The sequence below is a fragment of the Cobetia sp. 5-11-6-3 genome (assembly GCF_013374055.1).
Classification (GTDB): Bacteria; Pseudomonadota; Gammaproteobacteria; order Pseudomonadales; family Halomonadaceae; genus Cobetia; species Cobetia marina.
Genome location: NZ_BLWJ01000004.1, coordinates 346,030 through 401,391 on the forward strand (window position 1 = coordinate 346,030; position 55,362 = coordinate 401,391).

44 protein-coding genes and 1 tRNA gene are annotated in these 55,362 nt (G+C 61.9%); 12 read left to right on the forward strand and 33 right to left on the reverse strand.

Translation table 11 applies throughout. From position 1 onward, the window contains the following. Window positions 1-265 precede the first annotated feature (265 nt). Window positions 266-342, reverse strand: a tRNA-Pro gene (locus tag HXS66_RS09540). Between the two features lie 211 nt (window positions 343-553). Here HXS66_RS09540 and HXS66_RS09545 point away from each other — a divergent pair. Both HXS66_RS09545 and HXS66_RS09550 read left to right on the forward strand, forming a co-directional pair. After that, window positions 554-829 (forward strand): hypothetical protein, encoded by a 276-nt coding sequence (locus tag HXS66_RS09545; RefSeq protein WP_084208554.1) that lies wholly within the window; start codon window positions 554-556, stop codon window positions 827-829. 319 nt (window positions 830-1,148) lie between these two features. Then, complete coding sequence (locus HXS66_RS09550) at window positions 1,149-2,252, forward strand: GGDEF domain-containing protein (RefSeq protein WP_127735216.1); 1,104 nt, start codon at window positions 1,149-1,151, stop codon at window positions 2,250-2,252. Between the two features lie 193 nt (window positions 2,253-2,445). Here HXS66_RS09550 and HXS66_RS09555 read toward each other — a convergent pair whose 3' ends face one another. The 4 genes from HXS66_RS09555 to HXS66_RS09570 form a co-directional block, all read right to left on the reverse strand. Beyond that, window positions 2,446-2,985, reverse strand: coding sequence for a YaeQ family protein (locus tag HXS66_RS09555; RefSeq protein ID WP_077375924.1), 540 nt, complete (start codon window positions 2,983-2,985; stop codon window positions 2,446-2,448). A gap of 160 nt (window positions 2,986-3,145) precedes the next feature. Then, window positions 3,146-4,396, reverse strand: a complete 1,251-nt coding sequence (gene mtnK / locus HXS66_RS09560; RefSeq protein ID WP_176503420.1) for an S-methyl-5-thioribose kinase — start codon at window positions 4,394-4,396, stop codon at window positions 3,146-3,148. A 213-nt stretch (window positions 4,397-4,609) separates the two neighbouring features. Continuing rightward, window positions 4,610-6,037: a cardiolipin synthase gene (gene cls / locus HXS66_RS09565; protein ID WP_077375918.1), complete on the reverse strand. Its 1,428-nt coding sequence runs from the start codon at window positions 6,035-6,037 to the stop codon at window positions 4,610-4,612. Between the two features lie 171 nt (window positions 6,038-6,208). Then, a complete protein-coding gene (locus HXS66_RS09570) occupies window positions 6,209-7,714 on the reverse strand; it encodes a fumarate hydratase (protein WP_176503421.1) in 1,506 nt (501 codons plus the stop codon). 463 nt (window positions 7,715-8,177) lie between these two features. Between HXS66_RS09570 and HXS66_RS09575 the strand changes: the two genes are divergently transcribed. Both HXS66_RS09575 and HXS66_RS09580 read left to right on the forward strand, forming a co-directional pair. Further along, window positions 8,178-8,939 (forward strand): N-acetylmuramoyl-L-alanine amidase, encoded by a 762-nt coding sequence (locus HXS66_RS09575; protein WP_255303184.1) that lies wholly within the window; start codon window positions 8,178-8,180, stop codon window positions 8,937-8,939. Window positions 8,940-9,146: 207 nt separating this feature from the next. Continuing rightward, window positions 9,147-9,503 carry a hypothetical protein gene (locus HXS66_RS09580; RefSeq protein ID WP_176494016.1) on the forward strand — a complete coding sequence of 119 codons (357 nt, stop codon included), beginning with the start codon at window positions 9,147-9,149 and terminating at the stop codon, window positions 9,501-9,503. Window positions 9,504-9,657: 154 nt separating this feature from the next. Here the strand turns inward: HXS66_RS09580 and HXS66_RS09585 are convergent, their stop codons facing one another. The 8 genes from HXS66_RS09585 to HXS66_RS09620 form a co-directional block, all read right to left on the reverse strand. After that, window positions 9,658-10,359, reverse strand: a complete 702-nt coding sequence (locus HXS66_RS09585; RefSeq protein WP_084209692.1) for an ABC transporter ATP-binding protein — start codon at window positions 10,357-10,359, stop codon at window positions 9,658-9,660. 74 nt (window positions 10,360-10,433) lie between these two features. Beyond that, the gene (gene livG, locus HXS66_RS09590; RefSeq protein ID WP_084209691.1) at window positions 10,434-11,189 is read right to left on the reverse strand and encodes a high-affinity branched-chain amino acid ABC transporter ATP-binding protein LivG; all 756 of its coding nucleotides are present in this window, start codon (window positions 11,187-11,189) and stop codon (window positions 10,434-10,436) included. 82 nt (window positions 11,190-11,271) lie between these two features. Then, a complete protein-coding gene (locus tag HXS66_RS09595) occupies window positions 11,272-12,597 on the reverse strand; it encodes a high-affinity branched-chain amino acid ABC transporter permease LivM (RefSeq protein WP_077375907.1) in 1,326 nt (441 codons plus the stop codon). After that, complete coding sequence (gene livH / locus HXS66_RS09600; RefSeq protein ID WP_043336883.1) at window positions 12,597-13,517, reverse strand: high-affinity branched-chain amino acid ABC transporter permease LivH; 921 nt, start codon at window positions 13,515-13,517, stop codon at window positions 12,597-12,599. Before livH ends, HXS66_RS09595 begins: the two co-directional genes overlap by 1 nt. Before the next feature lie 230 nt (window positions 13,518-13,747). Next, the gene (locus tag HXS66_RS09605; protein WP_371861074.1) at window positions 13,748-14,848 is read right to left on the reverse strand and encodes a branched-chain amino acid ABC transporter substrate-binding protein; all 1,101 of its coding nucleotides are present in this window, start codon (window positions 14,846-14,848) and stop codon (window positions 13,748-13,750) included. A 667-nt stretch (window positions 14,849-15,515) separates the two neighbouring features. After that, window positions 15,516-17,543: an excinuclease ABC subunit UvrB gene (uvrB, locus tag HXS66_RS09610; protein WP_077375901.1), complete on the reverse strand. Its 2,028-nt coding sequence runs from the start codon at window positions 17,541-17,543 to the stop codon at window positions 15,516-15,518. A gap of 74 nt (window positions 17,544-17,617) precedes the next feature. Continuing rightward, entirely contained in the window at window positions 17,618-18,052 is a 435-nt protein-coding gene (locus HXS66_RS09615; protein ID WP_176503423.1) for an OsmC family protein, read from the reverse strand. A gap of 62 nt (window positions 18,053-18,114) precedes the next feature. Next, a complete protein-coding gene (locus HXS66_RS09620; protein WP_077375895.1) occupies window positions 18,115-18,306 on the reverse strand; it encodes a hypothetical protein in 192 nt (63 codons plus the stop codon). 272 nt (window positions 18,307-18,578) lie between these two features. Between HXS66_RS09620 and HXS66_RS09625 the strand changes: the two genes are divergently transcribed. Next, the gene (locus tag HXS66_RS09625; protein WP_176503424.1) at window positions 18,579-19,652 is read left to right on the forward strand and encodes a folate-binding protein YgfZ; all 1,074 of its coding nucleotides are present in this window, start codon (window positions 18,579-18,581) and stop codon (window positions 19,650-19,652) included. Between the two features lie 228 nt (window positions 19,653-19,880). Here HXS66_RS09625 and HXS66_RS09630 read toward each other — a convergent pair whose 3' ends face one another. From HXS66_RS09630 to HXS66_RS09650, 5 genes are all read right to left on the reverse strand, one after another. Further along, window positions 19,881-22,637 (reverse strand): EAL domain-containing protein, encoded by a 2,757-nt coding sequence (locus HXS66_RS09630; protein WP_176503425.1) that lies wholly within the window; start codon window positions 22,635-22,637, stop codon window positions 19,881-19,883. A 133-nt stretch (window positions 22,638-22,770) separates the two neighbouring features. Further along, complete coding sequence (locus HXS66_RS09635; RefSeq protein WP_176503426.1) at window positions 22,771-23,538, reverse strand: TatD family hydrolase; 768 nt, start codon at window positions 23,536-23,538, stop codon at window positions 22,771-22,773. A gap of 135 nt (window positions 23,539-23,673) precedes the next feature. After that, window positions 23,674-24,156: a large conductance mechanosensitive channel protein MscL gene (mscL, locus tag HXS66_RS09640; protein WP_077375883.1), complete on the reverse strand. Its 483-nt coding sequence runs from the start codon at window positions 24,154-24,156 to the stop codon at window positions 23,674-23,676. Between the two features lie 344 nt (window positions 24,157-24,500). Then, on the reverse strand, window positions 24,501-26,090 hold the full coding sequence (locus tag HXS66_RS09645; RefSeq protein WP_077375880.1) for a peptide chain release factor 3: 1,590 nt from the start codon (window positions 26,088-26,090) through the stop codon (window positions 24,501-24,503). Window positions 26,091-26,224: 134 nt separating this feature from the next. Beyond that, window positions 26,225-26,692, reverse strand: a complete 468-nt coding sequence (locus HXS66_RS09650) for a MerR family DNA-binding protein (protein WP_255303185.1) — start codon at window positions 26,690-26,692, stop codon at window positions 26,225-26,227. A 122-nt stretch (window positions 26,693-26,814) separates the two neighbouring features. On the opposite strand from HXS66_RS09650, the gene HXS66_RS09655 reads away from it, so the two are divergent. After that, a complete protein-coding gene (locus HXS66_RS09655) occupies window positions 26,815-27,597 on the forward strand; it encodes a cation transporter (RefSeq protein ID WP_176503427.1) in 783 nt (260 codons plus the stop codon). Window positions 27,598-27,736: 139 nt separating this feature from the next. Here the strand turns inward: HXS66_RS09655 and maiA are convergent, their stop codons facing one another. The 3 genes from maiA to hmgA form a co-directional block, all read right to left on the reverse strand. Next, on the reverse strand, window positions 27,737-28,387 hold the full coding sequence (maiA, locus tag HXS66_RS09660) for a maleylacetoacetate isomerase (protein WP_176503462.1): 651 nt from the start codon (window positions 28,385-28,387) through the stop codon (window positions 27,737-27,739). Window positions 28,388-28,532: 145 nt separating this feature from the next. Next, the gene (locus tag HXS66_RS09665) at window positions 28,533-29,552 is read right to left on the reverse strand and encodes a fumarylacetoacetate hydrolase family protein (RefSeq protein WP_176503428.1); all 1,020 of its coding nucleotides are present in this window, start codon (window positions 29,550-29,552) and stop codon (window positions 28,533-28,535) included. 75 nt (window positions 29,553-29,627) lie between these two features. Beyond that, on the reverse strand, window positions 29,628-30,941 hold the full coding sequence (gene hmgA / locus HXS66_RS09670; RefSeq protein ID WP_176503429.1) for a homogentisate 1,2-dioxygenase: 1,314 nt from the start codon (window positions 30,939-30,941) through the stop codon (window positions 29,628-29,630). Window positions 30,942-31,188: 247 nt separating this feature from the next. On the opposite strand from hmgA, the gene HXS66_RS09675 reads away from it, so the two are divergent. From HXS66_RS09675 to HXS66_RS09695, 5 genes are all read left to right on the forward strand, one after another. Continuing rightward, window positions 31,189-31,707 (forward strand): MarR family winged helix-turn-helix transcriptional regulator, encoded by a 519-nt coding sequence (locus HXS66_RS09675; RefSeq protein ID WP_176503430.1) that lies wholly within the window; start codon window positions 31,189-31,191, stop codon window positions 31,705-31,707. 117 nt (window positions 31,708-31,824) lie between these two features. Next, the gene (locus tag HXS66_RS09680; RefSeq protein ID WP_077375858.1) at window positions 31,825-31,992 is read left to right on the forward strand and encodes a DUF2256 domain-containing protein; all 168 of its coding nucleotides are present in this window, start codon (window positions 31,825-31,827) and stop codon (window positions 31,990-31,992) included. Then, on the forward strand, window positions 31,979-33,547 hold the full coding sequence (locus tag HXS66_RS09685) for a DASH family cryptochrome (RefSeq protein WP_176503431.1): 1,569 nt from the start codon (window positions 31,979-31,981) through the stop codon (window positions 33,545-33,547). Before HXS66_RS09680 ends, HXS66_RS09685 begins: the two co-directional genes overlap by 14 nt. A gap of 113 nt (window positions 33,548-33,660) precedes the next feature. Beyond that, window positions 33,661-34,932: an ATP-binding protein gene (locus tag HXS66_RS09690; protein ID WP_084208537.1), complete on the forward strand. Its 1,272-nt coding sequence runs from the start codon at window positions 33,661-33,663 to the stop codon at window positions 34,930-34,932. A 31-nt stretch (window positions 34,933-34,963) separates the two neighbouring features. Beyond that, the gene (locus HXS66_RS09695; protein WP_371861073.1) at window positions 34,964-35,500 is read left to right on the forward strand and encodes a response regulator transcription factor; all 537 of its coding nucleotides are present in this window, start codon (window positions 34,964-34,966) and stop codon (window positions 35,498-35,500) included. Here the strand turns inward: HXS66_RS09695 and HXS66_RS09700 are convergent. From HXS66_RS09700 to HXS66_RS09730, 7 genes are all read right to left on the reverse strand, one after another. Next, window positions 35,497-36,285, reverse strand: a complete 789-nt coding sequence (locus tag HXS66_RS09700) for an enoyl-CoA hydratase-related protein (RefSeq protein ID WP_255303190.1) — start codon at window positions 36,283-36,285, stop codon at window positions 35,497-35,499. The two genes, HXS66_RS09695 and HXS66_RS09700, sit on opposite strands and share 4 nt — an antisense overlap. A 317-nt stretch (window positions 36,286-36,602) precedes the next feature. Next, window positions 36,603-37,376, reverse strand: a complete 774-nt coding sequence (locus tag HXS66_RS09705) for a 3-hydroxybutyrate dehydrogenase (protein ID WP_077375843.1) — start codon at window positions 37,374-37,376, stop codon at window positions 36,603-36,605. Between the two features lie 245 nt (window positions 37,377-37,621). Beyond that, entirely contained in the window at window positions 37,622-39,049 is a 1,428-nt protein-coding gene (locus HXS66_RS09710; protein WP_176503433.1) for an ATP-binding protein, read from the reverse strand. Continuing rightward, window positions 39,046-39,708 (reverse strand): response regulator, encoded by a 663-nt coding sequence (locus HXS66_RS09715; protein WP_176503434.1) that lies wholly within the window; start codon window positions 39,706-39,708, stop codon window positions 39,046-39,048. The genes HXS66_RS09710 and HXS66_RS09715 overlap by 4 nt, the downstream gene beginning before the upstream one ends. Window positions 39,709-39,805: 97 nt before the next feature. Next, on the reverse strand, window positions 39,806-40,690 hold the full coding sequence (locus HXS66_RS09720; protein ID WP_176503435.1) for a hypothetical protein: 885 nt from the start codon (window positions 40,688-40,690) through the stop codon (window positions 39,806-39,808). Between the two features lie 163 nt (window positions 40,691-40,853). Beyond that, on the reverse strand, window positions 40,854-41,582 hold the full coding sequence (locus tag HXS66_RS09725) for an LrgB family protein (protein WP_084208532.1): 729 nt from the start codon (window positions 41,580-41,582) through the stop codon (window positions 40,854-40,856). After that, window positions 41,579-42,073: a CidA/LrgA family protein gene (locus HXS66_RS09730; RefSeq protein WP_084208531.1), complete on the reverse strand. Its 495-nt coding sequence runs from the start codon at window positions 42,071-42,073 to the stop codon at window positions 41,579-41,581. Before HXS66_RS09730 ends, HXS66_RS09725 begins: the two co-directional genes overlap by 4 nt. A 255-nt stretch (window positions 42,074-42,328) precedes the next feature. Here HXS66_RS09730 and HXS66_RS09735 point away from each other — a divergent pair, with 255 nt between their 5' ends. Beyond that, window positions 42,329-45,505 carry an EAL domain-containing protein gene (locus HXS66_RS09735; protein WP_176503436.1) on the forward strand — a complete coding sequence of 1,059 codons (3,177 nt, stop codon included), beginning with the start codon at window positions 42,329-42,331 and terminating at the stop codon, window positions 45,503-45,505. Window positions 45,506-45,693: 188 nt separating this feature from the next. Here the strand turns inward: HXS66_RS09735 and HXS66_RS09740 are convergent, their stop codons facing one another. The 5 genes from HXS66_RS09740 to HXS66_RS09760 form a co-directional block, all read right to left on the reverse strand. Then, entirely contained in the window at window positions 45,694-47,796 is a 2,103-nt protein-coding gene (locus HXS66_RS09740; protein WP_176503437.1) for an HlyD family efflux transporter periplasmic adaptor subunit, read from the reverse strand. Between the two features lie 3 nt (window positions 47,797-47,799). Beyond that, complete coding sequence (locus HXS66_RS09745; protein WP_176503438.1) at window positions 47,800-49,176, reverse strand: efflux RND transporter periplasmic adaptor subunit; 1,377 nt, start codon at window positions 49,174-49,176, stop codon at window positions 47,800-47,802. Next, window positions 49,173-49,979: an efflux RND transporter periplasmic adaptor subunit gene (locus tag HXS66_RS09750; protein ID WP_176503439.1), complete on the reverse strand. Its 807-nt coding sequence runs from the start codon at window positions 49,977-49,979 to the stop codon at window positions 49,173-49,175. Before HXS66_RS09750 ends, HXS66_RS09745 begins: the two co-directional genes overlap by 4 nt. Window positions 49,980-50,016: 37 nt before the next feature. Further along, window positions 50,017-51,567: a TolC family protein gene (locus tag HXS66_RS09755; protein ID WP_164850302.1), complete on the reverse strand. Its 1,551-nt coding sequence runs from the start codon at window positions 51,565-51,567 to the stop codon at window positions 50,017-50,019. A gap of 207 nt (window positions 51,568-51,774) precedes the next feature. After that, a partial coding sequence (locus HXS66_RS09760) for a VCBS domain-containing protein (RefSeq protein WP_176503440.1) occupies window positions 51,775-55,362 on the reverse strand: 3,588 nt, incomplete at its 5' end.

Here is a 55,362-nt window from a genome sequence, read left to right on the forward strand (position 1 = left end):
GCAAGTGAGCAAGGACGAAATCATGACGATAAAGTAGAACGGCAGGACGAGACGAGAAGACGAGAAGACGAGAGCAGAAGGATAGCGCTCGAGAAAGGACAACAGACCATGAGCGCTGGCAGCGCTCTGAAAGAACGCAAAGAAGCCAGCTCAAGGAGCTGGCTTCTTTGCAACGATGACCGAATGAACTGGGATCATATAGGGATCATCGCTCGGAATTCAGAGGCTTTCAAGCGAATGAAAATCTTCTGAACCCCTTCAATTCTGGTCGGGACGACAGGATTCGAACCTGCGACCTCTGCAACCCCATTGCAGCGCGCTACCAAGCTGCGCCACGTCCCGACTTCGTCCTTGAAAGGCTTCCCCCTCAAGACGAGACGTAATGTACCGCATTGATCTCAAAAAGAAAAGCCCGATATGAACATTTCTTGTCATTCGTCGCGCAAGCGCGTGACTCGCGACCCGTGGCGCTCCGGAAAAGATTGAATTCTCCCATGGGACGAACCATGTTCTAGTCATGACCCCATCAGTACCACTTGATAGGAAGGATGACATGGCGAACGTTCATTTCACTCTCACGACGCACCTGAAGAACGGGCAAACCGTCAGCGGCGACCCGATCAAGGTCAGTGCCAGTAGCACGCCGCAAACGGGCAACACGATACAGAAAGGGGACTGGCCGGCACTGGACGCCCTGTCACCCAACTTCCCCGTCACCGTCACGAAAGTGGAAGAAGATGATGACGGCAACACCCTCGTGGCACTCACCGAGTCGGACAAGCCTGACCCCTCGGACCCGGACAGCTATCGCTACACGCCGTGGAAATAGCCTCGGACAGGCAGCCACACGAGAAAAGATGCATCGGCCAGCCATTGGCAGTATCGTCCAAACAGCATGAGGACTATCTCATGAAAGTCGAGCCTGTCGCCGGGCCACTGCTGCCCTGCCGCCTGTCATCGAGGACAGGCGGCCCCTGAGGTGATGGTGAGTCACGCCCCCCGCACAGGCGAGAAACGTTGGGGCATAGTGAAACCGGAAACGGCTTTGCTCGAGTAGGCTGACACTGAACAACGACCAACGTCACATGAGCCTTCATCATCAGCCGATGCCTGAAGCATCCGACTGGCCCAATGACCGTCGAGGTACCATGACTCGTCTTGCAAAAATGGTAGGCACCAGCTGGCGCTGGTTGGTTGGCGAGAATGGCTCCGCACGACAGATTCTGCACCACGGGTTTCTGGTATCCGCCGTCCTGATCGGCCTGTTTTCCGCTGTCTTCAACTATCTGATGGAGCTGACGGTCCCCGCGTACAGCGTGGCGCTTGCCGTCATCAGTCTGATGGTCATGGTGATGTGGTATCGCTCACGTTTCCACGGGGAGTTCAGCCGCATGTCCTGGCTGTTCTGCACGCTGGTGACCTTCGTGATGCTGCCGGGCAACTGGGTCTTCAATCACGGCGCCTCGGGCCCGACGCTGCTGTTCTATCTCATGGCCGCCGCTTACGTGCTGGGGGTTCTCCCGCCGGACCGTCTGCGTCGTGGCGTCATCATCAGCGGCCTGATGCTGATGCCCTGGATTCTGCTGTGGGGGGAGATGGCCAACCCGCAACTGGTCTCCTCCTACGCGAGTACCGCGATGCGCAGCCTGGACATGGGGGTCAGCTATACCCTGGCGTTCGGACTGCTGAGCCTCGTGATCGCCGGTTATGCCAAGCGCATTCGAGAGGAGCGTGATCTGGCTCGCGCCTATGCAAAGAAGCTTGAACGCCTGAGCCGACTGGACAGTCTGACCGGACTCTACAATCACCGCACCATCCATGAACACGCCGAACACCACCTCAGCGGACGCGACATCAGCTGTCTGCTGATCTGTGATCTGGACCACTTCAAGCAGATCAATGATGCCCACGGCCACCCCTACGGCGACCAGGTCCTGGCGCACTTCTCGATGCACATCCAGACGTTGAGCCGAGAATACTCAGGCAAGGCCGGGCGTTATGGGGGAGAGGAATTCATGATCCTGCTGCCGGGCAATCTTGCCGTGGCCCGAGAATTCGATCGCCAGTTGCGTGAAAGCTGTGAGGCGTCTCCCCTGGCCCACGGCGTGATCCGCTTCAGTACCGGGGTCAGTGAACGGCGCCATCCGGATACCCTCAGCAGCTGGGTGCAACGCAGCGACGAGGCGCTCTACCACGCCAAGGCCAGCGGCCGTGATCAACTCATCGTCGATCACGACATCAGCATGGTGTGAGGCCAGGCCTCTCCGGCAATCAGATCTGCCTGCGTTGCGAGTCGTTCGCCACGATTCGCCCTCTACGATTTACCCCCTACGATTCGCCCTCTACGAGACGGCCCCCGCAAATCAAGATTTGCGGGGGGCCGTCTCGTGGTATCTGACCTGAAGGTTCAGGGGCAGTCAGCCAGTGCCGCGAACGGCATGTCGCTCAGCGCTCCCCTTTCAGCCACTCCAGATTGATCTCGTGCTGACCATTGTCATCGGTGATGAAGATGGTGCCCTCGGAGATCATCATGGTCCACTTGATGTTGCGTGGCAGGGATTCGGTGATGGCGTCCAGTGCGCCCTCAGGAACCGCGGCAATGCTCAGATTGGACAGTCCAGCCACTGCCGGCACCACCTTGGTTTCCCAGACGCGCAGGCTACCGTAGGCGAGCAGCGAGGTGCGCTCGGTGCGCCGCGAACACCAGGTCAGGCGCTCGGCATCCGGCTGGCCCACCTCGATCCAGTGCAGCACGCGGCCATCCAGACTCTTCTCCCACAGCGCCGGTTCATCGACGTCTGACAGACCACGCCCGAATGCGATGTTCTCGCTGTACCACAGCGCATGGCCCAACAGGCGAACACACAGACGCAGCTCGGTTTCAGAGGGGTGACGGGCAACGGTAAAACGCAGGGTCTCGTAGACACCACGATCAAGGTCGGTCAGCGAGAGATCAACCTTGTAAGGCGTGGAAGACAGGGCCATGAAAGTCTCTTATTGAAAAGCGGATGCTCGGCAGGACATCTCCCGCCAGCGACCCACGCAGCCAGGACAAGCCTGTCTGCGTGGCGATGAAAGCGCAGAGTCTACCCTAGCCGGCGCCGCAACGCTTGCGACGAGCGTCAAAGCCCTGACGCCGCATGCCTCACCCCAGCAGACGCGCGACCACGCCATCCGCCGCCGCGAGGTCTTCCAGCGACTCACGCGCAAGGATGAGCTCACGCCCGAGTGCCAGGGCACGGCGCTCGGCACGCGCCCGCACGGCATCATCGTTGATCGACTCAAGCTCCAGCACGTGCGCAAGCCCGATGGTGCGACGAATCAACTCACAGCCCGCATAACCCAACGCATCACGCAGGATACGGCTCAGCAATCGTTCCGCCACCCCGGGTGCCGCAAAGCTGGCATCCGACGTGTGGGCGGCCTGCTCACGATACTCGCGGGCAAAGCTTTCCCAACTGGCGACCGCCTGGGCACGCAACTGCGCCACGTAGCCACGCCTGTCGCCCACCTCACCCTCGAGTTCGGTATGCGCGCAGGCTGCCAGCCACAGCGCCGCCAGCCAGCTGCCGATATCGAAGCCCGCCGGACCGAAGAAGCCGAATTCCGGGTCGATGACCTTGGTGCTGTCTTCACGCACGAAGATCGATCCCGCATGCAGGTCGCCATGCAGCAGCGCCTCGGGCGTGGACAGGAAGCGCTGCTTGAGCTCCGCCACTTCCACTTTGAGTGCCGCGTCCTGCCACAGGGCTTCGGCATCCGCGCGCAGCGCCGGATTGATGCTGTTGCGCTCGTGATCGCAGAAAGGATCCACGAAGAACAGGTCTTCGGTGATCTTGCATTGATCGGGATTGGTGAAGCGTGCGACGCGCGCCTTCTTGTCGTGGGCATCGAGTGCCAGATCACTGCTGCGATAGAGCGTCGTGGCCAGAAAATGCCCCATCTGCGCGCCCAGCTCAGGTAACACTGTGCGCTCAAGAAAGGCGTGTCGCAGATTGCGGTGATCGCCGATATCTTCCATCACGATCGCCGAGCGGGCTTCCTCGAAGTGATAGAGCGCCGGCACCAGTTCAGGCGCGCAATCGGCCTCGAACTGCAGCGTCTCGGCCTCGATGCGCACCCGCACCAGCGACAGCGGCCAGCTTTCGCCGATGATGCGCACCCAGGGCAGCCCCTGCTTGACGATCACCGAGGTTGAGCGGTCCGGCGTGCAGACGCGATAGACATAGTTGATGTTGCCATCGCCGATCTCCTCGACCAGCAGGTCACTGGCCGTCGCAAAGCCCGGCAACTGATCATTGACATGCTGGCGTGCGAAGGCAATGACATCGGCGTCATCCCGGAATTGATACTCGATGGAAGGTGCCTGGCTGGCGTGAGGGTCTTGAACGGTCATGGCAGGTCTCAGCGCGGAATCATGAAGCCGCCGTCCTGAATGCCCTCTCCAATGCATGGCGAGAGGAGCATCCAGGCTCTCAGTTTATTCCAAAAAGAAATAAACAGGCGATCAGTTATAGCGAGAAGATGCCTGCAATGGCCACGAATGACAAGACCTGCCGAGTGAGTTTCGTTCAACTCGGCAGGCGGCAGGTTCATGCAGTGCGCGGGGTCACTGGATCGGGGCCAGCAGATAGGCCGCCCGCGACACCAGCTTGCGCCACATGGGCCTCGCCTCCAGCTCCTCGCAGCTGATCTCGCGACAATGACGGAAGTCCTCCTCGAGCATGGCCTCCACCTCTGCCGCGAACTGGTGATCCGGCACGAAGGCCGTGACCTCGAAGTTCAGACGGAAGGAGCGATTGTCGAGGTTGACTGTCCCGATGGTCGCCGTGTGACTGTCCATCAACATCACCTTCTGATGCAGAAAGCCCGGCTGATAGCGGAAGACGCGCACGCCCGAGCGAATCATGTCGGAGAGGAACGAGAAGGCCGACAGGAACACCAGCAGATGATCGGGACGTTCGGGGATCATCACCCGCACATCCACGCCTCTCAGCGCTGCCAGCTTCAAGGCATCCTGCACGCCCTGGTCCGGCACGAAATAGGGGCTGGTGATCCAGATGCGGCTGACCGAGGAGTGGATGGCCTGCTGAACCAGCAGACTGGCTGTCTCGCGACGGTCCGCCGGGCCGGAAGGCACGATCACCACGTGCTGACATTCTTCACAGCTGATGCGCGGCTCCCACTCCAGCGACAGCACCTCGCCAGTCGCCCAGTGCCAGTCCTCCCAGAAGGCCTCCTGCAGCCCCATCACGCTGGGTCCTTCCAGCTTGAGGTGAGTATCGCGCCAGGCGCCGTAGCGCTCGGAATGGCCCAGATACTCATTGCCCACATTCAGTCCGCCGACAAAGCCCACTCGGCCGTCGATGACGGTGATCTTGCGGTGATTGCGGAAGTTGATCTGGAAGCGGTGCCGCCAGCCCCGCGAAGAGTTGAAGGCACTCACCTCGCAGCCGGATTCCAGCAGATCATTGAGGTACCCATCCGGCAGCTTGCGCGAGCCGATCTCGTCATACAGGAAACAGACCCGCACGCCACGTTCGGCACGCTTCATCAGAGCCTGCTTGAGCCGTACACCGAGCTCATCATTTCGCACGATGAAGAACTGGATGAGGATGTAATCCTCGGCCGCCTTGATGGCCGCGAACAGGGCATCGAACGTCTCCTCGCCATTGATCAACAGCTTGGCGCGATTGCCGGTGGTCACCGGCATCATCGCCAGACGTTCGATGGCATCCAGGTGTGTGGGGTTGCCGCCCAGCGGACGCGAGAGCCAGGGGGAGAGCTTGGGACGAAAACGCATCAAGACGCGTCGCATCGTCGAGTCACGCTCCTCGCGGGCACTGACATAGCCATAGAAACGGGGACGCCCGAATACCCAGTAAAGCGGCAGGGCGACGTAGGGGAAGGTCAGCAGACACAGAATCCAGGCAATCGCACCCTGTGAGGTACGACTGGACATCAGGGCCATGACGGCGGTCATCGCACCCAGAATGTGACTGCTCAACAGCAGAAAGCCAAGTAACCAGGCGGTCATTGCAGCTCCATTGCAGGCGTCAGGGTCGCCAGATTATGCCACAGCTGCGCTGGCAACGATGCCTCGGCGTGGCAGAGTCCAGATGCGCAGAACCCCGCCGATGTCATGACACGGGCGGGGTTCCTGGCTCATGTCCTCACGGACATGACGTACACATCACGCAGACGGCCTTCAGGCGCGGCTGGCGATGATTTCCTTCCACTTGGCCGGGCCGGTCTGGTGCACGGAGACACCTGCACTATCGACCGCCACGGTGACCGGCATGTCCTCGACCTCGAATTCGTAGATCGCTTCCATCCCCAGGTCTTCAAACGCCAGCACGCGGGACTTCTTGATCGCCTGGGCGACAAGGTAGGCGGCGCCGCCGACCGCCATCAGGTAGCTGGACTTGTTGTCACGGATGGCGTCGATCGCGGTCGGGCCACGCTCGGCCTTGCCGACCATGCCCAACAGGCCGGTCTCTTCCAGCAGCGTACGCGTGAACTTGTCCATGCGGGTCGCGGTGGTCGGGCCAGCCGGACCGACGACTTCGTCACGGATCGGATCGACCGGGCCGACGTAGTAGATGAAGCGACCTTTCAGATCCACCGGCAGCTGCTCACCACGTGCCAGCATCTCGGTCATGCGCTTGTGGGCCGCATCACGCCCGGTCAGCAGCTTGCCGTTGAGCAGCAGGGTGTCGCCCGGCTGCCAGCTCTGTACTTCCTCGGGCGTCACGGAGTCGAGGTTGACGCGCTTGACGCTGTCGCCCGCTTCACGGGTGATTTCCGGCCAGTCCTCGAGCTTCGGTGCCGGCAGTTCTGCCGCGCCGCTGCCATCCAGGGTGAAATGCACGTGACGGGTCGCCGCGCAGTTCGGGATGATCGCTACCGGCTTGTTGGCCGCGTGGGTCGGGTAATCCATGACCTTGATGTCGAGCACGGTGGTCAGACCGCCGAGGCCCTGTGCGCCGACCCCCGTCGCGTTGACCTTCTCGAACAGCTCGAGACGGATCTCTTCGGCGCGGTTGGAGGCACCACGCTTCTGCAGTTCCTGGATATCGATCGGCTCGAGCAGGGATTCCTTGGCCAGCTGCATCGCCTTCTCGGCGGTACCGCCGATGCCGATGCCCAGCATGCCAGGCGGACACCAGCCAGCGCCCATCTTCGGAATCTGTTCCAGCACCCAGTCGACCACGGAGTCGGACGGGTTGAGCATCGCGAACTTGGACTTGGCTTCGCTGCCGCCGCCCTTGGCCGCGACGTGGATCTCGACGGTATCCCCCGGCACCAGCTTGTGGTGGATGATGGCCGGCGTGTTGTCCTTGGTGTTGGCACGCTTGCCGTCCGGGTCTGCCAGCACGGAGGCGCGCAGCACGTTGTCCGGCAGCAGATAGGCGCGGCGGACGCCTTCGTTGACCATGTCATCCAGGCTCATCTCGGCCTCGAAGCGCACGTTCATGCCGACATGGACGAAGACGGTGACGATACCGGTGTCCTGACAGATGGGACGATGACCCAGGGCACACATCCGGGAGTTGATCAGAATCTGCGCGATGGCATCCTTGGCGGCCGGATTCTCCTCACGCTCGTACGCCGCGTTCATGGCGTCGATGAAGTCCTTCGGATGGTAGTAGGAGATGTACTGCAGCGCGTCGGCGACGCTCTGGATCAGGTCATCCTGGCGGATCACGGTCATCAGGATCGGCTCCTCAAGGGCAAGCGATGGAAAAGACAGGCACACTGGCGCCCAGGGCGTCAGGCCGATTACTGTTGTCAGGGACAGAAATCGCGCCACCATGGGGCGGGCGCCGGGTCAGGTGGCCAGGATTATACCTCAAGCGAGCACGCGGCGGCAGAGCGAATCCTGCAACCCGCATGTCAGGACATCCCAGCTCATCCAGCGCAAATGACGGGCGTGGAGACTGCCATCATGCCCCGCGCGATGACCCCCGATTCACTGCCACCTCTTCACTGCCACTTCCCCTCGCGAGCGACTCATGACATCAGGCTTCAACGCGTTTCGCCCTCTCACCTGCTTGACGATAGCCTCGCTGACGCTGCTGTCGGGCTGCATGCAGCATTCCCGGTCGGACACTGACGAGGCCTCGGGGAGCTATCAGCGGATGGAGGCCAGCACCGAGAGTCAAAGCAATTCTCGCGTGCGCCATCTGGTTCTGCATTACACCGATGATGATCTCACAGGCTCTCTGATCAGCCTCACCGGCGCTGACGTCAGCGCGCATTACCTGCTCTCGGCACCTGCAGATGGCGAAGCGCTTCCCCGTGTCTACCCGCTGGTGTCAGAGAACCGCCGCGCCTGGCACGCCGGCATCAGCCAGTGGGATGAACGCGGCCACCTCAACGACACCTCCATCGGCATCGAGATGGTCAATGCCGGGCCCGAAGCGCTCACGCCCCTGGCACCCGGGCAGACGGAGACCCGAGCTTCCGGCGTGGCAAGGCGCTGGTCCCCTGATCGCCACTTCGCGGCCTGGAACGAGCAGCAGATCGCGGCCTTGATCGCGCTGGCCTCCCCCATTGTGCACCGCCATGACATCAAGGCAGTGGATGTCGTCGGACACTCCGACATCGCCCCGGACCGCAAGACCGACCCGGGCCCGCGCTTCCCCTGGCGCCGTCTGCATGAAGCCGGCATAGGGGCCTGGCCACGGGATGCCGACGTCAGCTGCTTTCGACGACAGATGGCCAGCGATGGACTGCCCGCAGAGAAGACCTTGATCGCGGCACTCGCCCACTATGGTTATCCAGTGGAGGCCGAGCGACCCTGGATGGCGATCGCCGCGTTCCAGGCGCACTTTCGCCCCGGGGCCATCAGTGGCCAGTTTGATGCGGAAAGCGCCGCGATCCTGCTGGCCCTCAACATGCGCTATCGCCAATCGACGCCCTGTCAGGCCCGGTGAACCGGGGAATTTCCGTCATCCAATCGTCATTCATCTGTCACATTGCTGCCGCAGCATCGACACTTCCCTGACACCTGGAGCGGTGTTGCATGGCACTTTGCCAACGGCCGTCTACTCTGGGTACAGACATGACCAGAGAGGGTCATGGATCCACACGCTTGCGACTGGCGAGGAGACGCCGGAACCCCCATCACGATGAGGTTCATCATGGCCGATAACATTCTCAGTGCAGTACCCGATACGGCAGACGACATGCCAACCACCCCTCTCCCCGGAGCGCTCGGGTTCGTCGTCTGTGATGACAAGCGCATCTATGGGGCAGGCATGAGCGAGGAAGACTGTCTCGACAATGCCCTTGAATGCCTGTGCGGCTTCTGTGAGCGCAGCGCGCTCAAGAAGATGCTGGAACTGTGTCAATCCGGTGTGCGCTATCCGCTGCGCCAGCTTCCCGCCAGCCAGGCCTGCGTCAGCAATTGCCAGGTCTCCGGCCCTACCGATCATTATCGTATCCATGACGGCGTCGCCTATGCTCCGGAAGAATTCGTGACACCTCTCTCGGCGTAAGCCATTCACGCCACTTTTACCCGCCCCCTGGCTCGCACCCTGCATCGCGTCCTCAAGAAAGCGCCCCTGCCACCGAGGGTTCAGTGACAGGGGCGCGTTCTGTTGCATTGCCTTCCTCCGGTGAGACGCGACAGCGAATCACGTGCCAGACCTCTCAGCCGCCAAGATAGGCGCGGCGGACCTCGTCATTGGCCAGCAGCGCCTTGCCGCTGTCCGCCAGCACCACGCGACCGTGTTCCAGCACATAGCCGCGATCGGCGATCGACAAGGCGCGATGGGCATTCTGCTCCACCAGGAAGATGGTGGTGCCCTGCTCGCGCAACTGCTCGACGATCTCGAAGATCTGCCCGATCACGATGGGCGCCAGTCCCAGCGAAGGCTCATCGAGCAACAACAGTCGCGGCCGACTCATCAAGGCACGCCCGATGGCCAACATCTGCTGCTCGCCACCGGACATGGTGCCGCCGCGCTGATGGAAGCGCTCCTTGAGGCGCGGGAAGAGCCCCAGCACATGCTCGATGCTGCGTTCGTTCTCCTCCTTGCTCTGGTAATAGCCGCCCATGGCGAGATTCTCCTCCACCGTCATGCCGGTGAAGATGCGGCGACCTTCGGGCACCACCGACAGCCCACCGCGCATCACGCGCGCCGTGGGTGTGCCGGTGATCTCCTCGCCCTCGAACCACACCCGCCCGCTGGTCGGGCGCGGATCGCCACAAATCGACATCAAAAGCGTCGTCTTGCCGGCGCCGTTGGCGCCGATCAGCGTCACGATCTCGCCCTGCCCCACGGCCAGCGAGACATCATTGAGCGCCTGCACCGGCCCGTAATGTGTCGTCAGGTGCTCGAGCGCCAGCATGGCATCCCGCGGCGCGAGTGCCTCGCTGGCAGGCACGGTCTCTGGCATGACTGCATCAACATGCTCACTCATGCTCATTCCTCCCCCAGATAGGCCTTGATCACGGCATCGTTGCGTCGAATGTCATCCGGGCAGCCATCCGCCAGCGGCTGACCCTGATTGACCACGTAGATGTGATCCGAGATGCCCATCACCAGACTCATGTCATGCTCGATCAACAGCACCGAGATACCCTCATCGCGGGTCAGGCTGACGATCAGATCATCGAGATCCCGGGTCTCGTTGGGGTTGAGGCCGGCCGCCGGCTCATCCAGCATCAGCAGCCGTGGCCTGGCCACCATGCATCGCGCGATCTCGAGTCGCCGCTGCTGGCCATAGGCCAGATTGCCGGCCTCGCGATTGGCGAATTCGAGCAGACCGACTCGCTCCAGCCAGTCACCGGCATGCTGCATCAGCGCCTTTTCACTGCGGCGATAGCCCGGCGTCTTGAACAGGCCCTTGAGAAGATTGCGCTCGGCGTGCATGTGCTGCGCCACCAGCAGGTTCTCGATGACCGTCATCTCCTTGAACAGCCGCACGTTCTGGAAGGTGCGTACCATGCCAGCTTGGGCGATCCGGTACCCCGGCAGGCGATGCATGGCGCGATTCTGGAAATACACCTCGCCGCCGGTGGGCTGATAGAAGCCGGAGATGCAGTTGAAGACGGTGGTCTTGCCCGCACCATTCGGCCCGATGACCGATACCACCTCGCCCGGATGTACCTGAAGCGTCACGCCGTCCACGGCCTTGAGGCCACCGAACTGCATGGTGAGATCACGTACGTCCAGCAGCGGTGCCCCGCCCTCGGCGCGTGCCTGGCGGTGTGAGGAAGTGGCTGGCGCCTCATTGTCGAATGCTTGCTTGTCATGTGCGTCAGCCACGGTCGAGCTCCATCTGCGGTCGTTTGAGCGGCACCAGGCCTTGAGGACGCCACACCATCATCAGCACCATCATCAGCCCGAACAGCAACATGCGATATTCATTGAACTCACGGGCCAGCTCCGGCAACAGCGTCATGGCGATCGCCGCCAGGATGACTCCTAGCTGCGAGCCCATTCCGCCCAGCACCACGATGGCGAGAATGATCGCTGACTCGATGAAGGTGAAGGACTCGGGACTGATGAAGCCCTGACGCGCGGCGAAGAAGGCACCGGCGAAGCCCGCGAAACTCGCCCCGATCGTGAAGGCCGAGAGCTTGATGCCGGTGGGATTCATGCCCAGTGAACGACAGGCGATGTCATCCTCGCGCAGCGCCTCCCACGCCCGCCCGATGGGCATGCGCAACAGCCGATAGATCACGAACAGCGTGATCAGCACCAGGATCAAGGCCAGCAGGTACAGATAGATCACCTTGAAGGCCGGGTCGTAGTCGATGCCGAAGAACTCATGGAAGGCGATGTTGCCCTCATCGGCTCGCCGCGAGAACTCGAGATTGAAGAAGGTCGGCTTGGGTATGCGCGCGATGCCATTCGGGCCGCCGGTCAGCTCCGTCCAGTTGTTGAGCAGGATACGGATGATCTCGCCGAAGCCCAGCGTCACGATGGCCAGGTAGTCACCCCGCAGCCGCAGCACGGGGAAGCCGAGCAGATAGCCGAACAGCGCCGTCATCAACCCCGCGATGGGCAGCGCTTCCCAGAAGCTGAAGCCCAGGTAGCTATTGAGCAGTGCGTAGGTATAGGCACCGACCGCATAGAAGCCCACGTAACCGAGATCCAGCAGTCCCGCGAGACCCACCACCACGTTGAGCCCCAGGCCCAGCATGATGTAGATCAGCGTCAGGGTCGCGAGATCCACCGCCGAGCGGTTGGACAGAAACGGGAAGATCAGCAGCGCACCGATGGCCAGCATGATCCACAGCTGACGCTTCTGACCGCTCATCACGTCGGGGACGCGGAAACGTGATGGCTTGCGGGTACGCGCACGCCATTCCTCGATCTGTGGCCGCACCAGCTGGTGCAGGAAGACGGCCAGTGACGCGGCCAGCAACCAGCCCCAGGTGTCCATGCCCATCAAGCGTACCGTGGTGGTGATACCGGTGGACTCGAGCTGCACCCCCAGTACCGAGCCACCCAGCACGAGAGTCAACACGGCGGCCGCAAGTGCCGACCACCAGGGACGACGATAGGAAGGCTGTGGCGGAATCGTCTCGGCGGGCGAGGTGCCCGCTGTCTTCAGAGTCTGTTTCGCAAGCTTGGGCATCAGATCTTCTCCACTTCGGGCTTGCCGAGAATCCCGGAGGGACGGAACAGCAGAATCAGGATCAGCAGTCCGAAGGCCACCACGTCCTTGTATTCCGTGGACAGATAGCCGCCGGTCAGCGCCTCCGCGACGCCCAGCAGCAGGCCACCCAGCATCGCGCCGGGGATACTGCCGATACCGCCCAGCACCGCCGCCGTGAACGCCTTGAGCCCGGCCAGGAAGCCGATGTAGGGATTGACCACGCCGTAGTACATGCCGAGCAGCAGTCCCGCCACGGCGGCAAGCGCCGCCCCGATCACGAAGGTCATCGAGATGATCATGTCGGTATTGATGCCCAGCAGACGCGCCATGCCGGCATCCTGGGAGCAGGCACGACAGGCACGCCCCAGGCGCGAGCGCGAGATGAACGACGACAGCAGCAGCATGCACACCAGCGTGACGCTGAAGATGATCACCTGCATGTAGGACAGATTGACCGCGAAGCTTTCCAGCCCGAACTCCCAGCCGCCCGGGATCAGGCTGGAGATCGCCATGTCCCGCGAGCCCTGGGCCAGACGCATGTAGTTCTGCAGGAAGATCGACATGCCGATCGCCGAGATCAGCGCGATCAGACGCTTGGAGCCTCGCACCGGGCGATAGGCCACCCGCTCCACGGCGAAACCGTAGGCACAGGACACCAGCACCGCCACCAGCAAGGCGGCCGCCATCAGGAAGAAGGGGTTGGCGATGCCCAGCATGCCCAGCGCCGCGATGACGATGAAGGTCACGTAGGTGCCGATCATGTAGATCTCGCCGTGGGCGAAATTGATCATGCCGATGATGCCGTAGACCATCGTGTAGCCGATGGCGATCAAGGCATAGGTACTGCCGATGGTCAGGCCATTGATGACCTGCTGCAGGAAGTAGAGGATGTCTTCCATTGAAACGACCCTTGGCCGCGACAGTGTTCGGCTTGTGGCCGGAGACTGTCAGGGAAATGCCGCATGCGCGACGACGACGGGAAGGCACGGCGATGTTGCATCGCCATGAACTCGACCGAACGGAGAGGCCCGCCATGCCACGCGGCATGACGGGACAGCGTGTCGGCATTGATCCGCCGAGCCTCATGACAGGTCACGAGACCGCAGCGAGTGCTGATATCAGCCGCTGATCAATGTGCCGCTTCGCTCTTGGTACCGTCGGCGTGCCAGTTGTAGACGACGAAGTTGAAGTCCTTCAGATCGCCCTTCTCATCGTATTCGACCTTGCCGATGGGCGTGTCGAAGCTGTTGGCCTTGAGATATTCCGCGACATCATAGGGGTCGGTGGAGTCGGCGCCCTTGATGCCATCGGCGATCAGCTCCACTGCGGTGTAGGCGGGCATGACGAACGGACCGGAAGGGTCCTGCTCCTTGTCCTTGAAGGCCGCGACCAGATCCGCGTTCTTCGGGTCATTCTCGAAGGCCGGCGGCAGTGTCACGTACAGGCCTTCCGAGGCCTGGCCGGCAATCTTGGAAATGTCCGGATTCCCGACCCCTTCCGGCCCCATGAAGGGCGCGTCGAAGCCCAGTTCACGCGACTGACGCAGCAAGAGGCCCAGTTCCGGGTGATAGCCGCCGTAGTAGACGAAGTCGACGTTCTCCTTCTTGAGCTTGGAGATCAGCGCCGAGAAATCCTTGTCACCCGCCGTGATGCCCTCGAACAGCACCACATCGATACCCGCTTCCTCGACGGTATCGCGCACGCCGGTGGCGATACCCTCCCCGTACTGCTGCTTGTCGTGGATCACGGCCATGTGCTTGGGCTTGATCGTCTCGGCGATATAGCGCCCCGCAACCGGCCCCTGCAGCGAGTCCAGGCCGATGGTGCGGAAGACCAGCTCATAGCCCTGCTCGGTGATGGTCGGACTGGTGGACGCCGCCGTGATCATCATCACGCCTTCCTCGGCGTAGATGTCCGAGGCCGGTTGCGTCGCGCTGGAGCACAGGTGGCCGATCACGTACTGGACGCCGTCATTGACGATCTGGTTGGCCACCGCCACCGCCTGTTTGGGATCACAGGCGTCGTCGTATTTGACGCCCTTGAGCATCTCGCCGTCGACGCCGCCGGCGGCATTGATCCGCTCGATGGCCATCTCGGCACCGATGAACTGCATGTCACCGTACTGGGCGACCGGCCCCGTGACCGGGCCTGCCATGGCGATGGTGATATCTGCCTGAGCCTGAGTGGACATCGCCGCGGCGATACCGAGAGCGAGAAGAGACCTGCGCATCATGATGAGAATTCCTGTTCCCGATTATTGTTGTACTACTATTGTTGTACTACGGCCGGGCAGACCTGACGGGTGCCTTGCGGCAGCATTGCGCTGCCCGTAAAGGACTGGCGACAATCGCTGTCATTCACTGACCTTGTCCGCCGCTGCCAGCCTGCAGGCAGGCGACTCGCCACGCCAGGAATGCCTTGAAAGCATTATTGGCAGCAGCGAATACGCATGTAAAGCGACCGTTTGAGCGCTCATGAATGCAGGCCAAGGCCCTACCAATAGCGAAAAAGACTGTGCTTTCCATTCTGGCCAGACAATCGTTGGCATTGACGATGAAAGCCAGTCATTGGCGTATGTGAAGACGCAGTTGACAGGAATTCCCTCTTCACTTGCACCATCAGGTCGCATTGCTGCACCCACCCCGGCTACGCCCAAGGTTGTAGGAAAAGCAATCCTGCCGCCCTCCCGAGGCAACCGGTTGCCCCTGAGCCATGCACTGAGCTGCAATATGATGATCTGCGACGCAATAGACAAGATAACGGGATAACCTGCTGATGGCACCTCCCCGTCAGATACCCGCTAGGCCTGAACGCCACGCGCCCGACGATGGGTGACATCGTCGGGCGCGCAGGGTCATGCCTTTAGCAACGCGAATGCTGGGGGATGGAGAGTAGCGTCAGCCCAGCGCGAGCAGGCGATTGCGCACGTCATTGATCTGATCGCGCAGTCGACCGGCTTCCTCGAATTCGAGATTCTTGGCCGCCGCGAACATGGCATCTTCCAGCCGGCTGATTTCCTTCTCGAGTGCCTGAGGGCCTTGAGCCGCCAGAGCCGCATAGTCCGGCGTCTCTTCCGCCACCTGTCGCTCGTTGCCCTTGCGACGACTGCTCTTGCGTCCCGGTGCCTGGGCACCTTCCATGATATCCGCCACCGATTTGGTGATGGTACGCGGCGTGATGCCGTGCTCTTCATTGAAGGCCATCTGCTTCTCACGGCGGCGCTCCGTCTCGGCTATCGCACGCTGCATGGAATCGGTGATGCGATCGCCATACAGAATGGCCTTGCCGTTGGCGTTGCGCGCCGCACGGCCGATGGTCTGGATCAGGGAGCGCTCGGAGCGCAAAAAGCCCTCCTTGTCGGAATCCAGAATCGCCACCAGCGAGACTTCCGGGATATCAAGGCCCTCACGCAGCAGGTTGATGCCGACCAGCACATCAAACTTGCCAAGACGCAGATCCCGGATGATCTCGACGCGCTCGACGGTGTCGATATCCGAGTGCAGATAGCGCACCCGAACATCGTGCTCTCCCAGATACTCGGTCAGGTCTTCCGCCATGCGCTTGGTCAGCGTGGTGATCAGAACGCGCTCACCGACCTCGGTGCGCGCCTTGATCTCGGAAAGCACGTCATCGACCTGGGTCGAGGCAGAGCGCACCTCGATGACCGGATCAAGCAGCCCCGTGGGACGGACGACCTGCTCCACCACCTGCCCGGCATGCTCTTCTTCATAGGTACCGGGCGTCGCCGAGACGAAGACGGTCTGGGGCAGGATGCTCTCCCACTCCTCGAATTTCATCGGGCGATTGTCCAGCGCCGACGGCAGACGGAAGCCGTATTCGACCAGCGTCTCCTTGCGTGAACGGTCACCGCGATACATCCCGCCGACCTGAGGCACGCTGACGTGGGACTCGTCGATGAAGACCAGCGCGTCCTTGGGCAGGTAATCGAAGAAGGTCGGCGGCGCATTGCCGGGATCACGCCCGGACAGATAGCGCGAGTAGTTCTCGATGCCGTTGCAGTAGCCCAGCTCCATCATCATCTCGATGTCGTAGAGGGTACGCTGCTCCAGACGCTGCGCCTCGACCAGCTTGTCGTGCTTGCGCAGGTAATCGAGGCGCTCGACCAGCTCTTCCTTGATGTGATCGACCGCGGCGACGATGGTCTCGCGCGGCGTCACGTAGTGGCTCTTGGGGTAGATGGTCATGCGCGGCACCGACTCGGCCACTTCGCCAGTCAGCGGATCGAACAGGCGGATGGAGTCGATCTCGTCATCGAACAGCTCGACACGCACGGCCTGCTCCTCGGAGTCCGCCGGGAAGATGTCGATCACGTCGCCGCGCACGCGATAGGTACCGCGCCGGAAATCCATGTCGTTGCGGGTGTACTGCAGCTCCGCCAGGCGCCTGAGGAAACCGCGTTGGTCGATCTGCTCACCACGATTGAAGTGCAGACGCATCTTCAGGTACTGATCCGGGTCACCCAGGCCGTAGATCGCCGAGACGGAGACCACGATGATCGCATCGCGCCGCTCCAGCAGCGCCTTGGTCGCTGACAGGCGCATCTGCTCGATGTGGTCGTTGATCGAGGCGTCCTTCTCGATGAAGGTATCCGAGGACGCGACATAGGCTTCGGGCTGGTAATAATCGTAATAGGAGACGAAGTACTCGACGGCGTTGTCAGGGAAGAACGACTTGAACTCGCCATAGAGCTGGGCTGCCAACGTCTTGTTGGGCGCCATCACGATCGCGGGGCGCTGCAGACGCTCCACGATGTTGGCGACGGTGAACGTCTTGCCCGAGCCGGTCACACCCAGAAGCGTCTGATGCGCAAGACCCGCTTCCAGGCCAGTGATCAGCTTCTCGATGGCAGCCGGTTGATCACCGGCTGGCTTGAACTTGGAATTGATGCGAAATGGTTTGCTCATGCGCTCTCAATGGTGGCGGTCATGCCGCTCTTCAACTGACGGTGGCGGCCAGACTTGCGAAAGGACACCGCGCCCTACTCGGGTGATATCTCGCGACTCGTCACACTGACCCGGGTGCTGGTCATCAGTCGATGGATGGGGCAACGCTCGGAAATCTCGAGCAGGCGCTGACGCGTCACCTCATCGAGTTCCGCACCATCCTCAGCCTGGAAGTGCATGCTGACGCTCAGACGATACTCCGCGTTCTCACCTGCGCGACGCTCATCACTGTCATCACGGTCCACCGTGGTCACGATGGACGCGAGTGGCAGCCCCTTGCGCCGCGCATACATCAACACGGTGATCGACTTGCAGGCACCCAGCGAGAGATCAAAGTAGTCGTGCGGGTCCGGCGCACTGTCCTCGCCACCCACCACGGTGGGCACATCCACCAGCAGTTCCTCGAAGCTCGCGACCTGAACCCGATGGACGAAGCTGCCAGCCTTGCGGGTAATCACCTCGATGCTCATGCACTACCTCCTTGTCGTGGACTCTCGCGAGACGCATCCGAGCCTGCTGGCGAGCAGAGCGCTCACTTCACCTTGTAACCCGCCTTCTCGACGGTCTTGACCACGGCGTCATACCGCACCTGCCCTTCGACCTCGGCAAAGCCACGCCCGACCTCGGCCTCCTTGACCCCGTCCATCATCATCAAGGCAGTGGTGACCTTGTTGACATCCTTGACGCTCTCGACACCGATCAATGTAAGGGAAAAGCTGGCCATCTCGTGATTCCTGTCTCGCTGGATAAAAAGGATCGCAGGCGCGATCAAACCGCCAAGAATACCACGTTTGACGAGGGCTCCCCCATGCATGCCAGCGAGTCGTCTCAGGCTTTCATGCCAGTGGATGCCCCCGAAAGATGCCGTGTTGCCCTGCCGGGGGCTGACAGCTGACCACTGCCGCGTGACAATGCCTGCATCGAATGTACCGCTGGCAATTCTCAGGCATTGAACCGCCTGCGGCGGACCCCTCCTTTGCGACAGGATAGCGCGACATGACTGATTTCAAGACCCTGATGCAAGCCCACGGCTTTCACGCGACACAGGCGGGCAAGCTTGCCCCCGAGTCGCCGCTTGCCCCCGAGACCGATGGCGCCGGGAGTCTCACGCCCCTCTCCTGCTTCGAGGTACTCGCGGTCAATGGCGCGGATGGTGAGCGCTTTCTCCAGGGCCAGACCTCGCAGCAGCTTGCGCTGGTGGATGGCTCACTCGCTCCGCTGACCGCCTTCTGCACACCCAAGGGGCGGATTCTGGCGATGGCCCAGTTGATGCGTCTCAGCGAGGATTGCCTGTGGCTGCTGATGCCGACGGGTACGGCGGAGCCCCTGCGTGCGCACCTTGCCAAGTTCGCGCCCTTCTACAAGGTGAGTCTCGAGGTCCGGGAGGATAGCGTGGTCGTGGGGCTCACGGGAGAGCCCGCCCTGACCCGGGCGGCCGAGCAACTGGCCGATGCTGCCTCCTCACAGCACACCGCGCTTGGCCCGCATGATTTCGCCATGTTGGCAACCCCGGATGCCGTGCTTGCCCGCCAGCCGGGGGCAGAGATGGCACGAGGCGTACTGGTCGGCTCTGATGCGCAGGTGACCCGACTCAGCCGTGCACTGCTCGATGGCGGCATCAATACCGGTGACGAGAATCACTGGGCGCGCGAGGACATTCGTGCCGGCCTGCAGTGGGTGGACTCGGAGCAGACGGATGCCTGGCTGCCGCAGATGCTCAACCTGGAAGCGCTGGCGGCCATCAGCTTCAAGAAGGGGTGCTATACCGGTCAGGAAGTCGTGGCCCGCGCCCACTTCCGTGGTCAGGTCAAGAAGCGCCTGCAGCGCCTGACGGCAGAGCCGGTCACTCCTCTGCCGCAGCCGGGCGGCAAGGTGGTCTCGCCAGAAGGCAAGGCCATGGGTGAGATCCTGCGGGTCGCCAACAATGCCGATGGCAGCCTGGAAGTGCTGGCGGTGGTGAGCCTGCGCGATGAGGAAGCCCCCCTGACCCTCGAGACTGGGGAGCCCTTGCACCGCGCCCCGCTGCCCTATCCGCTGGAACGACGTGACCCGGAACAGCTCAAGGCGTGAACTTGAAGACATGAGCTTGAAGACATGAGCACCAGGCAGCGCTGCCAGCCGTGACACGGACGCCACGGCTGGCCTGGATAGCCGCCTGCGGCGTCATGACAGACAGGCCCCGGCGAAGCGATTCGTCGGGGCCTGTCTGTATCAATGCCTGGCTGTATCAGAGGCTGACCTTGGCAGCATCCGGCTGAGTCAAGGCCTGGGCATCTCGAAGCGCGAGAGCCGAGACCGCTAGCCCATTTCGCCAGTGACGCTGGCCGGCAACCAGTGCTTGCCGGCCTTGAGATGCTGGATCAGTTGCTCGGACGGCAGAGGACGCGAGTAGAGATAGCCCTGATGAAGATGACAGCCGCGTGCCAGAAGCGCCGTGCGTTGCTCAGGGGTCTCGATACCCTCCGCCACCACGGCCAGATGGAAGGCCTCCCCCAGTCCCAGCATCGCATCAATCATCGCCCGCCCCTTGTCGGTATCCATCGCGACCACGAATTGCCGATCGATCTTCACCTTGTCGAACGGCAGTTGCTGCAATTGCGACAGGGACGAGTACCCGGTCCCGAAGTCATCAAGTGCCAGGGCGACACCCTGTGAGCGAATGCGCTGGAAGAGGATGGCCAGACTCTGGATATCTTCCGGCAGCTGACTCTCCACCAGCTCGATGGTCAGTTGGCGACACAGCTCAGGCCGCTGGAACAGCCTCTTGAGATCCGCCATAAATCGCTCGTCCATCATGTGTCTGACCGTGACATTGACGCTGAGATGCAGCGCATGACCGGCGTCATGCACACGGATCAGGGTGGCAATGCTCTCCTTGATGACCCAGCGCCCCAGGGCCACATCGAGGTTGGCGGATTCGATGATCGGCATGAAGTCGCCGGAGCCCAGCAGACCATGCTCCGGATGCTGCCAACGCACCAGCGCCTCGGAAAGCACGAGGGATCCATCCCGTCCATCGACGATCGGCTGCAGATGAAGCCGCAGCTGGTCCTGCTGCAATCCCTCGACGAATTCCGCTTCGAGCTGCTTGAGACGCCTGACTTCTCGTTCGGCCTCTTCATCGAAGAAGTGCCACTCGCGATTGAGCTGAAGCGTGTCGTGCAATGCGCGCTCACAGCGGTAGACCAGCGCATCCATCTGCTCACCATCCTCGGGAAAGCGACTGATGCCGAGGCTGGGCAGCAGATAGATATCCTCGCCGTTGAACGACACCTTGTGACGTACCGCCACCAGCAGCATATCCAGCCAGCCGCAGATGCCGCCCCGCGCGGCCTCGAGCAGCCGTCGTGGCACCATGATCAAGAGACGATCCGTCTCCAGACGTGCGACATGGCCTGATGTGCCAAGCAAGGGGTCCAGTCGACGCTGCAGCAACTCCAGCTGGCGATTGCCCGCCTCCGCCCCCGCATGCTCATAGAGCTCCTGCAGCCCGCCGATACGCAATGCCATCAGCACGAAACCATCAAGCCCCGAGACACGTCCCAACTGATCGATACGCAGCTTGATCAAGCGCAGCATGCCTTCACGACTCAATAGCCCGGTGTCGGTATCCGTCTCGCGCTCCTGCAGCACCTGCTGCTGGAGCAGCAAGCGCTCCTGCTCCAGTCCACGAATGATCAAGGCATTCAGGGTTCTGTCCAGCACCGGCATCATCAGGCTTTCCTCCAGCGCCTGACCACGACTGGCGACCAGCAGCAGCTCGCTGCGACCGGGATGCGGCGAAACGGAATAGCCCAGCAGCTGGGTCGCCCCGAGACGCTGACACAGCAGCTGGGCACTCTCCTCGGTGGACGCGTCCACATTCGTGGCACGATTGGCCACGATCCGCCCGGCCGGCAATCGCCACAGAGGGTCACGCCGCAACGAGACACTACTCAACCATTCCCGTTCATCACGACTCTCGACGATCAGGTAACCTGCGTTGGGGTTGCCCACCTCGCGCCGATAGATGATGACTTCTGCTCCCGTCATCTCTCGTACCCGACGCAGATAGCCGGACAAGGTAGCCAAGGCGTGCTGGGGATTGTGCGCTTCATGCGGCAATGCCAGAAACCGCTCGTTCAGGGCAAGATGCTGCTCAAGCTGAGCTTCACGCTGCAGGCCCTGCGCTGCCCAATCTCGACGACGGCGCTGATCGCGCCACAGCATGACGCCTGTCGCGATACTCGCCAACACGATGACCAGACTCAAGGCGCCCAAGGGCGCTCCCAATTGCCTGAGCATCGCGGTGACGTCATCTGCATCCTGCCAGCAGGCCATGGCAGCATGCTCATCGAAGCGCTTCATGGCCGGCAGGTCGCTACAGACGAGAGCGGCTTCCCCGCTTATCTGGCGTGACTGACTGACGACTTCCAGTCTTTCCACTCCCAGGGAAGCGGATGATTCGCTGAGCAACTCCGGGCGCATGGGGACCCCGAACACCAGCATGCCCTGCTCCTCCCGTGAAGGAAGCGCGTCTTCATCCGCATAGAGCCCGTGCACGCCCACCAGCCAGGCCCGCCCGTTCAGCACCAACCAGGCGATGACGGATCGCGTCGGGGTCTGGCGAGCCTTCTCGATCAAGGGGGCCATGGCGCGGCGCCACGCAAGCGGCTGAGCCCCCTGCCAATCATCGGACTCAAGCCCCGGACGTCGCTCCTGCCAGACAGCGGCCTTGCCATTTCCTCTGATGGCCCCGACGAGATGGATCCCCGTATTGATCGAGAACTCGGGCCCGTACATGTAGTCCAGCCACTCAGGGTTCGGGGCAGGCAAACGCAGGAACTCCTCGGTGGCCTCTTGCCAATCGCCATGCTCGCGCAACTGACCTTCCAGGGCTCGCTGGCTGGCCTGGGCCCACATGGTGACGCGCTGACGCGCCGCGTCCTGCTCTCCTGCTCGTAGTTGCTGTATCTGACTGATGCCCAGCCAGGCGGTGGCAAGAACAGAGGCAATCAGCAGAAGCGGTATCAGCCACAGACGATGGCGGGGCTCCCGGGGCGGGCCTTGCCTCAAGGAGGCGCGTACGGACTTGTCAGAATCCGGTCGCGGATGAGCAGACGTTCTACGAGGCATTGAGTTACCGATGATGACGCGATCTCCTGAATCCCGTGGCACAGTGCTGCCGAGGTGCTGGGTTCAGTCTAGATCAGGCGCTCAGTTGAAGAATACGCTGCACGGTGCGGCTGGTCGTCTCGCTGATGGCCTCCAGAGTGGACTCACGCAGCGATGCCACACTCCTTGCCACCTCCGCCACCCTGGCCGGTTCATTGCGTTGCCCCTGAAAGCCCTGCAACGGCATGTCGGGGCTGTCGGTCTCCAGCACGAAGCCATCCTTTGGCAGCGACGCCACGACTCCCCGCAGTTTGCGGGCACGCGGGTAGGTCACGCTGCCGCCCAGCCCCAGCACGAAACCGAGCTCGAGAAAGCGCTCAGCCTGAACCTGACTGCCCGCAAAGGCATGAATGATGCCGCCCCGGGTGAGGCGCGCGTTCTTGAGCCGCTTGGCCACTTCGTCATTGGCACGCACGCAATGCACGATGACAGGCAGGGAGAATTCGCGTGCCATGCTCAGCTGGGCCTCGAACAGCTGCCATTGGGCGTCATGATCGGCCAGTCGCGCATCGAAGCCGCATTCGCCCAACGCGACGATCTCGCCAGCATGCTGATCGAGGGCCTGATGAAGCGCCGCCAGCGCGCGCTCGCCATGCTCGGACAGAAAATAGGGATGCAGCCCCAGGGCACCGAAGATACGCGGGGATGACTGCACGAGTTCCAGCACGTCCGCGAAGCTGGCCACCGTGGTGGATGGCACCACGAACCTCGACACACTCTCATTCACGGCACGTGAGATGACCGCGTCACGATCCTGAGCGAAGACGGGAAAATCCAGATGGCAATGGCTGTCGATCAACATGCAATATCCCGGTGATGGTCGTACTGCCATCGTGCTATATCAGCCAGTGACAGACAAACGAAGGGACCGGCCTGGTGGCCGGTCCCTTCGTTTGTCGATGTCGCTCTGTCAGCCATCGTGACTGGCACAGATGGCCTAGGCCGCCTCCACCGGCGCTACCGGCGCCAGCTCGGAGGTGCAATGGCCACAACGGGTCGCCGCCAGCGGCACCTTGGAAAGACAGTACGGGCAGTCCTTGTCGGTGATCTCTTCCGGCGCTTCCTCGGCTTCCTTCTTGAGCTTGTTGATCTGACGGATCAACACGAAGACGGCCAGCGCCACCAGCGCGAAGCTGATGATGGCATTGATGAACAGTCCATAGTTCAGTGTCACGGCCCCCGCATCCCTCGCAGCCTCCAGACTGACATAGGGAGCCGCCTGAGCCCCTTCCTTGAGCACGAAGAAGAAGTTGGAGAAATCGACGCCCCCGATCAAGAGTCCGATCAAGGGATTGAGCATGTCACCCACCAGGCTCTTCACGATCAGCGTGAACGCCCCCCCGATGATGATGCCCACCGCCATGTCGACGACATTGCCCTTGACCGCGAAATCGCGGAATTCCTTCATGAAACCGGCCATAGCCCCACCTCCTGATGATTGTTGTTGTCCTGTCGCGACCGACATGTCCCTTAGGGGCATGCGTCTGTCAGGCCAAGGCATGCGCCCTGTGACTGCCTGAGTCGCTGGCCATCCCCATGTCTTTCGCAAGGGAGTATGCGGCCAAAGTCATCGATCTTGAGTTGGTGTGGCTAACGCTTGAGGACACGTTCAGCCCGAAAGCACGAACGCCGCCCCAAGGGGCGGCGTTCGCATCAATCCTGAATCGATCAGGGGGCCTCGGAGATGGCCTCGTCAGGCCGAAGGGCACTCGGGTGCGAGCCACTCGGATGCGAGCCACTCGGGCATCCCCCCCCTGAACCGTATCAGTGCTCGCGGGTGGCGCGGAAGGTGATGTCCGGCCAACGTTCCTGCGTCAACTGCAGATTGACGCGAGTCGGCGCGATGTAGGTCAGGAAGCCGCCGCCATCGTAGGCGAGATTGGCGCTGGCCTTGCGCTTGAAGTCCTCAAGCATCTTGGTGTCATCGCAATAGATCCAGCGCGCCGTCTGCACGTTCACCGCTTCATACATGCACTCGACCTTGTACTCTTCCTTCAGACGGTGAGCGACCACATCGAACTGCAGGGTGCCCACGGCGCCCACGATCAGGTCATTGTTGTCGAACGGCTGGAAGACCTGGGTCGCGCCCTCTTCGGAGAGCTGCTGCAGGCCTTTCTGCAGCGCCTTCATCTTCAGCGGGTCCTTCAGGCGTACCCGCTTGAACAGTTCCGGCGCGAAGTGAGGGATGCCGGTGAAGCGCATGTCTTCCCCCATGGTGAAGGTATCGCCGATCTGGATGGTGCCGTGGTTGTGCAGACCGATGATGTCACCCGGCCAGGCCTCTTCCACGTGGGAGCGGTCCGCCGCCATGAAGGTCAGGGCGTCAGGAATCTTGACGTCCTTGTTGATGCGCACGTGACGCATCTTCATGTTCTTCTCGTACTTGCCGGAACAGACGCGCAGGAAGGCCACGCGGTCACGGTGCTTCGGGTCCATGTTGGCCTGGATCTTGAACACGAAGCCGGTGAAGCGTTCGTCATGGGCCGTGACTTCACGGGTATCGGTATCACGCGACTGGGGCGGCGGCGCGTATTCGACGAAGCCATCCAGCATCTCGCGTACGCCGAAGTTGCCCATGGCGGTCCCGAAGTAGACCGGTGTCAGATCACCGCGACGATAGGCCTCGAGATCGAATTCGTGAGAGGCGCCGCGCACCAGCTCGACTTCCATGCTTAGTTCTTCGATGAGATCTTCGCCCAGCACTTCAATGGCTTCGGGGCTGTCGAGGCCCTTGATGCGCACATCATCGGGGATGCGGTTGCCCTGGCCCTGCTTGTAGAGATGGATCTCGTCATTGAGCAGGTGATAGACCCCCTTAAAGCCCTTGCCGACACCGATCGGCCAGGTCATCGGGGCACACTGGATGTTGAGGACCGTCTCGACTTCGTCCATTACCTCGATGGGATCACGCGTCTCGCGGTCCATCTTGTTGACGAAGGTCAGGATCGGCGTGGTGCGCAGGCGACAGACTTCCATCAGCTTGATGGTACGGTCCTCGACACCCTTGGCACCGTCAATGACCATCAGCGCCGAGTCGACGGCCGTCAGCGTCCGGTAGGTATCTTCCGAGAAGTCCTCGTGCCCGGGCGTATCCAGCAGATTGACCATGCGGTCCTTGTAGGGGAACTGCATCACGGAGGTGGTCACGGAGATGCCACGCTCCTGCTCCATCTTCATCCAGTCGGAGGTCGCGTGGCGATCGGCCCGCTTGCTCTTGACCGAGCCGGCCATCTGGATGGCATTCCCGAACAGCAGCAGCTTCTCGGTGATGGTGGTCTTGCCCGCATCCGGGTGAGAGATGATGGCAAATGTACGGCGAACATCCGCCGCCTTGGCAATCTGGGAATCTGACATGGGCTGAAAGGCATCCGGCTCGACGTGAGGCACGCCGCGCGCACTGTTAGGTGAATAGCAGAACGAAACGAATGGCGCGCATTGTAGCGGCTGGCGAGGCTCGGCAACAGAGGCGGGCCCATCTCACTCGACAATCACTCCTCTGTCTCCGCGACGGCCGACAAGCGCTCGACGATACGGCATTGCGCGATCACTCCCCCGGCACAGCAGTGTGTCAGACGTTGCAATTCCTCTTCCATGGCAGCGAGATCTCGCTGGCGCTGCTGTACCTCGGCCAGCTGCGCCTCGATACGCGCATCGACCTGATGACACGGCAACGCCTGCTGATCCGCCAGCCCCAGCAAGGCGCGGATATCATCCAGCGAAAACCCCAGCCGCCGACAGCGACGGATGAAGGTCAACCGCCGCAGTTGCGTACTGCCATACTCGCGATACCCGTTGGCGGCCCGCCGCGTCGGAGACAACAGGCCCTGCTTCTCGTAATAGCGGATCGTCACCGCCTGAACGTCAGAGGCGCTGGCCAGCTGACCGATGCTCATTGCCGCCTCACCGTGTGATGAAGGATGCGCCGTTCCTTCCCGAGCAGACTCTCTGGCAGTCATCGATGGCTCCTCCTCTCGCGATATGTTGCATGTCGATGCATCAGCCGTTTCGTCAGCCGACTTGACCTTATAGTCACTATAACCCCCATGCTGTCAGCAACACGACAGGAGGCCAAGACCCCATGAAAAGCTGTTGCGAAAGCAAATCCGGCGAACTGGCAGAGCTCAGAGCCTCTCAGGGCAAGGTGTTGAAGATTCTGCTGGCACTGAATGCCAGCATGTTCTTCGTCGAATTCACCGCGGCCTGGTGGCTGGGTTCCACCGCGCTGCTGGGGGATTCCCTCGACATGTTCGGCGATGCCAGCGTCTACGCCCTGACCCTCTATGTCCTGCACCGCAGCGTACGCGCACGGGCGTTGAGCGCGCTGGTCAAGGGCATCGTGATGCTGGTGCTGGGCGTGATCGTCCTTGGCGAGGCGGGGCATCAGGCACTGCACGGCGTGGCACCGGCCGCCCATGGCATGGGCGCCTTCGCCCTGCTGGCGCTGGCTGTGAATCTCATCTGCTTCGGCCTGCTGTGGCGCTTCAAGTCGGATGATCTGAACATGCGCTCCACCTGGCTGTGCTCACGCAATGACATCATCGCCAATGCCTCGGTCTTCGGGGCTGCGATACTGGTGGGCTGGACAGGCTCTCGCTGGCCGGACGTGCTGCTGGGCGCTGCGATCGCCGCACTCTTCCTGCAATCCGCCTGGCAGGTGATTCGCGATGCACGAGTTGAGCTGCGCGAGGCGAAACAGGCCACAGACGCGCAGGCATCAGACAAGCAGGCAGCCAGCGATCAGGCATCGTCCTGCGCCACCAGCAGCTGTTGTGCACCGCCCACGGCTGCCACCGTGGTCGAACAGTCCCCCGCCAGCGGCTGCTGTTCCGGCAAGGGCGGTGGTGGAAACACCTCTATCTGACACGACTCAGGTGTCATTCCCGCCGCTCTGCCCAGCCACTGACATGCCGTCGAATGCCATCATCCGCGTGCAGTCCGCCTGAAACGACAGCGCCCCACCGTGTCGGGTGAGGCGCTGTCGAGTCTGGCTATCACCGGGGTCAGGGGGCCGGACAATCTGGTTGACGCTCAGGATGCGCCTGCTGGAAAGCGTTCAGTGACTGGCAGGCCGCCTCGATGGCCAGAATCCTCGGGTAATTCTCGAGTTCACACTCGAAGCGGCGCGCATTGTAGAGCTGGGGCATCAGGCAGGCATCTGCCATGCCCGGGCTATCGCCATGGCAGAAGCGCCCTGCACTTTCCGCCAGCAACACTTCCAGGCGTGTGAAACCCTCGGCAACCCAGTGTCGATACCACTCAAGGCGCTGCGCCTGGGTGACCACAAGGCGATCGGTCAGATAATTGAGCACGCGCGGATTGTTGAGCGGATGCATCTCGCAGGCCATGAACTGGCACAGTGAGCGCACCTTCGCACGCGCCTCCGGCGTTGAGGGCAGCAGCGCCGGGGCGGGCCAGCGCTCCTCCAGATATTCCATGATCGCGAGCGACTGGGTCAGGGCCGCAGGTGTTTCCGTATCTCCCACCATCAGGGTCGGCACCAGCCCCTGGGGATTGATGGCCAGATACTCCTCGCTGCGCTGTTCGCCCTTGAGCAGGTTGACCGGCACCTGAGCGACCTCAATCCCCTTGAGCGCCAGCGCGATTCTTACTCGATAGCTGGTAGATGAACGGTAATAGCCATACAGGCTCATTGAACTCATGCTGCACTCCCCTGTGACGCGGTTGGAAGCCGGCCGCTCCTCCGCACTGCCTCGCACCCAGTTGGCTTGAAGCTTACCGGCACACGACGTCTTCCCGAGACGTGTCTCTGAGAAGTTCTACCTGATGAGGCCGCCTTCAGGCGTCCAACGGCGTCACCTGCTGATCAATGGCGCCGAAGATGCTCTGGCCATCGCGATCGAACATCTCAATGCGGATACGATCACCGAAACGCATGAAGGGCGTGCGAATCTCATCGAACAGGATCTTCTCGACCATGCGCACCTCCGCCAGACAGCTGTAGCCCACGCCCCCTTCGCTGATCGGCTTGCCGGGCCCGCCATCCTTGCCGGGATTGGATACGGTGCCGGAACCGATGATCGCACCGGCCCCCAGGGGGCGAGTCTTGGCGGCATGTGCCACCAGCTGCGGGAAACTGAAGATCATGTCTGGCCCGGACTCTGGCTCACCGAACGTCTCACCATTGAGATGCACGCTCAGCGGCAGATGCACGCGCCCCTGCTGCCAGGCATCCCCCAGCTCATCCGGCGTCACGGCGATGGGCGAGAAGCTAGACGACGGCTTGGCCTGAAAGAAGCCGAAGCCCTTGGCCAGCTCACCGGGGATCAACCCACGCAGACTGACGTCATTGACCAGCATCACAAGGCGGATGTGGCTCTCGGCCTGCTCCGGACTGACCTGCATCGGCACATCATCGGTGATGACGGCGATCTCGCCTTCGAAATCGATGCCATGCTCCTCACTGACACACACGATATCGGCGTTGGGGGCCAGGAAGCTGTCGCTGCCGCCCTGATACATCAGCGGGTCGTGCCAGAAGGTTTCGGGCATCTCGGCGCCGCGTGCCTGACGCACCAGCTGGACATGATTCAGATACGCCGAGCCGTCTGCCCATTGATAAGCGCGTGGCAGCGGCGAATGCAGAGTCTTCATGTCCAGATCGAACGCATCAGCCAAGGTGCCATCATTGAGCGCTGCGTAACGCTTCTCGAGCGCTGGTGTCAGCGAAGCCCAGTCCTCCAGCAGCGCCTGCAGCGTCGTGGCGACATCCGCGACCTTCACGGCGCGGGTCAGATCACGCGAGACCAGCAGCAGTGTTCCATCGCGGGAACCATCCTGGTGAGTGGCGAATTTCATGACTGCCTCCTTGAGAAGCTTGAGGGATGAAAGAACGTGGGTAGACCAGAGCGGGATGGCATGCACATGCCAATCTCAGCGCTTTCGGGGAGTGAAATGAGACGCCAACCCCTGCCAGACCGAGCCGTAGTCGCGCTGACGAGCGCTCGACGACAGGGCCTGTGGGGTGGGCTGGAACAGATAGCGACTCTCGAACATGAAGGCGAGCGTATTGCCCTGATAGCGGGGGGCGAGTTCCGCCTGAGTGGCGGCCTCGAAGGTGGCAGCGTCAGGGCCATGCGGGGTCATGGCGTTATGCAGACTCGCGCCACCCGGGCGGAAGCCTTCGCGCTTGGCATCATATTCACCATGGATCAGTCCCATCAGCTCGCTCATCAGATTGCGATGGAAATATGGGGGGCGGAAGGTGTTCTCGGCGACCATCCAGCGCGGCGGGAAGATCACGAAGTCGAGATTGGCGACCCCAGCGGTGTCCGATGGTGATGTCAGCACGGTGAAGATCGAGGGGTCCGGATGATCGAAGCTGACCGTGTTGAGGGTATTGAAGGTCGCCAGATCATATTTGTAGGGCGCGTAATTGCCATGCCAGGCCACGACATCGAGTGGTGAGTGATCCAGACTCGCGCGCCAGAAACGCCCGCCGAACTTGGCCACCAGCGTGAAGTCACCGGCTTCGTCCTCGAAACGCGCCGAAGGTGCGAGGAAATCACGCGGGTTGGCCAGTCCATTGCTGCCGATGGGCCCCAGAGAGGGCAACTCGAGAGGCGCGCCATAGTTCTCGGCCACATAGCCTCGACAGCCCTCCGCGTGCCCCGCCAGCGGATTGAGCTGAAACTTGATACCACGCGGAATCACCACGATCTCGCCGCTGGCGACTTCCAGCAGGCCCAGCTCGCTGCGCACCTCGATGGCACCCTGTTGCGGCACAATCAGCAATTCGCCGTCGGCATTGTAGAAAAAGCGCTGCTGCATGCCGCGAGAGAAGGTATAGAGGTGCGTGGCACAGCCCTGCTGCGCCTGGACATCCCCATTGACCGCCAACGTGATCAGGCCGTCCAGAAAGTCCCCTGTCGAGAATGCAATGGGGTCCCAGCGCATCGGATTGGGGTCCGGCACTCTCTCGGCCAACGGTGCAGTGGCGACCTGCGGCATCTCCATGGGCTGGTAGGCGCCCTGCACGACCGAGGGCCGAATGCGGTAAAGCCAGCTGCGTAGGTTGTGACTGCGCGGTGCCGTGAAGGCCGAGCCGCTCAACTGCTCCGCATACAGGCCATAGGGGCAACGCTGGGGAGAGTTCTGGCCCTGCGGCAAGGCGCCAGGCAACGCCTCGGTGGAGACATGATTACGAAAACCGGCGTGATAATGGCACTCAGCGTTGCGCTCGCGCATGACGATTCATCTCCTTGTGGGCTCGCGGCTCCTGAAGATCTGGGGCATCCACGGCACGACATGCCGCCAACGCCCTAACTGGTTACATATGAAACCATATAGGCAGACCCACACCCTGACAATCGCCGAATTGCTAGACTTTTGTCTTGCTCGCTCTCGAAGGTGGTAACATCGGTAACCTGATTCACCTGAAACGTTTCAATGCGACTCAGTATGCCAACCCTCTCACCGAGTCAGGTAACTTTCGATGCAACGCACTGATGACACTCCCGAAGCTCGCGATGCCCTTGACGGGGAACCCCCACAGGACACATCCCGCTGCGAGCTGGATCTTGACCAGTTCCTGCCCTATCGCCTCAACCGTCTGGCCGAGCGAACCAGTGAGGCGCTGTTCGTCCGTTATGGTGAGCGCTTCGCCATCAATGTCGCCGAGTGGCGTCTGCTGGCCTGGCTGAGCCGTGGCTCGCCATTGACGGCCCGGGAAATCAGTCAACGGACTCATATGGACAAGGTGCGCGTCTCTCGGGCCGTCAAATCTCTGGAAAGCCGTAAACTGATCCTGCGCCGGCCGAGCGAGCAGGATCAGCGTGCGCAGTTGCTCGCCCTCACCGCCGAGGGTGAGGCCATGCTCGCTGAGCTGATCCCCAAGGCCCGCCGCTTCGAGGATGAGTTGCTGAGCGCCGTCAATGCACGCCAATACCGGGATCTGCTGCTCACCATGCAGACCCTGGAGCGTCAATTGGATCAGCTGCCAGGCAACGACTGAGACTCGCGGGAGGCAGCAGGTGCGCCACCTTGTGCACCATGAGATTCTCGACAGGACACTCGCACTTCGTACAAGTATGGTATAAATCACGTACTGGTTTTATGGAGTCGCCCCCGCATGCATCGCAAACCGCACCTGCCAAGCAAATTGTGTCAGACCTGTCAGCGCCCCTTCACATGGCGCAAGAAGTGGCAGGACTGCTGGGAAGACGTACGTCACTGCAGTCAACGCTGCCGACGCAATGCGCGTCAGGCAGCCCGGGAGACACACCATGACCAGCACTGATACCTGGCTTGTGTGGCTGGACGATGACCTGCGTCTCGACGACAACCCCCTGTGGCAGGCCGCGCTCGAGGAACACCCGGCGCACCTGCTGGTGGTATACATCCTGCCGGAGACGACCTTCCAGCCCGTTGGCAGTGTCAGCCCTGATGCTGCCAGGCTGCAGCCACTCAGCCTTGCACGTCAGCGCTTCCTGCTGAAGAGCCTCGAATCCCTGCAGGCAGGGCTTCAGGCCCTGGGCAGTGATCTGCTGATCCTCCAGGGTGACGCTGCACATCTGATACCCGAACTCGCCAGGCAGCATGCGTGCCAAGGCGTCATCGCGCGACGCGCCACAGGTCTGGTGGAGCGACGCCAGCAGCAGGCAGTGGCCGCCAGCTGTCGCCTGCGGCAGGTCAATAGCGGCTTGCTCCTGGACGAGGATGACTTGCCCTTCACGCTCAATGAGCTTCCTGAAACCTTCAGCGCCTTTCGTCGCAAGCTGGAAAAGGCCTATCCGGATATCCAGGCCATGCCCACTCCGGTGGCGGCGCCTTGCGCACTGCCGAGCTGGCCGGCACAGGCGCCGCGTGGCATGCAGGGCAGCGCCAGACGACTCCATGCGGCCAGGGACTGGCAGACCGACCCGCGGGGAGAGCATGCCTTCCTTGGGGGTGAGCCCGCAGCGCTGCAGAGACTCGAGCATTATCTGAGTCCTGAACATGCCGGCCAGTACAAGACCACCCGCAATCGCCTCAGCGGGGCAGATTTCTCGACCCGTTTCTCTGCCTGGCTGGCACTGGGGTGTCTCTCACCACGACGCATACTCGACAGGTTGCACACCTTCCAGAAGACACTGCCTGAGCTCTGCGAGACCCCACAGGCGGCGTTCAAGGACAGCGACTGGATTCGCGTCGAGCTCTTGTGGCGGGAGTACTTTCATTGGGATACCCGCCAGCTGGGGAGACAGGTCTTTCTGGCAGGCAGGCCCGGTACAGACTCGCTGCGGCACGAGGCGTGCGCTGCGATACCGGATGCGCTTGCACGCTGGCAGGCCGGAATGACCGGCGTGCCCTGGGTGGATGCCGGCATGCGCGAGCTGGCCGCCACCGGCTGGCTGAGCAACCGCATGCGCCAGAACGTGGCAAGCTATCTGATCAAGGATCTTGGCGTGGACTGGCGGCTGGGTGCCGCCTGGTTCGAGCATCAGCTGCTGGATCATGATGTCGCGTCCAACTGGGGCAACTGGCGCTACCTGGCAGGCGTGGGACGCGACCCGCGTGCGGACCGTCATTTCAACATGATGAAGCAGGCTCGCCAGCACGACCCGCTCGGCCATCACGTCACCCGCTGGATACCCGAACTGGAAACGCTGCCGGCCGGCATGCAACGCCATGCTCCCTGGATTGCCTGGTCATTTCGCGTGACGCCCGGGGCGTCGGGAGGCATCAACGGGACGACGCAGTCCGGCTACCCGCGCCAGCCCTTGCACCTTGTCGATGCCTGGCAGCCCCATCTCAGCGACGTCACACCGACACGTGTGAAGCCATGGCTGAGTGGTTCCTTCGAACGGGGCTGAGAGGAGACTGTCAGCGGACACAAGCCGTCGGGCCACTGACGCTAACTGGGCGTCAGGACTGCACTTTACCGGCCTTATTCACTATCATGGCCGCATTCCTTGCAGGAGTCGTCATGAATCAGCCGCTACCGCCGCCACTGTCCACACCGCACCGCAATCTCATTCGTCTGACCATCGCGCGCGGCATCACCTGGACAGGCTTCCTGATCCTGATCATCTTCGGGATCGAGATCATCGGCTTTCAGCTCAATGTCCTCCCCGTCATCTCGATCATCATCGCGATGGGCCTGGTCAATGTCGCCAGCTGGTGGCGTCTGGGTCAGACGCATCCGGTCACTGACACCGAGAACCTGCTGCATCTGCTGGTGGATATCGCCGGTCTGACGATGCTGTTCTTCAATACCGGCGGCTCCACCAACCCCTTCGTGCCCTACTATCTGGTGCCGGTGACCATGGCGGCCGCCACCCTCCCCTGGCGCTATGCCTGGATCATCGCGGCCGTCGGCATGGGCTGCTACAGCTTCCTGATGGTGTTCTACGAACCCGTCCCGCAGCTGGCCACCTACGAACTCGGCGGGCGCATCAGTCTGCATGTCATCGGCATGTGGCTGAATTTCGGCCTGTCGGCATCGCTGGTGACCTATTTCATCTTCAAGATGGCTCATGCCCTGCGCACGCGAGACCAGGCGTTGTCCACCACACGAGAAGCGGCTCTGCGCAGCGAACAGGTATTGGCAGTCGCCAGCCAGGCCGCCGGCACCGCGCACGAACTGGGCACCCCGCTCTCGACCATGGCGGTGCTGTTGAGCGAGATGCGCGAGGATGCCAAGGACAAGAACGACCCTCAGCTGGAAGAGGATCTCGCACTGCTGCGCAGCCAGGTCGACACCTGCAAGCAGCGCCTGCAAGCGATGGTGGCCGCGGCCGACCGTCGTCGCATGGAGCAGCCCCAGGCGCTCAACGCCGCGCGCTGGCTGGAGGAAATCGTGCAGCGCTGGCTGGTGGTACGCCCGGATGTGCAACATAGCGTCGAAGTGGATGCCTCCGCCCGCAAGGCTCAGATCCTGGTCGATACCACGCTTGAGCAGGCGCTGATGAACCTGCTCAACAATGCCGCGGATGCCTGCCCCGATGACATCGAGATCACCCTGGAACGGCGGGATGACGAGGTCACCATCGACATTCGTGACCATGGTGCAGGCGTTCCCATGGCGGTCGCGGACCAGCTCGGTGAGACCTTCATCTCCACCAAATCCAAGGGGATGGGCATCGGCCTGTTCCTGACCCACGCCACCATCAATCGTTTCGGTGGCGGCGTCAGCCTGTACAACCACGAAGACGGCGGCACCTTGACGGAAGTGCGCCTCCCTCTTTATCTGAACTGATGGCGGCAAAGACCGCCCAAGTGAGCCCCTGATGAGCGAAGAAACCCGACTGCTGATCATCGACGATGACGAATTCTTCTGCCAGGTGACGGCACGTGCCATGACACGCCGCGGCTATGCCGTGGAGGTTGCCCGGGACGAGGCACAGGCGCTGAGTATCGCGCGCAGCCATCGCCCCGAGCTGATCACGCTGGATCTGAAGCTCGAACAGAGCTCCGGCCTCAAGCTGTTGCCCGAGCTGATCGCCTTGTTGCCGGAAGCACGCATCGTGGTGCTGACGGGCTACTCCAGCATTGCCACGGCAGTGGAAGCCATCAAGCTGGGTGCCGTGAACTACCTGTGCAAGCCCGCCGATGCCGACGAGATACTTCACGCCTTCAAGCGCGAGGGAGGTGATCCGGAAGCCGAGATCTCCGACAACCCGCCCTCGGTCAATCGCCTGACCTGGGAACACATCCAGAAGGTGCTCAACGAGCACGACGGCAACATCTCTTCCACGGCTCGCGCCCTGGGGATGCACCGCCGCACGCTGCAGCGCAAACTGCAGAAGCGACCGGTAAAGCGCTAGCGCTTCATTCGGGTCAGCAGGGCCGCCACGGCAGCATGATGCTCCGGATCCTGATGGCATTGGCCCTGAAAACTGGCACACAGATCCAGGAAGTCGTCCAACCGCATCTCGGGGGCACGACGCATCAGACGCTTGGTCAGCCGTGTCGCCTGACGCGGCTGACTCGCCATCTGACGTGCCATCTCCAGGGCGCGTGTCATCAGGTCCTCCTCTGCACAGACTTCCAGCACGATCCCCAGTGCCAGCGCTTCCTGCGCCGAGACGATACGCCCGCTGAAGGTCAGCTCACAGGCACGCTGATAGCCGATCAGACGTTGCAGCAGCCAGGCGCCCCCATCACCGGGGATCAACCCCAGCGACAGGAACGTCTCGCCGAAACGTGCCTGGTCACTGGCCAGGCGAATGTCACACATGTTGGCGAGATCAAAGCCGGCCCCGATGGCCGGACCATTGACCGCCGCGATCACGGGCACCTCGATGCCCAGCACCGCAGGTGTCATTCGCTGGATACCGCGGCGATAGCGCGCCGCGACCTCGGCGGCATCTCCAGCAAAATCCCCCTTTCGCTGCGCCATGTCCTGCACATTGCCTCCGGCAGAGAAGGCGCTGCCCTCGCCGGTGATCACCAGGGCACCCACGCTGTCACAGCCATTGACCCATTCGGCCACTGCCAGCAGATCCTCCACCAGCGCAGTCCCCGTCAGGGCATTGCGCACGTCGTGACGGGCGAAGGTCATGACGGCGACACCGTGCTCGAGACTTAGGTGACTGTCGACAAGGGGCACGGGTGCAGCCGTTGACCTCTGCCGGGCGCAGCAGGCGTCAGTGGAATCGCGTGGGGATGAGGTGGCGTCGTGAGTAGCGTCGTGAGCAGCGTCGTGAGTCGTGTCATGTGGCGAAGCGGTCATGGCGGATTCCTGGCGTCATCGATGGCCGTCACGAGCGAGGGTCCTCAAGGGGGGCCTGTCGGCTCGCGCATACGAGAAGACCCTTGACCTCCGTGCAGCGTCATGCGGCGGGAGAGACAAGGGCCTGTCGGTCTTGCCGGTGGTTCACACAGCGGGCAGGCGGGCTGCCGACCCCACGCGAGGTGTCACGCGACTTACTGTGCCGTCCAGCCGAGATCCATGTTGAAACTGGAGCCCGTCACCGAGCCTGCCTTGTCGGAGGCCAGCCACACCGCCATGTCAGCGACTTCGGCGGGGTCGATCATGCGTTTGATGGCGGCCCCCTTGAGCATGATCTTCTCGATCACCTCATCCTCGGGCATGTCATTGAGCCTGGCCTGCTCGGCGATCTGCTTGTCGACCAGCGGAGTGCGCACATACGCCGGGCAGATGGCATTGGCCGTGATACCACTCTCGCCGCCTTCCAGTGCCGCCGTCCTGGTCAGCCCCATCAGACCATGCTTGGCGCTGACATAGGCCGCCTTGCCGGGCGAGGCGACATGCGCGTGAATGGAGGCCATGTTGACGATGCGGCCATATCCATTCTTCTCCATGTGCGGCCAGGCAGCCTGAATCAGCGTGAAAGGTGCCGTCAGCATCAGCGCGATGATCTGATCCCACTTGGCCTGCGGGAACTCCTTGATGCGCTCGACGTGCTGGATACCGGCATTGTTGACCAGGATATCCAGGCGACCGAAGCGTGACACCGCTTCCTCGACAGCGGCCCGACATTGCTCGCCATCCGTCAGGTCTGCCTTGAAGAATGCAGCGCCTGCCTTGTCGGCGACCTCTGCCCCATCGTCACTGAAATCCACGGCAAGGACCTGATGACCGGCCTGGCACATCGCTTCCATGATGGCGGCGCCGATACCACTGGCAGTCCCCGTGACAAGGGCGACGCGGGTCGGGGCTGACTGTTGTTCACTCATGAAGGTCTCCTTCGGGCTGATGTCATGCCGCAGGAATGCCCGGCCCCAGACAGGGACCGGGTGGCATCGGATGCTGCTCTGCAACATATAGTGAAGATAGCGCTAATAAAGCCACCTTCGCCACCCGACCATCGCCTTGTTGGCCTGCCGGCGACAGCATGCATGGCGTTGAACCGCCTGGAGCCTGCATGCCAGAGCCGTGATGCCACTTGCGCAACCGCCAGGGCGCAGCATGCAACGCGAGCTCAGCCGAAGTGCAATCGAGCTGACAGACCGGGCGACGCCGCACTCCCCAGCGGACTGTCATCCAGGGTCAGTTCCGCTCCCAGGCGCTCGGCCAGTTCATCGACGATCGAAAGGCCCAGCCCTGACCCCGAGGTGTTCTGCCCCGCCAGACGCACGAAGCGCTCCCGGACCCGCTGACGCTCACGGGGCGGAATGCCGGGGCCGGTATCCATGACTTCCATGATCAGACCATCGCCGAGAGAGGTCTCGCGGCGCCGAATGCTCAAACGCACTTCCCCCCCCTCAGGCGTATAGCGCAGCGCGTTGTCGAGAAGATTGCGCAGCAGCACATAGAGGCCGTTCTCGTGGCTGATCAACTGCGCGTCGGGCGTGACGTCGACGGACATCCCGACGCCACGCTGGCGCGCCATGGGGCCGAGATCCCGCGCAAGTTCATGCGCCAGATGCCCGAGATCGACGTGACTGCGCGGCACCTCGGCACCACTCTCCAGCCGCGACAGCGTCAGCAGTTGCTCCACGACACGCGTCATGCGATTGACACCGTCGACGATCATGCGCGCCGAACGCCGCGAGTTCTCATCGGTGGCATCCGCCTCGACATTCTGGGCGTGCACCTTGATGCCGGCCAGGGGCGTTCTCAACTCGTGTGCCGCATTGGCGGTGAAGCGACGTTCCTTGTCGAGCGTGTCGGCCAAGCGTCTCAGCAAGCCGTTGAGCGCATCCACCATCCCGCGAATCTCGTCCGGCGCCTCACTGGCATCAAGTGGCTCTAGATAGCCGGGCTGACGGGCAGTGATCTGTCGGCTGATGCGCAGCACGGGACGGAATCCCCGAGAGACGGCGACACCGATCAGCAAGGCGATCACCAGCAGCCCGACCACCAGCGCCAGCACGTTGTGCAGTGCGATCTGCCCCGTCAATTCATCTCGTACGTCTTCCCGCTGAGCGGCCGTGACCCAGATGCCGCTGTCAGGGAAATACAGCGTGAAGGTGAACCAGTCGTGATGATCCGTGTGCTGCTTGGCATAGCCGGGCAACGGCAGATAGTCGAGCATGACCGAGGGAGTGGAGAGCCCCAGCAAGGGCTGACCGAGTGCATCCCACATCTGGAAGACCAGCTTGTCTTCATAGACATGACCGAGGGGCGACTTCTCGTGCCCATCCGCGAAGCTCAGGGATGGCGGTCGCAGACTGAACTGCCCCGAGGTCATCTCCTGAAGTCTTTGCTGACGCGCCACCGGCGACAGCGAGGCCAGCTCGGATTGATAGAGGCGGCCCAGCATGCGGGCATTCTGGGCCAGCTGTGCATCGAACAGCTCATCGATCTGCTCACGGGCATCGAAGTAGCTCCAGGTGGCAGCTGCCCCCAGCACGATGATCACCCCCCCGATGAGGCTGCGCCGCAGAAAACTGCGTATCGACTTCACGCGGACTCACCCAGTCGATAGCCGACCCCGCGTACGGTCTTCACCACGCCGGCCCCGAATTTGCGGCGAAGATGATGCACATGCACCTCGATGACATTGCTTTCCACATCCCCATCCCAACCGTATAGCTGCTCGACGAGCTGGTCCCGACTGAAGACACGACTGGGATGGAGGAGAAGAAACTCCAGCAGATCGAATTCGCGCCGCCCCAGCGTCACCTCGGCGCCGGCCAGGGTGACGGAACGACCGGCCTGATCAATGCTCAGGGCCCCCAGTTGCAGGCATCCGTTGGCCTGACCCGCATGACGCCTGACCAGCGCGCGCAATCGGGCCACCAGCTCGGCAATGTCAAAGGGCTTGACCAGATAATCATCCGCCCCGTTGTCCAGGCCACGCACTCGGTCACTGATATCATCTCGTGCCGTCAGAATCAGCACCGGCAGAGTGTGGCCCCGACGGCGCAGCGCGATCAGCACCTCGAGACCGTCCATGTCCGGCAAGCCAAGATCCAGCACCAGGACATCAAAGGAGGAATGCTTGAGAGTGGCCACGACATCGCCCCCCACCCGCAACCATTCACTGCTCATGCCTTCACGACTCAAGGCATGACCGATACCTTCACCCAACAGTGGATCATCTTCCACGAGCAGCACGCGCATGGGGTCTCCTGATGACAAGCGATACGTGAGAGGGAACAGGGGATATCCCATGCCCCACTGATGACAGATGACGAGAGCGGGATGGCAGCATCATCGACTAGGCGCGATTCCCGGCTCTCTCCGCCCATGGCCTTTGCAAGCCCCATCCCCTGCCCCGTCGTCTTGCGCCGAGGACAGCGCGGCGCTCCTGGCGGCGAAACACGATGCGTTGAAGCGCTTCGCGAATGGCCTCCAGGCCCGAGTCCAGCATGCGTTCCGGTTGGCCGAGAATGCGGCGCAATGCCCAGCCACCTCGAAGTCTCATGCGAGCCAACGCCCCCGGTGCTCGCAACAGGCAAAGCGGATACACCATCTGCTCGACCTGACGCTCGATGCTGATGGGGTGGCATCCTTGATGCCGCGCCAGTTGCATCAGTAGCGGGGACTCTTCCCCGGTGATCAGAGGGGGAACGTGAAGCCTGACATGCTGGTGGGCACAGGCGGAGACCGGGGCGAACAAGTGGCCATCCGGCTGCAGTATGAACTCGACCAATTCCTCCCGCCCCGCCGTGACAAGAGAGGCCGAGAGACATTCCAGTACCCGCTGGCGCACGCCAGGCTGCCAGCCAGAGCCATGCAGAACATGCATGGCACGCCCGGCCTCCAGCTGCCACTCACCATCACCCGGCAAGCTCACCAGGGTGTGAGGACGCGACGCGGGCGTGATGCCGAGCAGCTGCTCACACAGCGACTCGCCGGTGACGTCCGAGACGGCGAGGGTCAGACAGCGATGCCGTTGCCCCAGAGGAGTCGGCAGCAGCTGGCACAGAAGCGCGAGATCATCTCCCGGGCGCTCCACCAGTGTCAGCGTGGCGCCATGGCCCGCCAGCTGCCAGCATATCTCCCGGCAACTCGAGGCCATGGGCGCTTCGACGAGCAAGCGATGACCGGCCAGCCGAGAACTTTCGACAGAACCACCACGGGAGCGAAACGGACGGTACATGGCAACATCCTTGGTCGGGGCATCGTCGATTCGACCATGCCAGGCTGAATGACCTACACGATGCCGACCAACGCTTAACGAAAGATTAAGCAGCGACTCTTTCCTTACCCTCTGACGGAAGACTTGATGTCCCTTGCCGGCGCCAGACGCCGATGCCCAAGGCTTACAACCCGAACAGATGGACCAGCGGCGGCAGAATGAAGGCCGTCAGGAGCCCCGTCAGACCCATGGACATGCCCGCGAAGGCACCGGCCAGGGTGCTGAGTGAAGAGAAGCAGTAAGCCGTGCCGATCCCATGGGCAGACAGGCCCATGGTAAAGCCCTTGACGGTATCATCACGCGCACCTGACAGCCGCAGCATCAGCGGTCCGATCACACAGCCAAGCGTCCCGGTCAACAACACCAGTCCTGCCGTGAGTGAGGGAATGCCGCCGAGCTTTTCCGCGATCCCCATGGCGATCGGCGAGGTCACCGACTTGGGTGCCAGGCTCAGCGCCACCGGTGTATGCGCCCCCAGGACCAGGGCCAGACCGAGCGTGGTGGTCACTGCAGTGGTGATGCCGACGCAACAGGCCGTCAGCAGAGGCCAGAGCATCTGCTTGACGCGGTCAAGATGATCGAACAGCGGCACCGCCAGTGCCACCGTCGCCGGCCCCAACAGGAAGTGAATGAACTGGGCGCCTTCGAAATAGGTCGCGTAGTCGGTATCCGTCAGCCAGAGAAAGCCGATGATCAAGGCAATCGACACCAGCACCGGATGGGCAAGAGACGCGCCACGAGCCAGGCGGTTGATCACGGTCGCCAGCAGAAAGGCCGCCAGCGTCAGCAACAGGTGCAGCAGCGGAGAGGCACTGAGATAGACCCAGAGAGCATCCAGAGGGGCGAGATTCACTGTTCCCCTCCCTTGCCGGCCACCGGGCCTTGCAAAGATGAACGACGATCTATCAGCCGCTGCAACAGCCAGGCTGTCACGAACTGCGTCACGGCGATGGACACCACCAGGGTCACCGCGATGGCGAGCAGGTCCTGAGCGATGAGGTCCAGATGCACCATGACCCCGACGCCTGCCGGGACGAACAACAGCGAGAGATGCGCCAGCAGGCCATTGCTGGCAAGCCTGAGACTGCCGGGCACTCGTTCACGCAACATGGCGCGGAGCAGCTGACGTTGACCGGCATCGTTGTCCGAGATGCGTACGGCGTCACCTTCCCTGTCCGGCGACGGTATCAATCGCTTGCGCAGACGGCCACGCACCATCAGCGCCAGCAGCAGGATCAGCATGCCCAGTACCGGTCCAGGCACCGGCAATACGAGGGCACGTCCCAGCACCTCGCCCACGAACTGACATGTCAGCAGAATGCAGAACCCCTTGATCAACTCCATCTCCGGCCAGTCTCCCCCATCAAGGCACTCATCTGACGTGCGGTAAAAGGCCGAATTGTGCCATAGATGCCCAATCACGGCACGGTGATACCGAGCCGTACCCGCCATGGGCGCGACGTGGGCTGCATGGCGCAGCCCTGGATGCACGTCGAAAGCCCGGCAGTGGCGGCAACGCTGGCTTATGGTAGTGTTCTGACTCGACTGAACCGCTACCTTCTCCGGCAAGGACACGCCTACGCGATGCCAGAATCCTTGATGCTTGATACTTCCATCACTTCGGAATGGGTCGAGACACTTCGACGCGAAGAGGACCATCAGGCCCGCATGCTGCTGGAGCTGGCAGCAGATCTCGCCGGGACTCCCCTCGCCTTGATCAGCTTGCGCAACGCACGTCATCTCAAGCGTTGGGTAAGCCTGGACGACAGCATTCCCGATACCCTTCCGCTGCACGATAGCCTGTGTGGTCTGGCCGTCATCAAGGGAAGGCCTCTGGTGACGCGCGATGCCTATCAGCATGCTGAATTGCGCGATACCTGTTCGGTGAAGGGGGATGGCATACGCTTCTATATCGGACTGCCACTGCATGATGCCACTGGCGCTGTGGTCGGATGCATGAGCATGTTCGACACCTCTCCACGCCAGTCGCTGCCCGACGATGACACCCTGGCGCGGCTTGATCAGCTCGCTGGAATGATCAGCGAGGCGCTGAAGCGCCTCATGCAGAGTGCCCAGCTCAGTGCAGCCTTGCGCGACAGCTATACCCGCGCCAACTGGATACTGCGCAGCATTTCCGATGGCATCATCGAATGGCAGCTAGGCAATGAACGCCTGACGATATCGCCACGCCTGGAAATGCAGCTGGGCTACAGCGCCGGAACCCTGGACAGCCGACTCGAGGCGCTGCATGAAAGAGTCGCCCCCGAGATGCGCGAAGAGTTCCAGGCGCTTCTCGCGATACAGCGCCTGCAGGAAACCCCGTTCAGCATTGAACTGCGCATCCGCACCCGCCAGGGAGACTACCGCTGGTTCAAGTTGCGTGCGCAGTTCCAGGTGCGTGATGACGCGCCCTATCGTTTCATCGGCTCTCTGCTCGACATCCATCAGCAGCACATGGCCGCCGTGGCACAGGCCGACAAGCTATGTCGCTACGAACGTCAGCAGGCCGTGCTGATACGACTCGGCAACGCCCACCATGCCGAGGGCGCTCGGCTCGAAGATCTGATGCCATGGATCTGCCAGCAGGTGGCGGATGCCCTGCAGGTACGCAAGGTCAGTTTCTGGAAGATGAATCCCGAGGGAACCCGGCTGTCACTGAGTCATGTACACGACGGTGAACTGCCTGCCCCGCACGATGCGACCTCTCGGGCATACCCCCGAGAGCTGTGTGACAGCCAGCTGGGAGAGTATTTCACCGCCCTGAAATCCGAGCGCATCCTGGCGATCAGCGATACCCAGCAGGCCAGCAGTGGGCTGTTGTTCAATGGCTATTTCAGCACGGACCTCCAGGCAATTCTCGACAGCCCCGTGCGCATCTCCGGCAAGATTCGCGGGGTGATCTGTTGCACGGAGTGTGGCGGTCCACGCGAATGGGCGGAGGATGAGCTCGCCTTCCTGAGCTCGGCCTGTGATCACGTCTCACAGCTTGCCACCGAGCTTGAGCGTCACGCGACCCAGGAGCGACTGCGTGCCAGCGAGCGTCGCTATCGCGCCACCTTCGAGCACTCCGCCGTCGGGATGGCGCACATGTCCAAGGCGGGCCAGTTGTTGAGGGTCAACCAGCGACTCGAGGACATCCTCGGCTACCCGAGCACCACGCTCGAGGGCTGCTATATCCGCGAACTGATCGAGCCGGAAGACCTGGCATCGCTGCAACGCCGCCACCTTGCCTTGATCGAGGGCGGTATCAGTCACTTCACCCAACGCTGCCGCTTCCTTCATGCACGGGGCAACACGGTGCATGCCGACGTCAGCGTCTCCTCCGTCGATACCACCCCGGTGCAGGACGGCTATACGCTGGTCGCTCTGGTCGACAAGACCCATAGTCACACCATGTCCCAGCGACTGATCCATGAAGCCAACCATGACAGCCTGACAGGACTTCTGAACCGCGCCGCCTTCCGTCGCAGATTGACGCAGTTCTGTGACGTCGTGCGCGAGGACCACTCGCAACATTGCCTCGCCTATATCGATCTTGATCAATTCAAGGTCGTCAATGATACCTGCGGACATTCCGCGGGCGATGCCCTGTTGATCCAGCTGGTTGACGTCATCGGCAATGATCTGCGCCCACAGGATCTTCTGGCCCGTCTCGGGGGCGACGAATTCGGTCTGTTGATACCCGGCATGACACTGGACGAAGCGGAACCGCTGCTGGAGCGACTGCGCCAGAGCGTGGCCAATTTCCGATTCATGTGGGACGACAAGCTGTTCAGCGTCAGCGCCAGCATCGGCCTGGTCAGCATCAGCAACGGCCAGAGTGATCCGCATCATCTGCTCAGCGCTGCCGATGCCGCCTGTTATGAAGCGAAGGACGCTGGGCGCAACCGCGTGCATCGCCATAGCGTGAGCGGAGACGAAGTCACTCAGCGGATGGAGGAAATGCACTGGGTCGCCGAAATCACCGCCGCGGTGGAAGCGCAACGTCTCGTGCTCTATCACCAGCCCATCGCCAGCACACGCACCAGGCCGGGCACCCCTGATGAGCAGCACTATGAGGTGCTGGTGCGCATGCTGGGGCGTGACGGCAGCATCATCGCCCCCGGGGCCTTCCTGCCCGCGGCAGAGCGTTATGGGCTGGCTGCCACCATCGATGAATACGTCATCCGGCATTATCTGGCCTGGCTGCAGTCGCAACCTGCCCACCTGGCCAGCCTGACACGGGTGTCGCTCAACCTCTCGGGTCACTCCATCAGCAGTCCCAATTTCCGCGACATGCTGGTCAGCCTGGTACGTGACAGCGGGATTCCCGGCCACAAGCTGTGTTTCGAGATTACGGAAAGCGTGGCCATCACTCGCCTGGGCGATGCTCGCACCTTCTTCGATACTCTGGGAGAGCTGGGGTGCTACTTCGCACTGGATGATTTTGGCAGCGGCGTATCGTCCTTCGGGTATCTCAAGAGCCTGCCGGTGAATTATCTCAAGATCGATGGTGCCTTCATTCGTGACATGGACACCAATCGTGTCTCCTACGCCATCGCGCGCGCCATCGCCGAGGTGGCCCGCGAAATGGGCATGCAGACCATCGCGGAATTCGTTGGCAGCGAGGAGGTACTGGCATGCGTGACGTCCATCGGGGTCGACCACGTCCAGGGCTATGCCATCGGCAAGCCTTCACCGCTGGTGGCAGAGAACTCGACGCAGGCTCACAAGGCTTGCGTGATGACGTCGCAAGGCATCGCCAACAACCGCCCGGGGACGCAGCTCACATCTTGAGCGACGATAGCGATCACGCTGTGGTCCTTTCGATATCATGTGGCAGCCCTCGGCACGGCCACTCGACACGGCCCCTCACGCATGAAGGCGGAGTCCGGACAAGCCTCTGAAACGAGACACGCACTGACAGCGATGCCGTCAGTGCGTGTCTCGTTGAAGCCGACCCCGGGGCGTCAGCCCCTCCTGCCTCAGAAGCCTGATTCGCGGCGCCAGACCCCCACTACCTCACGCCAGGTCCGACTCAACAGACTGCGGGCCTGAGTCTTGACCTTGACGACACCGCGGCGTCCGGGAATCGACTGGGCAAGTGCCTTGGCGGCGTCCACCGGCGCCAGTGTCACTCGATACAGACTGCGAACCAGCTCCAGCTGACCTTCCTTTCCCTCACGTACCTTCAACTCCCCACCGTAGGGCACCGCCATCTCGGGCTGCTCCAGAATCGCGGCCGACTGGGGGTCCACGCCGACGACACGCATCTCGATCGGCGCCCCTACTGGCGCGAGGGGGTAGAACCAGGCGCTGGCACCCGGTGCAATGCGCAACACCTCCTCTTCCTCTACCCAGGCCGTGAGCGTCACCTTTTCAGGGTTGCGCAACGTCATCACCCATTCCCCCTCTCCAACCCAGCCGCCCTCCCTCAAGGCGGGATTGAGCGAATGGACCTTGCCGGTGAATGAGGCCACCAGCTGCCCTGTCGCCTGCTCGGCCTCCAGAGCACTGACACGCTGGCGCTGAACGTCAAGATCGGCCTGGATGACCGGACTCTCCTGCAACAACCTGCGATCCAGCCCGCTGGCAGAGCGACGCCAGTCGAGCTGTTGCACGCGACGCCTGGCAGTGGCAAGCCGTTGGGCGACTTCCGGCGCACTGACCACCGCCAGAGCCTCACCGACGGTCACATCATCTCCCTGAGCGACCTCCAGGCTGACACGCCCACCAAAGGGCGCTTCGAGGCGTGCCGAGGGCTGCTCCAGCCAGCCAGGGAGACCCAATTCACCTTGCCACGGCCACACCAGCAGTCCGCCGAGCGCCATCAAGATCACACAGGTCCTCAACAACGCCAGATTGGCACGTGGCTTGCGACCTTCACTGAACCAGCGCCGAATTTCATTCACGATTGGCCGCATGATGAAGTACCAGATCTCGACGACGAACAATACGATGCCGAGAAGCTTGAAGAAGAAGTGATAGACCGCCAACGCGATCCCGAGAAACAGCAGCAGGCGATATACCCAGACTCCCATGGCAAAGCCGACCAACGCACGTTGCGGACGTTCCGGAGGCACTTCCTTGAACCCGAACAGCCACTCACGCAGCTGCCAACGTGCCAGCGCCTGTGAGCGGGGTTCAAGATTGGGCTGTCGCCAGGCATCGGAGAGCAGGTAATAGCCATCAAATCGCATCAAGGGATTGAAGTTGACCAGTGCCGACATGATCCAGGTCGTCGTCGCCAGCCAGAAACACAGAGTGCGCACCATCCCCTCGGGCAACAGATGCCAGCTGAGCAGGGCCAGCACCGCGATGGATAGCTCTACCGCCACGCCCGCGACGTCCACCTTGACGCGATCCTTGGCATCGGTGAGGCGCCAGGCATCGCTGGTGTCGGTATACAGCACCGGCCAGCCGACGATGAAGGCCACCCCGATGGTGGGGACGCGCACTCCCTTGGCCTTGGCCACGAAGGCATGCCCCAGTTCATGCAACACCTTGACGAAGACCAATGCCGCCCCGAGCGTCAGCCATCCTCCGACAGCGCCCAGCGCGGAGAAGCTCGCGATGAACGTATCCAGCTGCCGAATCGTCAACCACACGCCGAGAAGCCACAGCACGCATAGACTCCAGAAGAAGCCCTTGCTGCCCAGCCAACGTACCTTGTTGACGTGGCGACTCAACCAGCGATCAGGATTTGCCAGCGGAATGCGCACGAACAGGTAGTGATGCATCAACCACTTGAGGCCCTTGGGGCGAGATTCGAGACGCCGTTGGTATCGCTCCTGCTGTCCTGGATCGCCCCGCACCAGATCGTGCTGCCGCAGAAAGTCCGACAGGGCACGCAGCTGCTCTCCGGGAACGTCACGCCCCAGACTCTCGCTGGCCTGCTTAGCGGCGACCGATTCCTGGCCGCCGCGTATGAACGGCAACAATTCGATGGCCGCTTCTCCCAACCGGTAGAAGCGCTGTGCTACCGGGTCATGCAGCAACCAGCGACGCTTTCCATCCCGATCCTGCTCGACGGGATGAAGCTTGAGGTCCTCACGCAATACCGCCAGGGGGGGAGTCTGAGAGATCATGATCTACCACCCGATCCAACTACGCAGCGTGGCCCAGGGGCGACGGAAGAGGTAATAGCCAAGCGTGACCTGCTCGCCTTCCACCTTGGCTGTCCCGCGCCAACCGACGCGTGGCAGGTTCTCGGCATCGTTCAACAGGGCACGCGCGCGGTAGGCAAGCTCACCGTCCGGTGCGAGCTCTGCGCGATAATTGACATGCGTCAGACTGGCATCGCGGACCTGGGAGGGGTCGACATTGAGGAACAAGGACACCTTCGCGCCTTCCGGCAGCGGGATGTTGTCGGCACTCGGCAGCCAGATTTCCACCTCAGCCCCGCGAGTGTCGGCGACTTCCAGCAGACGCTCGCCCAACTGGACAGGCCGCCCTGCCCAATCGCTGGCATCCCCGATGATCGCCACACCGGCTCGAGGCGCCTCTACACGGACTCGCGTCAATTGCTGCTCAAGAAAGTCGACATCGGCACGCGTCTGCTCCACTCGTGCCAGCAACAGTGGCACTTCCGCGCTGGCATCCCGATCAGTGAAGGCGCGCTGACGGGCACGGGCATATTCCGCCTGCGCCACGGCCAGTGCCTGCCGGGCTTCCGCAAGCCGTCCCTTGAGTTCGGCATCGTCCAGCCTGGCCAGCAGCTGGCCCTTCTCCACCGGATCATTGGGCGCTACGGCCAATTCCTTCAGCACGCCATCCAGCGGTGAACGAATGAGACTGCTGACCTGAGGAACGATCTCGGCCTGCCCCAGTACCGAAAGACGCACCGGAATCAACATCAGCAAGCCCAGCATCACCACGATAGCTCCCGTCAGCAGGCGCTTGCCCACCGGAGAGCGCTTGCGCCCGGCATGACGCGCAAGCACATGCTCAGCCCCCTGCACCCAGTGGGTCAGCAGTCGCTGCTCCGCCTCGTTCCACGGCTTTTCCCGCAACAGCAACAAACCGCCCTCGAGCCGACCTCGCCAGACCATGGGAATCCAGATACCTTCGCGCGGCCAGTATTCACTCCAGTCGGTCCCCAATGCAGCATCCCGCTCGGCGAGACGCTCGGGCGTCAGCAGCATCAGCTGATCCGGCGAGGAAGCAGAGGCGTCATCGACGCGTCTGGAGACATCACGTCGATCAAGCTCGAACGTCTTGAGGACTCGCCTCACCCAATGCAGATAGGGGCTCTGCTGCTCGACATCCGTCGCGCCTGAGTGAGCGGAAAGCTTGCCATTGGCAACCAGCAATATCTGGCGCGCCGGAAACAGATAACCGGTGTCGTTGACCAGTACATACTCGGCCTCCTTGCGCCCCTTAGCGCTCATCAGACGCTTTTGCAGCGTGATGAGGCCGGCCAGGCGATCCGTGGTGACACTGCCTGGCATCTCGACCCGCCGATTCATCGTGATGCCTCTCCACTCTCTTCGGCATCAAGGCCTGATGAATTCAGAGAGGGAAAGCGCACCTCACCACTCATGCCGGGCTTGATACCCACCCCCGGCTTGGCATCCGGCCTCGCGATCACCTTGAGGGTCTGGCTGACAGGGTCGATGCTGTCCACGACCCGGACGATCTTGCCGGAGAGCTCGGCGCCTGTCGCATCTGCGGTGAACGTCATGGGCGTGTCGCTTCCTACCTGCCCCAGCCACATCGCAGGTATCACGGCTTCGATCTCCAGCTCGTCGGAGCTGACCAGTTCCAGCATCGGCTCTCCATTGGAGACGAATTGATAGGGGTTGACGACGCGCGAGATGACTTCGGCATCAAAGGGTGCAGTGATGGTGCAGTCGCTCAGGTAGACATCAGAGAGCTTGACGGAAGAACTCGCCTCATTGACTGCCGCTCGTGAGAGATCGACATCCAGCTGGCTGACATTGTCATAACGCGCCAACTGCTTGTTGACCTTGTACTGTGAGCTGGCCCCCGACAGGCGCGCACTCGCGACCGCTCGCTCGGCCTTCAGGGAGCGGCAATCAAAACGCACCAGGACCTCGCCCTGCTTCACTTCTTCCCCAACGCGTCGATTGACCTCCAGCAAGCGCCCCGACAGCGGCGCTGCCAGCATGGTGGAGTTGACGGCACTGACCTGCCCGCGAACGGTCGGTTGCTCCGCGGCGTGAGCCTGACCCATCAGGCTCGTCCCCGCGAGCAGCAGAGATCCACTGAAGATCTGCAGGTAACGGGTAACTTGGTGTCCAACGGTCATCATCAGCATCCCTGTTGAAACAAGATGGGAGGCTAGTTCAGAGACTGGCCTGACCGTCCTGTGCATTGGTTGTCTCGGACTGGACTTCCAGCCAGAGGGCCGGATCCTGCAACGGCAGACTGCCACCGGACCATTGCTGGAAGGAGGCATCCAGATTGCTGGCCAGGGTATCCACGTCATAACGCTGATAATCCTCGGGCACCGGATTGAAGCCCAGACTGAACAGGAAACCTCCATAGGCATCCTGCGCATCGGCATAGGCCAATGAATTGCTCAACACCGAGTTCAATGCCTTGGCCTGGTTGAGCAGGGATTGCGTCCCCGAGATCGCACGGCTTGCCCGCGCCTGCTTGCTGAAGTCCGCGATCTGCTCATCCAGTGCCTGGAATCGCTGGGCGATACTGAGACTCTCCAGCGAATTATGGTATTGCTGCCAGCCAAGATTGACGCGGGCCAACGTCGCCATGTTGCTGGCCAGACGACGAGCCTCCACCATCTGATCACGCGCCTCGTTCTGAGCCTTGATCTCATCGATGGCAAACAGACGGAAGATATTCCAGCTGATCCTCACCCCTGCCTGTGCCCAGGTATCGTTGTACAGATAGCTGTTGCTGTCGTAATTGGCGCTGTAGGAGAACTCCAGCCCCGGCAACAGTCGCACCATGCTCTTGCGCGCTTCACGTTGCGCGATACGGGCATTGTAGAGCTGGCCGACGTATTCCCCACTGTTGGCCAGCGCGACACGCTCCAGCACATCCAGGTCATTGGAAGGCAACGGTGGAAGTGCCGGCAACTGGCTCGGCGCCTGCAAGGGGATCTCGACATTGGGGGCCTGATTGATCAGGCTGGCCAGTTCGATCTGCGAAGTCTCAACGGAACGCTGCAAGCTCTTGAGATTGCGCATGATGGAGAGCAGCTGGCGCTGTTCCTGCAGGACATCCAACGGCGCCCGGAGTCGTTCGCGCTGGATCTGATCCAGCTGGGCGAGCGCCTTTTCGGTGTCTATCAGCAAGGCATCGATGCGCGGCTTCAACTTCTGCGTCACCGCGGCCTTCCAATAGGCGCTGCGCGTCTGCTGAAGCAGCTTGGCCATGATGTCACGCCGGGCATTCTTGACGATCAGGAAGCGGTCCGCCTCCTGCTTGGCCTTCAGGTAGCTGACACCGAAATCCAGCACGTTCCAGGAAAGACGTAGATCGGCATCGGTACGGTCCTTGTCGACAGAGGTCGACTGGGCAAGGCTCTGCACGCCGGTACGCACGTTCTCGCTCGAGGAGGCATCTTCATTGTTGCGGCTGGTGAAACCGGCATTTGCCGCCAATACCGGGAGCATGTCCATCTTGGCCAGATTGAAGCTCTGCTCGGCCAACGCCTGTTCCATCAGCTTGACGCGATTGTCGAGGTTGTACTTCAGCGCGCGCGCCATCGCGTGATTGAGATCAAGTGGCTCGGTGATGGCCGGTGTCATCTGCTCGAAGAGCATCTCATCACTCTGGATGGCGGTCGCGATATCCTGACGATCCAGAGGCTCAGGCTGTACGGTGCCGCAAGCTGACAGCGCCAAGCCTGCCGCGCTGATGGCAACCATCGTCGCCAGAGTCTTGAGACGACCCTGTCCGCGTGGTTCAGGCAGTGCTCGGGTGGATCCAGCTGTGTTGTATCCCGTCATGATATCGCCTTGTTCCCTTGCTCTTGTTCACCCACCCCTTGGTATGAGGCAGGCAGACACCTTGTATTAGATAAGCTCACTTTCGCGCTATCGAGAGCTTGGTGCGGTTTATTCTGTTAACGATAATCAAGAAATTTCTGAATCATCACTCAACAACGCCATCAGATCGGCCAGCACGTCTGCATGGTCGTGACTGAACCCGTCACGTCCGGCCACCTTGAGCATCTCGGAGAGTGGCACGGCACCAGGTACGCTGGCCTGATCCTCACCATTGTCGGGAGCAGGTGTACCAGTGATTTCAGTGCTCGGCTCTGCTTCATCTTCCTGATGCCCTTCTGCCGGCGGCTGCTCTTCACCGTCGTTGGCGAGGTTGCGGTAATACTCGAGGCTCTCTTCCTCTTCCTGCTCAGGCGTCAGATAGATGACAAAGGTGGTACTGGCCTCGTTGCCGGACTCATCGCGACCGATGACCTTGACGTCGACTCGCTCAACGCCGAGAGACAAGGCCAGCGCCCGATTGACACGGAAGTTAAGGGAATCACTGTCGAACGCGACATAGTCGGGCAACGGCGACCCATCAGTTCTCGTCGCTTCAACCTTGATCTCTTCATTGTTGGTGCTTTCAAACGCGCCCGCCGGCAGCGCAAATTCATACACGGATTCATTGGCCACGACATCACGCAGGATGATGGTCAACTGAACCGGTTGAATGCTCGGAATATCCACCAAGGTGGAATCGCTGAGCGGTTGGAAGAGCTCTCCATCAGACTCCGGAAGGAAGGTCGCTTCGCCCTCATCCGATCCAGCACTTGCCCCGCCCGCCGGGGAACCGTTACCAGAGAAGCCTTGCACTGGCGCCACCGTCACCACGGGCTCCGGTACAATGTTGTCGCTGAGACCAGCCACTCGGATCGTCAACTCACCGACTGCCGTGCCCCCTTCTCCATCACTGACCACGTAGCTGAAGTCATCCGTCACCTGCTGACCATCGTCGAGGGATTGGACGACATCACTCGCGTTGTCCAGCACATAGTTCCACATGCCATCGGCAGCGATGATCAACTGACCGTAAGTGCCCTGGATCACGGTGTCGCTGTCAGCGACGGCCTTACCATTGACGCTCGCAATGAGCAGTGAATCGCCATCGCCATCGACAGTCACCGGCTCGCCATCAGCATCGACCAGCAGGCTGCCCTCAGCAGTGGTCTCTCGGTCCTCGGAGACGTCAGCGCTCTGATCCAATGCCTGCGGCGCAGGATTCCCTATCTCGAAGGTGAAGGTCGTGGTGACAACCAAGCCATTCTCGTCAGTGCCAGTCAGCGTGACGGTGTAGATGCCGTCGTTGTTGACACCGCCGGTGGAAGCATCCGCTGACAGCGTGCCGCTGATCTCGCCGGTGATCGGGTCGATCACCAGACCGTCCGGCAGGTTGTCGACGCTGTAGGTCAGCTCCGCACCCTCGTCGACGTCGGTGAAGGCGCCGGCAATGGTGAACGGTGTGATCGTATCGCCGTCATTGGCACTCTGATCGGCCGGCTGCGCCCCATCGACCAACACCGGCGCATCATTGGTGCCGTTGATGGTGACGGTGAGCAGCGCCGTGTCGGTGCCGCCCTGACCATCGGAGATCGCGTAGGTGAAGGTCTCGGTAATCACCTCGCCTTCCGTCAGCGCCTGCACCGCTGCATTGCCGTTATCCAGTGCGTAGGTGTAGCTGCCGTCTTCGGCGATGGTGACGCTGCCGTAGATGCCGGTGACCGGCGTACCTGTGGGGGTGTCAGTGCCTGCGTTGGCGCCTGCGCCGATGCCACTGACGATCAGCGTATCCGTATCATTGCCGCCATCGACATCCACATCGCCATTGATGTCGCCATCGCTCAGCACATTGCCGGTCGTGGTGCTGGTGTCGGTGGTCGCGACGCCCTCATCCAGCTCGGCGGCGTTGTCGAAGGCTTGTGGTGCGAGGTTGACGACAAAGAAGCTCAGCGTGACATCAGCCGACTGGCCCTGCTCGTCCGTGGCAGTCACCGTCACGGAGTAGCGACCGTCCGTCGTGGTATTGCCGAACTGGGAGGCATCGTCAGCAAGTGTGCCGCTGATGACCCCCGTCACCGAATCAATGACCAATCCACTCGGAAGATTCTCGGCCGTATAGCTCAGCTGCGCGCCGCCATCGACATCCTGGAATGCCTCTTGCAGGCCGATCGGCGCGATCTGCTCTCCATCACTTCCCGCTTCAATGACCGGTGCACGAAGGGTGGCCCTCGGTGCATCGTTGGTGCCATTGATGGTGACTGTGAGCAATGCCGTGTCGGTGCCGCCCTGACCATCGGAGATCTCGTAGGTGAAGGTCTCGGTGAGCACTTCCCCGTCGGCGAGCGCCTGAACCGCTGCGTTGCTGTTGTCCAGCGTGTAGCTGTAGCTGCCGTCCTCGGCAATGGTGACGCTGCCGTAGGTGCCGGTGACCGGCGTGCCTGCGGCGGTGTCAGTACCGGCATTGGCGCCAGCACCGATGCCGCTGACGACCAGCGCATCCGTGTCGTTGCCGCCATCGACATCGACGTCCCCATTGATGTCACCATCGCTGAGCACATTGCCGGTCGTAGTGCTGGTGTCGCTGGTCGCAACGCCCTCATCCAGCTCGGCAGTGTTGTCGAAGGCTTCCGGCGCGACGTTGGCCACGGTCCAGGTGAAGGTCGTGGTGACCTCAGCACCGTTCTCGTCGGTGCCGGTCAGCGTGACGGTGTAGATGCCGTCAGCGTTATCACCGCCGGTGGAAGCATCCGGAGACAGCGTGCCGCTGATCTCGCCGGTGGTCGGGTCGATTACCAGGCCGTCCGGCAGGTTGTCAGCAGAGAAGCTCAGCTCTGCTCCGTTATCAATATCAGTGAAGGCATCCGCGACAGAGAATGGTGTGATCGGATCGCCATCATTACCGCTCTGATCGACCGGCTGCTCACCATCCACAAGCACCGGGGCATCGTTGCTGCCATTGATAGTGATCGAGACAACCTGCTCGGCGGTCACGCCCTGGCTGTCAGTGACGACCACGGTGTAATCCAGCACCAGGCTCTCGCCGACGGCGAGGTGATCGAAGGCTTCGCCAGCGACACTGCTGCTGTTGAAGGTCCAGTTCAGCGTGCCGTCGTTGCTGACACCATCGATGATGGCATCGGCGTCGACGGAGAGCATGCTCAGCAGCTGGTCGTTGCTCAGGCCGTCGGTGTCACCGGTCGCAGTCACCGCGGTGACGCTCGGCGTGACGTCGTCGGTGGTATCCAGATCGCTGACAGAGAGCGTGCCTGAGGTGGTGAGCGTATTGTCCGTCTCGGTCAGCGACTCGGCGGCGCTGTCGTCGCCTTCGAGGGCGATGACCGGCGCATCGTTGCTGCCGTTGATGGTGATCGAGACGACCTGCTCGGCAGTCACGCCCTGGCTGTCGGTGACGACCACGGTGTAATCCAGCACCAGACTCTCGCCGACGGCGAGGTGATCAAAGGCTTCGCCAGCAACACTTGAGCTGTCGAAGTTCCAGTTCAGCGTGCCGTCGTTGCTGACGCCATCGATGATCGCGTCGGCATCGACGGAGAGCATGCTCAGCAGCTGATCGTTGCTCAAGCCATCAGTGTCACCGGTGGCGGTCACGGCGGTGACGCTCGGCGTGACTTCGTCGGTGGTATCCAGGTCACTCACGGAGATCGTGCCGGCAGTCGC

What these genes read in the sequence shown, in the direction of transcription:
- HXS66_RS09545 (WP_084208554.1), top strand. Translation starts at nt 554, where the DNA reads ATGGCGAACGTTCATTTCACTCTCACGACGCACCTGAAGAACGGGCAA.
- HXS66_RS09550 (WP_127735216.1), top strand. Translation starts at nt 1,149, where the DNA reads ATGACTCGTCTTGCAAAAATGGTAGGCACCAGCTGGCGCTGGTTGGTT.
- HXS66_RS09555 (WP_077375924.1), bottom strand. Translation starts at nt 2,985, where the DNA reads ATGGCCCTGTCTTCCACGCCTTACAAGGTTGATCTCTCGCTGACCGAC.
- mtnK (WP_176503420.1), bottom strand. Translation starts at nt 4,396, where the DNA reads ATGACCGTTCAAGACCCTCACGCCAGCCAGGCACCTTCCATCGAGTAT.
- cls (WP_077375918.1), bottom strand. Translation starts at nt 6,037, where the DNA reads ATGACCGCCTGGTTACTTGGCTTTCTGCTGTTGAGCAGTCACATTCTG.
- HXS66_RS09570 (WP_176503421.1), bottom strand. Translation starts at nt 7,714, where the DNA reads ATGACCGTGATCCGCCAGGATGACCTGATCCAGAGCGTCGCCGACGCG.
- HXS66_RS09580 (WP_176494016.1), top strand. Translation starts at nt 9,147, where the DNA reads ATGGCCGATAACATTCTCAGTGCAGTACCCGATACGGCAGACGACATG.
- HXS66_RS09585 (WP_084209692.1), bottom strand. Translation starts at nt 10,359, where the DNA reads ATGCTGGCGCTCGAGCACCTGACGACACATTACGGGCCGGTGCAGGCG.
- HXS66_RS09595 (WP_077375907.1), bottom strand. Translation starts at nt 12,597, where the DNA reads ATGCCCAAGCTTGCGAAACAGACTCTGAAGACAGCGGGCACCTCGCCC.
- livH (WP_043336883.1), bottom strand. Translation starts at nt 13,517, where the DNA reads ATGGAAGACATCCTCTACTTCCTGCAGCAGGTCATCAATGGCCTGACC.
- HXS66_RS09605 (WP_371861074.1), bottom strand. Translation starts at nt 14,848, where the DNA reads ATGCGCAGGTCTCTTCTCGCTCTCGGTATCGCCGCGGCGATGTCCACT.
- uvrB (WP_077375901.1), bottom strand. Translation starts at nt 17,543, where the DNA reads ATGAGCAAACCATTTCGCATCAATTCCAAGTTCAAGCCAGCCGGTGAT.
- HXS66_RS09615 (WP_176503423.1), bottom strand. Translation starts at nt 18,052, where the DNA reads ATGAGCATCGAGGTGATTACCCGCAAGGCTGGCAGCTTCGTCCATCGG.
- HXS66_RS09620 (WP_077375895.1), bottom strand. Translation starts at nt 18,306, where the DNA reads ATGGCCAGCTTTTCCCTTACATTGATCGGTGTCGAGAGCGTCAAGGAT.
- HXS66_RS09625 (WP_176503424.1), top strand. Translation starts at nt 18,579, where the DNA reads ATGACTGATTTCAAGACCCTGATGCAAGCCCACGGCTTTCACGCGACA.
- HXS66_RS09635 (WP_176503426.1), bottom strand. Translation starts at nt 23,538, where the DNA reads ATGTTGATCGACAGCCATTGCCATCTGGATTTTCCCGTCTTCGCTCAG.
- mscL (WP_077375883.1), bottom strand. Translation starts at nt 24,156, where the DNA reads ATGGCCGGTTTCATGAAGGAATTCCGCGATTTCGCGGTCAAGGGCAAT.
- HXS66_RS09645 (WP_077375880.1), bottom strand. Translation starts at nt 26,090, where the DNA reads ATGTCAGATTCCCAGATTGCCAAGGCGGCGGATGTTCGCCGTACATTT.
- HXS66_RS09650 (WP_255303185.1), bottom strand. Translation starts at nt 26,692, where the DNA reads ATGACTGCCAGAGAGTCTGCTCGGGAAGGAACGGCGCATCCTTCATCA.
- HXS66_RS09655 (WP_176503427.1), top strand. Translation starts at nt 26,815, where the DNA reads ATGAAAAGCTGTTGCGAAAGCAAATCCGGCGAACTGGCAGAGCTCAGA.
- maiA (WP_176503462.1), bottom strand. Translation starts at nt 28,387, where the DNA reads ATGAGCCTGTATGGCTATTACCGTTCATCTACCAGCTATCGAGTAAGA.
- HXS66_RS09665 (WP_176503428.1), bottom strand. Translation starts at nt 29,552, where the DNA reads ATGAAATTCGCCACTCACCAGGATGGTTCCCGCGATGGAACACTGCTG.
- hmgA (WP_176503429.1), bottom strand. Translation starts at nt 30,941, where the DNA reads ATGCGCGAGCGCAACGCTGAGTGCCATTATCACGCCGGTTTTCGTAAT.
- HXS66_RS09675 (WP_176503430.1), top strand. Translation starts at nt 31,189, where the DNA reads ATGCAACGCACTGATGACACTCCCGAAGCTCGCGATGCCCTTGACGGG.
- HXS66_RS09680 (WP_077375858.1), top strand. Translation starts at nt 31,825, where the DNA reads ATGCATCGCAAACCGCACCTGCCAAGCAAATTGTGTCAGACCTGTCAG.
- HXS66_RS09685 (WP_176503431.1), top strand. Translation starts at nt 31,979, where the DNA reads ATGACCAGCACTGATACCTGGCTTGTGTGGCTGGACGATGACCTGCGT.
- HXS66_RS09690 (WP_084208537.1), top strand. Translation starts at nt 33,661, where the DNA reads ATGAATCAGCCGCTACCGCCGCCACTGTCCACACCGCACCGCAATCTC.
- HXS66_RS09695 (WP_371861073.1), top strand. Translation starts at nt 34,964, where the DNA reads ATGAGCGAAGAAACCCGACTGCTGATCATCGACGATGACGAATTCTTC.
- HXS66_RS09705 (WP_077375843.1), bottom strand. Translation starts at nt 37,376, where the DNA reads ATGAGTGAACAACAGTCAGCCCCGACCCGCGTCGCCCTTGTCACGGGG.
- HXS66_RS09715 (WP_176503434.1), bottom strand. Translation starts at nt 39,708, where the DNA reads ATGCGCGTGCTGCTCGTGGAAGATGATCCACTGTTGGGTGAAGGTATC.
- HXS66_RS09720 (WP_176503435.1), bottom strand. Translation starts at nt 40,690, where the DNA reads ATGTACCGTCCGTTTCGCTCCCGTGGTGGTTCTGTCGAAAGTTCTCGG.
- HXS66_RS09730 (WP_084208531.1), bottom strand. Translation starts at nt 42,073, where the DNA reads ATGGAGTTGATCAAGGGGTTCTGCATTCTGCTGACATGTCAGTTCGTG.
- HXS66_RS09735 (WP_176503436.1), top strand. Translation starts at nt 42,329, where the DNA reads ATGCTTGATACTTCCATCACTTCGGAATGGGTCGAGACACTTCGACGC.
- HXS66_RS09740 (WP_176503437.1), bottom strand. Translation starts at nt 47,796, where the DNA reads ATGATCTCTCAGACTCCCCCCCTGGCGGTATTGCGTGAGGACCTCAAG.
- HXS66_RS09745 (WP_176503438.1), bottom strand. Translation starts at nt 49,176, where the DNA reads ATGAATCGGCGGGTCGAGATGCCAGGCAGTGTCACCACGGATCGCCTG.
- HXS66_RS09750 (WP_176503439.1), bottom strand. Translation starts at nt 49,979, where the DNA reads ATGACCGTTGGACACCAAGTTACCCGTTACCTGCAGATCTTCAGTGGA.
- HXS66_RS09755 (WP_164850302.1), bottom strand. Translation starts at nt 51,567, where the DNA reads ATGGTTGCCATCAGCGCGGCAGGCTTGGCGCTGTCAGCTTGCGGCACC.